A 45573-nucleotide genomic window follows, 5' to 3' on the forward strand; every position below is an offset into this window, starting at 1 on the left:
ACCGGCGGGCGTCGAGCCGCTATTTTCTCGGTGAGATTCGCACACCGACCCTGATTATTCAGGCGGCAGACGATCCATTCGTGTTCCCGCACAGTTTGCCCGAGGCTGATGAGCTGTCAGCCTCGACCGCGTTTGAGCTGCAACCACGCGGCGGCCACGTCGGGTTCGTCGATGGCTCGCTGCGTCAGCCCGGTTATTACCTCGAACGCCGCATCCCGCGATGGCTGGCCAGCGTGCCCACATGAGCGATCACGGCGAGTCGATCCATTTCTGGCAAACCGCGCCACTGGCCGGCGTCGAACTGTTGTCGGCACGCTACATCGATCATCGCTTCGCCCCGCATGTACACGACGGTTTTGTGATCGGCATGATCATGGCCGGCGCTCAGCGCTACCGTTATCGCGGCGCCGAGCATCTGGCCGGCAGCGGCACGCTGGTGTTGATCAACCCGGATGAACTGCACACAGGCCACAAAGGCACCGAAGACGGCTGGCTGTATCGGGCGTTCTATCCGGAGACCAGCAAGATTGTTTCGCTGCTCGATGAGCTGGAACTGTCGACGACCAGTCTGCCGGCCTTCGGCGCCACGCTGTATCGCGATCCGGACCTGGTCAGCGGGTTTGCAAAGTTGCACCGTTTACTCGAAAGCCCGGCCACCGCGCTGCAACAGCAAACGGTGTGGCGCGAAATGATGTTGCTGCTGTTGCAGCGCCACGCGGCGGTGCGAGAAGTCGGCAACCCCGGCAAGGAGCACCGCGCAGTGCTTATCGCCAAGGATCTGCTGCACACGCATCTGGCAGCGCCACCGTCGCTGGAAGAGCTGGCGGCGGCGGTCAATCTGTCGCCGTTCCATTTCGCCCGGGTGTTCCGCCGCGCGACCGGCATGCCGCCGCACACCTGGCTGATGCAGCAGCGCATCGCTCAGGCGCGGGCCTTGTTACAGAGTGGCTGCTTGCCGCTGGAAGTCGCGACACAGTTGGGGTTTGCCGATCAGAGCCACTTGAGCCGACAGTTCAAGCAGGCTTATGGCGTCGGACCCGCCGCGTATCGCAGTGCCCGCCTGAAAAGCTAAAAGATCGCAGCCTGCGGCAGCTCCTACAGGGAATGCATTCCAATGTAGGAGCTGCCGAAGGCTGCGATCTTTTGATCTTATTCGCCGGTGGCGATGCCGCGCGCTGGCTCGTTGATCCACTCGCTCCACGACCCGGCATATAACGAACCCAGCGGATAACCCGCCAGGCACAGCGCAAACAGGTTGTGACACGCCGTCACCCCGGAGCCGCAATAAGCCACCAGCTCCGACGGCGAACGCTCACCCAGTTGCGCCGCAAAGCGCTGCTTGAGCTGATCGGCCGGGAGGAATCGCCCGTCGCTGCCAAGGTTGTCGGTGAACGCCGCGCACTGCGCACCGGGAATGTGCCCGGCCACCGGGTCGATCGGTTCCACTTCACCCTTGAAGCGCGGCAAGGCGCGGGCGTCGATCAGCGTCAGCGTCGGCTGGCCCAGGCGCTGTTGCAATTGCTCGGCGCTGAGTAGTAAAGCTTCATCTGGCTGACCATTGAAATCGCCACGGCTGACCGTCGGCGCATCCAGACTCAACGGCAAACCCGTCGCATGCCATGCCTTGAGCCCGCCATCAAGAATGAACACGCCATCGCGCTTGCCCAGCCATGCCAGCAACCACCACGCCCGCGCCGCATAAGCACCGGGGCCGTCGTCATACAAAACCACGTCGCTGTCACTGTTTATGCCCCAGGCTTGCAGGCGCTCGATCAACTCTGCCGGCTCGGGCAGCGGATGACGACCGGTGACGCCCTTGACCACTCTACCGCTGAGGTCGCGCTCAAGGTCCGCAAAGCTCGCCCCGGCAATGTGCCCTTCGGCATAGCTGCGCTGGCCGTAATCCGGATCTTCGAGGGCAAAACGACAATCGAGAATCACCAACCCGGGCTGTTCCTTGCGGGCATCCAGTGTTTGCGGGCTGATCAACTGCGCAATCGGCATAACGGGCTCCTGAGGGATTTCAACAGAACGGTTTATTTCACGTCTTCGAGGGCCTGGGCCAGCGGCACGTAGAACTCGTCGAACAGCGCATTGACCTGATCGCGCGCTTCATCGGTGACAAACCCGGCTTCGAGCACCAGCACCTGATACACGCCGCGTTTAACTGCCTGCTCGCTGAGGTGGTTGGAGTTTTCGCGGGTGGTGCACAGAAAGCGTACCCACGACGTCAGGATGATCCAGGCGTTGAGCGTCAGCGATTCGATCTGCACGCGGTCCATCTTGAGGATTCCGGCGGCGACAAACCCTTCGTAGATCGCCGCGCCCTGAATCACGCAACGCTGCGAGAAGCGCCGATAACGGGCGGCCAGTTCCGCATCGCTGTCGAGCAGATGCTCAAGATCGCGATGCAGGAAACGGTAACGCCACATCGCCGAGAGCAGCTCCTTGAGATAGAAGCGCTTGTCTTCCACCGTCGCGCCACGCCCCTGCGGCGGGCGCAGAAAGCTGTCGACCAAGGCTTCGTACTCACTGAACAACACGGCGATGATCGCCTGCTTGTTGGGGAAGTGGTAGTACAGGTTGCCCGGAGAAATCTCCATGTGCGCGGCAATATGGTTGGTGCTGATGCTGCGCTCGCCCTGTTGATTGAACAGCTCAAGGCTGTTCTGCACGATGCGCTCGCTGGTTTTTATTCGTGGGGCCATGGCTTGAGCTTTAATTCAGAGTGCGGTGAGGGGCATCTTACGACCTATCCGGAAATGGATAAAACAAAGCTGCACACGGAAGTCATTTGACTTTATAGAGCATAGACTCTAAAAAGTTCATCACTACAATAAATCCGGAGCCTACGATGACTGCCGATATTGCCTACCTGCAAACGCTGCAACAGCCTCTCGAAGAGCTCAACCGTTTGTTTGCCGGGCAACGCGTTGCGTACGCCGCCAACCCGATGCCACCTGCGACCCAGCGCCAGCAATGGCTGAAGACGTTGCGCGATCTGCTGAGCAGCGAGCGCCAGGCCTTGATCGACGCCATCAGCACGGATTTCAGCCATCGCAGCGCCGACGAAACCCTGCTAGCCGAACTGATGCCGAGCCTGCACGGCATTCATTACGCCAGTCGCCGACTCAGGGGCTGGATGAAACCATCGCGGCGCCACGTCGGCATGGCGTTCCAGCCTGCTGCGGCGAAGGTCATCTACCAGCCGCTGGGCGTCATTGGCGTGATCGTCCCGTGGAATTACCCGTTGTACCTGGCCATCGGCCCGCTGGTCGGCGCACTCGCGGCGGGTAACCGGGTGATGCTCAAACTCAGCGAATCGACCCCGGCCACCGGGCTGTTGTTCAAGGAACTGCTCGCGCGGGTGTTTCCCGAAGACCTGGTCTGCGTGGTGCTCGGTGAGGCTGATGTCGGCGTCGCGTTCTCGCGCCTGCCCTTTGATCATCTGCTGTTCACCGGTTCCACCAGCGTCGGCAAGCATGTGATGCGCGCGGCTGCCGAGAACCTCACGCCCGTCACTTTGGAGCTGGGCGGCAAGTCGCCGGCCATCGTCTCCCACGACGTGCCACTGAAGGATGCTGCCGAGCGCATCGCCTTCGGCAAAACCCTGAATGCCGGGCAAACCTGCGTCGCCCCCGACTACGTATTGGTGCCGGAAGACCGCGTCGGCGGCTTCGTCGAAGCCTATCGCCAAGCGGTGCAGAGCTTCTATCCAACCCTCGCCGATAACCCGGACTACACGGCGATCATCAACGAACGTCAGTTGGCGCGACTCAATGGCTACGTCAGCGATGCCACCAGCAAGGGCGCGCTGCTGATTCCATTGTTCGAACAGGGCCAGGGCCGGCGCATGCCGCACAGTGTGCTGTTGAATGTCAGCGACGAAATGACCGTGATGCAGGACGAAATCTTCGGCCCGTTGCTGCCGATCGTGCCGTATCGGGACTTGGAGCAGGCATTCGCTTACATCAATCAGCGCCCGCGACCTCTGGCTCTTTACTACTTCGGCTACGACAAACGCGAACAAAACCGCGTGCTGCACGAAACCCACTCGGGCGGCGTGTGCCTGAACGACACGCTGCTGCATGTCGCACAGGACGATATGCCGTTTGGCGGCATCGGCCCATCCGGCATGGGCCATTACCACGGGCATGAAGGTTTCCTGACGTTCAGCAAGGCCAAAGGCGTATTGATCAAACAGCGCTTCAACGCGGCCAAATTGATCTACCCGCCGTACGGCAAATCGATTCAGAAACTGATCCAGAAGCTGTTTATTCGCTAACGTTCGTCACCGCCGGGTAATAACAACAATGCACCCAAGCCTGACCGAAACACCTGCGCTGTCACGCCGTGGCTTGCTGAAATTCAGCCTCGGCGCCACGGCGTTCCTCGCCACCGCCGGCCTTGGCGCCAGCCTCAGTGGTTGTTCCTCCAGCATCGCGGCCAACGGCTTCATCAGCTTGCGCGACGGCGATCTGTTGTTTCTGCGCGCGCTGATTCCGGTGATGCTCGACGGCGCCGTGGCCGCCGAGAAAATGCCCGGTGCTGTCGACGGCACGCTCAAGTCGCTGGACTACAGCCTCGATCACCTGTCGCCGGAAATGCTCAAACTCACCCGGCAACTGTTCGATGTGCTGGGCATGGCCGTGACGCGCGGGCCGCTCACCGGGATCTGGGGCAGCTGGGAAAATGCCAGTGCCGAGGCGATGCGGCATTTCCTTGAGCGCTGGGAGAACAGTTCATTGAGTCTGTTGCGCATGGGGCATAGCTCGTTGCAGCAGATGGTGATGATGGCTTGGTACACCCGCGCCGAATCCTGGGCGCATTGCGGTTATCCCGGCCCGCCTACCGTTTGAGACCGTGTAGCGCCCATCGCGAGCAAGCTCACTCCCACAAGGGATTGCATTCCAAATGTAGGAGTGAGCCTGCTCGCGATGAGGCCCGCCAAAACAACAAAAACAAGAGAACCCGACCGATGCCCGTACCCGACCCGTTCCGCGAAGGCCTCGCCCGAGGCTGGAAAGCCTACAACGGCGCACAACTGAGCGACGACCTGACCCTGGAAGCCGACGTCGCGATCATCGGCAGCGGTGCCGGTGGCGGCACCACCGCGGAAATCCTCAGCGCCGCCGGTTACAAAGTCCTGCTGATCGAAGAAGGCCCGCTGAAAACCAGTTCCGACTTCAAAATGCTCGAAGATCAGGCTTACAGCAGCCTTTATCAGGAAGGCATCGGCCGCATGAGCAAGGACGGCGCGATCACTATCCTGCAGGGTCGCGCGGTCGGCGGCACGACGTTGATCAACTGGACATCGAGCTTTCGCACGCCCGAACCGACCCTCGAACACTGGGCCCGGGAACATAACGTCAAGGGCCACAGCGTCGCCGAGATGGCGCCGTGGTTCGAGAAAATGGAACAGCGCCTCGGCGTCGCGCCGTGGCTGGTGCCGCCCAACGCCAACAACGACGTGATCCGCAAAGGCTGCGAGCAACTCGGCTACAGCTGGCACGTGATCCCGCGCAACGTACGCGGCTGCTGGAATCTGGGCTACTGCGGCATGGGCTGTCCGACCAACGCCAAGCAATCGATGATGGTCACTACCATTCCCGCGACATTGGAAAAGGGCGGTGAACTGCTCTATCTGGCCCGCGCCGACAAACTGCTGATCAACGGCGACAAAGTCACCGGCCTGCACTGCGTGGCGATGGACGAGCGCTGCGTCGAACCGACCGGGCGCACCATCACCGTCAAGGCGCGGCATTACGTGCTGGCTGGCGGCGGCATCAACAGCCCGGCGTTGCTACTGCGCTCGGACGCGCCGGATCCACACAAGAATGTCGGCAAGCGTACATTTCTGCATCCGGTGAACATGTCCGCCGCGCGCTTCGATGAGGTGGTCAATCCGTTCTACGGAGCGCCGCAGTCGATCTACTCCGACCATTTTCAGTGGAAGGACGGCACCACCGGGCCGATGGCGTTCAAACTCGAAGTGCCGCCGCTGCACCCGGCGCTGGCGGCAACGCTGCTCGGCGGTTTCGGCCAGGAGAACGCGCAGCACATGGCTGATCTGCCGCACACCCACGCCATGCTCGCCTTGCTGCGTGACGGTTTTCACCCGGACAGCAGCGGCGGCGCCGTGGAATTACGCGGTGACGGCTCGCCGGTGCTCGACTACCAGGTGTCGCCGTACGCTTGGGAAGGTTTGCGCAAAGCCTTTCACGTCATGGCGGAAATCCAGTTCGCCGGCGGCGCGAAATCGGTGATGCCGATGCACGCCGACGCCCGTTACGTGAACAGCCTGGCCGAAGCGCGCACGCTGATCGATGGCCTGAGCCTTGAGCTGTACCGCACGCGCCTGGGCAGCGCCCACGTCATGGGTGGCTGCGCGATGGGTGAAGACCCGAAAACCGCCGTCACCGACAGCCTCGGCCGTCATCATCAACTGGCTAATCTGTCGATTCACGATGGCTCGCTCTTCCCCACCAGCATTGGCGCCAACCCGCAGCTGTCGGTGTACGGCCTGACCGCGCAACTGGCGACGGCCCTCGCCGAGCGGCTGAAAAATCCATGAAAAAGCGGATAATTGCCCTCGTCTATAGTGCTTTCTTACCCAACAGGCGACTTGGCCGACCGGGACGGCTGCGATACCATCCGACTCCCCAACGGACTCCCGCCAGGACGACGCGATGAACCGAGTGTTGTACCCAGGTACCTTCGACCCTATTACCAAGGGCCATGGCGATCTGGTCGAACGCGCCTCGCGCCTGTTCGATCACGTGATTATTGCGGTCGCTGCCAGCCCGAAGAAAAACCCGCTGTTCCCGCTGGAACAACGGGTTGAACTGGCTCGCGAGGTCACCAGCCACCTGCCGAACGTGGAAGTGGTCGGTTTCTCGACGCTGCTTGCGCATTTCGCCAAAGAGCAGAACGCCAACGTGTTCCTGCGTGGTTTGCGCGCGGTGTCGGACTTCGAATACGAATTCCAGCTGGCCAACATGAATCGCCAGTTGGCGCCGGATGTCGAGAGCCTGTTTCTCACCCCGTCCGAGCGTTATTCGTTCATTTCGTCGACGCTGGTGCGGGAAATTGCCGCGCTGGGCGGCGATATCAGCAAGTTCGTCCACCCCGCCGTGGCCGACGCCCTGACCCTACGCTTCAAAAAGTAGGCGCTGCCGCAGGCTGCGATCTTTGTTTTTTGATCGCAGCTATCAGTGCCCTTGATCGCACCCGCGTGCACTGCGCTCGCCAATGCGGCACAATTGCGCGCATTGATTTATAGCGCCCGGGCCTGCCGCCCCGGCTGGAGTTAGCATGTCCCTGATCATCACCGACGATTGCATCAACTGCGACGTCTGCGAACCCGAGTGCCCGAACGCCGCCATCTCCCAAGGCGAAGAGATCTACGTGATCGACCCGAACCTGTGCACCCAGTGTGTCGGCCACTACGACGAACCGCAGTGCCAACAGGTCTGCCCGGTGGATTGCATTCCGCTGGACGAGGCGCATCCGGAGACTGAAGAACAGTTGATGGAAAAGTATCGGCTGATCACCGGCAAGGCCTGAATCGCTAAAAAGATCGCAGCCTGCGGCAGCTCCTACACAGATCTCATGTAGGAGCTGCCGCAGGCTGCGATCTTTTCACTCGCGCTGCTCAAACCCCTCTCCCGTACACCCCAGGCACCGCACAAACGCCGCCCTCGCCGGATCCACCACCAACGCCTGCCCCGCATCGCCCACCCCGCCACCCAACGCGGTAAACGGCAACGACACGACAAACACCCCCGCACCAATCACTGTCGCCACCACCAATAAAGGTCGGGCAATCAGCAAGTCGCCGATCATCGCGTAGGCCGGGGGATTCTGGATGGTGTAGCGCGGATCACCGCTGCCGCTCTGCGTGGCCTGAACGGCCAGACTGGTACACAGCAGCAGGGTGACAAACAGGACTTGCAAGGATTTCATGGCACGATCCTTCGGGCTGAACAGTGAGACAACTCACTATAGACCGTAGGACTGTTTCAGCCGTTTGCCTCAGCTCTGACAGCGCGGGCAGAACACACTGGCGCGCTGGCCCAGTTTCACCTCACGCAAACCGGTGCCACAGACCTTGCAGTGTTCGTTTCCACGGCCATAAACATACAGCTCCTGCTGGAAATAGCCTGGCTGGCCGTCGCCGCCGATGAAGTCACGCAACGTGGTGCCGCCGCGCTCGATGGCAGCAGCAAGGATGCGTTTGATCTCGATCGCCAACTTCAGATAACGCGCGCGGGAAATGCCGCCGGCCTCGCGACGCGGGTCAATCCCGGCAGCGAACAGCGCTTCGGTCGCGTAAATATTGCCGACGCCCACCACCACCGCGTTGTCCATGATGAACGGCTTGACCGCCATCGACCGCCCGCGCGACAGCTGGAACAGCCGCTCGCCGTCGAACAGATCGGTCAACGGCTCCGGCCCGAGACGAATCAGCAGCTCATGATTGAGCGGATCGTTACTCCAGAGCATCGCACCGAACCGGCGCGGATCGGTGTAGCGCAGCGCCAGCCCCGATTCCAGCTCGATATCGACATGCTCATGCTTCAACGCCGGCAGGCCGACTTCGACCAGACGCAAATTCCCGGACATGCCCAAATGGCTGATCAACGTGCCGACTTCGGCGTTGATCAGCAGATACTTGGCCCGCCGTTCGACCAGCACGATACGCTGCCCCGACAGGCGCACATCGAGGTCTTCCGGGATCGGCCAGCGCAAGCGCCGATCACGCACGATCACCCGGCTGACGCGCTGGCCTTCCAGATGCGGGGCAATGCCGCGGCGGGTGGTTTCGACTTCCGGCAATTCAGGCATGGTGTTCTCGAATCAATGCGCGCCGAGGTCGCGGATCGTTTGTTTGAGGGATTCGAAGTCGTAATCCGACAGCCCTACGTAATCGAGTACCAGCGGCCCGACCGCGTTCCATTCGAAATCTTCGGTCTGATTGCCCAGCACGCGATAAGAGGCGCAAATGTGCTCGGCCATCTTCAGGATCGCCAGCAGGTTTTTCAGCTGGCTGTTGCGCGACGATTCATCGCTGAAAATCGCCAAGGCATTGTGGTGATTGGCGATGGCAGCGCTGACGTGTTCCGGCAGACGCCACGACTTGGCGGTGTAATAACCGACCACGGCATGGTTGGTGTTGAACTCGCTGTTTTCAGTGTCGACCACGCGGCATTCCGGGCTGGCGTTGGCGTAAGCCTTTTCCAGCACCGTCATGTAATTGGGGAAGCGCTGCAACATCAGCGGCACGCCGCAATCGTGGAACAGGCCCAAGGCATAAGCCTCGTCACCGGCCTGGGTGCCAACGCGTTTGGCCAGGGTCAGGCACGTCATCGCCACATCCTGGGCGGTGTCCCAGAAACGGTTGAGGGTGACGATGGTGTCGTCGTTCATCTCGCCCTTGATCGACTGCGCATTAATCAGGTTGATGATCGAACGGCTGCCCAACAGGTTCACCGCACGCTGGATCGAGGTGATCTTGTTGCTCAAGCCGTAATACGGCGAGTTGACGATTTTCAGCAGCGAGCCGGACAGGCCAGGGTCCTGCGCGATCAGCTTGGCGATCACCTCCAGGTCCGGGTCGGGCATGTACTGCTCCATTTGCAGATCCACCATGATCTGCGGTTGCGCGGGCACACTGATGCCTTGCAGCGATTGTTGAATCTGTTCGGTGGTCAGCTCTTGGGACATAAGTACACACTCTGGGACAGGCGGCGATTCTAACCGCTGAAACTGGACGGGGACACACCAATGGGCACATCGGAGGAACTTTCATTCAAGCTCAGGCTTCGGATTTCGTAAGGCCCGACGGACAATTTCTGTCCGGTGCGGCAACAAATCCCCACAGACTCAGGAGCTTATCGATGGCCACCTCCCTCAACGGCAAGCGCGTCGCTTTTTTGGTAACCGATGGTTTCGAACAGGTTGAATTGACAGGTCCCAAGCAGGCGCTGGAGCAGGCTGGCGCGCAGGTCGACATCCTTTCGGCCGAGGCCGGCAAGGTCAAAGGCTGGAATCACGACAAACCGGCGGACGACTTCACCGTCGACCAGACGTTCCAGGCGGCGAGTATCGAGCAGTACGACGCCGTGGTGCTGCCGGGCGGCGTGCAGAACTCCGACACTATTCGTATCGATCAGGATGCCCAGCATCTGGTCAAGACCGGCGCCTCGGCCGGCAAACCGATCGCAGTGATCTGTCATGGCAGCTGGCTGTTGATTTCCGCCGGGCTGGTCAATGGCAAAACCATGACCAGCTATAAAACCGTCAAGGATGATCTGGTGAACGCTGGCGTGCACTGGGTGGACAAAGAAGTGGTCAAGGACGGCAACCTGATCAGCAGCCGGCAGCCGGATGATATTCCGGCGTTCAGCAAAGAGTTGATCGATACACTGTCTGCCTAGCTTTCAAGGCAGTCTTCGCGAGCAAGCCCACTTCCACAGGGGAATGCTTTTCTCCTTTCACACTGATCTATTGTGGCGAGGGGATTTATCCCCGTTCGGCTGCGCAGCAGTCGCAAAACCTGACAGCGCGGTGTATCAGACATACCGTGTCAGATGGCCTTGGGACGGCTGCGCCGTCCAACGGGGATAAATCCCCTCGCCACAGATAAATCCTCTAGCTACAGGTAAATCCCCTAGCCACAGATAAGTCCCCTGGCCACAGGCAAATCCCCCCACATTGGGAACGCACCACATGTCCATTTGCCGGCCAATCAGCCGGCCTGACGCGCTATACTCCCGCTCTTTTTTCCGGAGCGACGTCATGTCCCTGCCTAGCCTGCGCCTCAAAGCCAATGCCGACCGTCGCCTGCGCAACGGCCACTTGTGGGTCTACAGCAACGAAATCGATGTGGCCGCCACCCCATTGCACGGCTTCAAGGCCGGCGATCAGGCGATCCTCGAAGCCGCCGGCGGCAAAACCCTGGGCATCGTAGCGATGAGCCCGAACAACCTGATCTGCGCCCGTCTGGTGTCCCGCGACATCAAGCTGCAACTGGACAAATCGCTGCTGGTACATCGCCTCAACGTGGCCCTGTCGCTGCGCGATCGCCTGTTCGACAAGCCGTTCTATCGTCTGGTCTACGGTGATTCCGACCTGTTGCCAGGCCTGGTGGTTGACCGTTTCGGCGACATCCTCGTCGTGCAGATCGCCTCGGCGACCATGGAAGCGCACAAAGACGACGTGATCGCGGCGCTGACCCAAGTGCTCAAGCCAAGCGGCATCCTGTTCAAGAACGACTCCGCTGCGCGTGATGCCGAAGGCCTCAACCGCTACGTCGAAACCGTGTTCGGCCTGGTGCCGGAGTGGGTGGCGCTGGAAGAGAACGGCGTGAAATTCGAAGCCCCGGTCATCCAGGGTCAGAAAACCGGCTGGTTCTACGACCACCGCATGAACCGCGCGCGCCTGGCGCCGTACGCCAAAGGCAAACGCGTTCTCGACCTTTATAGCTACATCGGTGGTTGGGGCGTGCAGGCTGCCGCTTTCGGCGCCAGTGAAGTGTTCTGCGTCGATGCGTCGGCCTTCGCCCTCGACGGCGTTGAGCGCAACGCTGCGTTGAACGGTTTCGCCGACAAGATGACCTGCATCGAAGGCGACGTCTTCGAAGCGCTGAAAGAGCTGAAAGCCAGCGAAGAGCGTTTCGACGTGATCGTTGCCGATCCGCCGGCGTTCATCAAACGCAAGAAAGACATGAAGAACGGCGAAGGCGCCTACCGTCGTCTGAACGAGCAAGCCATGCGCCTGCTCAACAAGGACGGCATCCTGGTCAGCGCTTCGTGCTCGATGCACCTGCCGGAAGACGATCTGCAGAACATCCTGCTGACCAGCGCCCGTCACCTGGATCGCAACATCCAGATGCTCGAACGCGGCGGTCAGGGCCCGGATCACCCGGTGCACCCGGCGATCCCCGAAACGCGCTACATCAAGAGCATCACCTGCCGCCTGCTGCCTAACAGCTGATAGCCGAGCAAAAGCGGGGAGCCCAAGGGCTCCCCGCTTGTTTTCGGGCGGTGCAAGGCCGTCGATTGCCATTCAGTTTTTTCTTTTCCTACAACTAACTTCCTGGCAGCGTGCAGGAAATTTCTCTGCGTCTTTAAAACAGTGGAAAACAACTTACAAGCACAGGCCTGAAGCAAGGTTTGCTCCGACAAATTTACGGAATCTTCCTACTTAATCTCCGCTTGCCATTAATCAATTACAAACTATGATTAAGTTGTCACCACGAGGTGGCATTCAATCTCGATGAACAAGGAGTTCATACTATGAAAGCAATTACTCTGGAAACTAACAAAATCGCAAACCTGGCTTTTCTGGTTGCCCCTAAAGCCCGCTAAGTAAGTCAGGACGCTGGGGAGTGCCGGCACCCCAGCGTCCTTCAGACCTCTCCAGAGTGAAGCATTGAACATGCACATCAATCCGTACTTATTCATATTGCCGCGCACGCCCGGATTCATAGTCTGGAATTACAAAGACCACCTCCAGCACGAACTGGATCTTGATTACTCTTGTAGACTTGCAAAACTTATCAACAACCCAAACTTGTTCAATCAAGACAATATAATAGACACCCAACTATTAAACGCAGGAATAATAACTGCTTCAAAGATTGACAGCCCAGAATGGGGCTGGGATGAACTGTCGAAGATTTATCACATCGGCACACAAAACATTCCGTGCGAACAACCACCACAGAATATCCAAGAGTGGTCCAGACAATACCTGAGCCACTGCAATGAAGTGCTGGCCAAACCGGCGCCCGCGACAGAGCGCCCGGCACAGGACACGCAGCCGCGCATCGCGCTCCCGGCGTCCCGCGTGTTGACCGATGACAGCCTTGGCCACGCGCTGCGCGAGCGCAAAACCTGCCGTTCCTATACCGGTGAAGCGATCACATTGAATGATGTCGCCACCCTGCTCTATCTATCCTTCGGCTATTTACACGAGCGCGACAACGACCGCGACGACAGCATTGCCAACGGTCTCGACGCGCGTCGCAGCAGCCCCTCGGGTGGTGGACTGAATGCCTGCGAGGGCTTTGTTCTGGCACAGAACGTCAGCGGCCTGCAGCCCGGCGTCTATGCCTATCATCCGGCAGAACATGCCTTGAGCCTTATCAACCCACTGCCGGAGTCGGCACTGGGCCTGCTGCTCGGCGGCCAACACTTCATCAACAACTTGCCGCTGGGGCTGTTCATCACCGCGCGCTTCGACAAGCTCTGGTGGAAATACGAGCATTCCCGAGCCTATCGCATGGCATTCGTCGAAGCGGGCCATCTCTCACAATCCTTCCAGCTGGTGGCCACCGCACTGGGCTTCGGCACCTGGCTGACCGGAGCGTTCTCGGATGATCAGGTCGAAACCTTGCTGAGCATCACTGGCAGCGCGGAACAACCGCTGTTCTTCGTCGGTTGTGGCGCCAGCGACGGTCAGGCCATGTGCCAGGAAATGCAGGATCTGTTGCAGCAGGCCCAAACATGAGCTCACAGATTCAGCAGCAGACCGAAGCCCCCGAGTCGTGGGCACACAAGTTCATTCTCAGCGACTGGAACAATCGCGCTTCGGTACGTTCCAGCCAACACGATTACCAACTGCCGCCGGATCTGGCGCAGCAACTGCAAACCCGCCACTGGTTTCCACCCGCCTTTCTTCCGTACCTCGCACACCCGGTCATCCAGGCTGCGGGCAGCGCAGTCACCCACAGCCTGGCGGCCAGGCATCTGGTGCACTTTCTCGACTACACCACACTGCTCGAACACCGCATCGTCAACCGGGCCGTCGAAACCATCGTCCACGGCGAGTTGCCCGCCTACGTGCCCTCGCGCATGAAAAACGCCGCCCTGCAGCTCTACACCGACGAGGGCTATCACGCGCTGTTTTCCCATCAACTCGCCGAACAGATCGCCCGCCTGCATGGCATCACCGATCGCCCGGCGATGCCGTTGCGCATCACTCGCTTGAACGCAGTGATTGCACGCACCCCGGAAGGCAACCGCCCGCTGGCCTGGTTTCTGCTTGGATTCGTATCGGAAACCATCATTGCCCGGGAGTTGCTCGATGTCTGCCGCGACAGCCTGGTATCCAGTGTGAGCGACATGCTGCGCGATCACCTCGCTGACGAGGCCCGTCACAGCCGCTATTTCGCCGAGGTTTTTCATTACCTCTGGCTGACCCTGAACAGCCGCCAGCGCATGTTCAGCGCAAAAATACTGTTGGAGGTCATCAGGATTTTTTTCGAGGTCGATGAGCAATGGCTGCAACAAAGTCTGCGCAGTGAGGCTATCGCCGACAGCGCTATCAGGGAAATTCTCGATGGCTTGATCAACGCCAATGCCAGCCGTCAGCGCGCCAGAACGGGTGCAACCGCGACGCTGGATGCCCTGAAAAAGGCCGGATTTTTCGCACTCGCCCACAACCAGAAACTCTTTGCCAAGGCAGGACTGATCGATGGATGAAGGAAAATCTGTGGTAACCGCCCGCCAACGGCGCGGAGCAGTCAGCCTGCTGCTGGCGATGGTGCTGCTGGGGGTATTTCCACTGGATGTCCTGCTGCCCTCGTTTCCGGCGCTGGCCGAACACTTCGGCAGCACCCCGGCGGACATCGCGCTGTCGATCAGTCTGTTCGCCGTGGGCATTTCCTTCGCTCAATTGCTGATCGGGCCCCTGTCCGATGTCATCGGGCGCAAGGGTTTGCTGCTACTGGGCATGACGATTTCGATTCTCGGTGCCCTCGGGTGCGTGGCCACCAGCGATTACCGGCTGTTTCTGCTGTTCCGACTCATGCAGGCCTTGGGCTGCGGCTGTTTCGTGTTGTCCCAGGCCCTCGTGCAGGATCTGTTCGAAGGCGAACAGCGTGATCGACTGCGTATCCTGATGGTCACGGCTTCGGGGCTGTTCATCTCGGTATCACCGCTGGCCGGCACGTTCCTGCAAGCCTGGCTTGGCTGGCGTGGCAGCTTTTGGGTGTTTGTCGCGCTGGCCGCCGTGGTGATGATCAAGGCCTGGGCGTTTCTGGACAACAGCCGTCCGGCCCACAGCGGCGCACGCCTGGGTTTCACTCAGTCATATCGACGGGTACTGGGGAATTTCGAGTTTGTCGGTTACTGGCTGATATCGGCCTTCGCCTTTGCCTGCCACTTCTCGTTCATCGTCATTTCACCGCTGATCTTCATGGACCAACTGCAATTGGCGCCCTATGACTTTTCGCTGATCCTGCTGGTTTACGGGGCCGCGTATGTGGTTGGCGGCATCGTCGCCACGCTACTCAGCCGCAGGATAACGCCCGGCCAGCAAATCATCGTCGGCTTGAGCCTGATCCTCTTGGCGGGACTGGCGATGCTCTACCTGTCCTCGAATTTTGTCCTGGCGCCGGCGACCGTGCTGATTCCGATGCTGATCTGCACCGCCGGCACCACCATTACTCGCCCGGCAGCGACGTCGAGGGCCATGGGCCTGTTCCCCGAGGCGGCCGGCACTTCAGCCTCGGCCGGCAGTACCCTCATCTTTATTTGCGGCGGGCTGATCAGCGCCTTGATCAGCTTGAGCACAGCCAACCTGCAATCGACACTGGGCTACAGCTTTATGCTGCTCAGCGGCGTGGCATTGATGCTCAACTGGCGCATCAGCCAGCGCGCCAGAGTCTGCGAGGCCAGCGCCATTGGCGGCGATTAGCCTGCCGGTCGTCATGCCGCACACACCGTCGGCGCTGGAACAACACTTTGCGCCATTCCCTCCAGACGCCAGCGGTGTAGAATCGCCTGATTCATCGCCATTCATCCCCCGGCGGGTTTATGAGCTCAGGCTGAGACCAGCGGCGATCCCGCAACGTCATCGGCAGCTTCCGGACACACGGCCATTTCTGAGTGTTCCAGACGTTAATAGAAGCTCACTCCCATTTAGTACCTGATTAGCCGCCCGGAGTGCTCCATGCCAGATTACCGCTCGAAAACATCCACCCACGGCCGCAACATGGCCGGCGCCCGCGCACTGTGGCGCGCCACCGGGATGAAAGATGACGACTTCAAAAAGCCGATCATCGCCATTGCCAACTCGTTTACCCAGTTCGTACCGGGCCACGTGCACCTGAAAGATCTGGGCCAACTGGTCGCCCGCGAAATCGAACGCGCCGGCGGTGTAGCGAAAGAATTCAACACCATCGCCGTGGATGACGGCATCGCCATGGGTCACGACGGCATGCTCTATTCGCTGCCGAGCCGCGAGATCATCGCCGACTCCGTCGAGTACATGGTCAACGCCCACTGCGCCGACGCCATCGTCTGCATTTCCAACTGCGACAAGATCACCCCGGGCATGTTGATGGCTGCGTTGCGCCTGAACATTCCGGTGATTTTCGTTTCCGGCGGCCCGATGGAAGCCGGCAAGACCAAACTCGCTTCCCACGGCCTCGACCTTGTCGACGCCATGGTGATCGCCGCCGACGAAAGCGCTTCTGACGAGAAAGTCGCCGAGTACGAGCGCAGCGCTTGCCCGACATGCGGTTCGTGCTCCGGCATGTTCACCGCCAACTCGATGAACTGCCTGACCGAAGCACTGGGTCTGGCATTGCCAGGCAATGGTTCGACCCTCGCTACCCACAGCGACCGCGAACAGCTGTTCCTGCAGGCTGGCCGCACCATTGTCGAGCTGTGCAAGCGTTACTACGGCGAGAACGACGAGTCGGTATTGCCGCGCAACATCGCCAACTTCAAGGCGTTCGAGAACGCGATGATGCTCGACATCGCCATGGGCGGTTCGACCAACACCATCCTGCACTTGCTCGCTGCCGCCCAAGAGGCCGAGATCGATTTCGACCTGCGCGACATCGACCGTCTTTCGCGCACCGTTCCACAGCTGTGCAAAGTCGCGCCGAACATCCAGAAGTACCACATGGAAGACGTACACCGCGCCGGCGGCATTTTCAGCATCCTCGGTTCGCTGGCCCGTGGCGGTTTGCTGCACACTGACCTGCCGACCGTACACAGCCGCAGCATGGAAGAAGCCATCGCCAAGTGGGACATCACCCAGACCACCGATGAAGCGGTGCATCACTTCTTCAAGGCTGGCCCGGCCGGTATCCCGACGCAAACAGCGTTCAGCCAGTCGACCCGTTGGGAAACCCTGGATGACGACCGTGAAAACGGCTGCATCCGCAGCTTCGAGCATGCCTATTCGCAAGAAGGTGGTTTGGCTGTGCTGTACGGCAACATCGCGCTCGACGGCTGCGTGGTGAAAACCGCTGGCGTCGACGAGTCGATCCACGTCTTCGAAGGCAACGCGAAGATCTTCGAAAGCCAGGACAGCGCCGTACGCGGCATCCTCGCTGACGAAGTGAAGGCTGGCGACATCGTCATCATTCGCTACGAAGGCCCGAAAGGCGGCCCGGGCATGCAGGAAATGCTCTACCCGACGTCGTACCTGAAATCCAAAGGCCTGGGCAAAGCCTGTGCGCTGCTCACCGACGGTCGTTTCTCCGGCGGTACTTCCGGTCTGTCCATCGGTCACGCTTCGCCTGAGGCTGCTGCCGGCGGCGCGATCGGTCTGGTGCAGGATGGCGACAAAGTGCTGATCGACATTCCGAACCGTTCGATCAACCTGTTGGTCAGCGACGAAGAACTGGCGGCACGCCGCGCCGAGCAGGACAAGAAAGGCTGGAAACCGGTCGAAATTCGTCCACGCAAAGTGACCACTGCCCTCAAGGCCTACGCCCTGCTGGCGACCAGCGCCGACAAAGGTGCGGTGCGTAACAAAGCGATGCTGGACGGGCTGTAAGCATCAAATCGCAGCAATAAAAATGCCCCGCCAAGTGCGGGGCATTTTTTTTTGAAGAATGAAAACCCGATCACTGTAGGAGCTGCCGAAGGCTGCGATCTTTTGATCTTGCCCTTAAAAAAAGATCAAAAGATCGCAGCCTTCGGCAGCTCCTACAGGGGATTATTGGATTTCTTCAGGTTTGACGATCACCCAATTCTTGTCCGCCGTCACCGGCAACCCTTCCTTCGCCTGCGCCGCCGCGTGCTTGGCCATCATGCCGTTCAACTGCGTCATGTACTTGTCCTTGCGGTTGATCCACAAGTGAATCCCGCCCTTGGCCACGTCGACATCGTGGAACAGCATGTAACCGTCGCTGGTCGGCGTATCGCCACCGACCAATATCGGTTTTTTCCACTCATCAATGTAAGTAAGAATCGCCGCGTGCTTGCCGGCCATCCACGTCGCCGGGGTCCACAGGTACGGCGTCAACTCCAGGCCCAGGTTGGCCTTCTCGTCATATTTGCCGGCAGTGATCTGCTTGCGCGCGGTGGTCAGTTCGTTGGTTTCACGGTTTTTCAGTAGCGTGGTCACGCCAATGACGTTCTGCGGTTTGACGTTGTAGCCGTACTTCGGATCAGCCGCGACCATGCGCACCAGTTCTTCAGAGGCGGCGGTCATCACGTAAACCTCGATGCCGTTCTTCATCAGCTTGTTGTACAGCTCAACCTGACCGGTGAAGATTTTCGGCGGCTGCACATCAAGGGTTTTGACCACATCACCTTCGTAATAAGTCGCCGGCACCGGTTTGCCCGAAGCCATCAGCTCATCGACGTAGCCTTTGAGTTCCTTGAGGGTGAAACCGGAGAACACCTGCGCCACCCACGGGTAGCAGACCATGTCGTCGACTTCGCAGAGGCGATAGTAGTAACTGAACAGGCTTTCCTTGTGGTCGGCGGTGTCCTTGAACGGCATCAGTTTCAAGGAGGGGTCGAGTTTGTCGCGGGTGATCAGGCCCTTGTTTTCCATGAACGGCAATAAGGACTCTTCGAGGTCGTAGCGGTAACTGGTGTTGTCCATGTCGAACACCGCGTAGTTACCCTTGTTGGCGTTGGCCGCGATCATCGCGTCCAGCGCTTTGGCCTGATCGGCGGGCCAGTGTTTCAGGTCGGTGGCGAAAGCCTGAGAAGCCAGGCCCATGCCCACAGCCAGTGCGACAGCCAGAAATTTCGGTGCGAACTTCATCGACGCTTTCTCCCTGATGTAAAAGCATCGACGCTAACAAATGTGTATGACAGTCCTCGTCTGTCAGCGACCGCCCACGCCGCCATTTGCGCCAGATGCATTGCCGAGAGCGACACGCGCTTATTCCAAAAACGACGGACACCCTAAGATTTCGGTATTAAATCATTGCAAATCAAGCTGTTAGGCTTACCGGTTCGCAGCAGCCCCGGAAGGCTGTTGGCAAAGTCTTTCTGGAGTTCTCATGAACCTACCGTTGATTCTCAACCTGCTGGTGTTCCTCGCCCTGCTGTTCGGTCTGGCGCAAACCCGCCACACCACGTGGAGCCTGGCGAAAAAAGTCCTGCTCGCACTCGCGCTGGGCGTGGCCTTCGGCGTGGCGTTGCACACCGTTTACGGTGCCGGCAACCCGGTGCTGAAAACCTCGATCGGCTGGTTCGATCTGGTCGGCAACGGCTACGTGCAGTTGCTGCAAATGATCGTTATCCCGCTGGTGTTCGCCTCGATCCTCAGCGCCGTGGCGCGCCTGCACAACGCTTCGTCGTTGGGCAAGATCAGCTTCCTGACCATCGGCACCCTGCTGTTCACCACGGCGATTGCCGCGCTGATTGGTATCGGCCTGACCAACCTGTTCGGCCTTACTGCGGAAGGTCTGGTCGCCGGCACCCAGGAAATGGCTCGTCTGCAAACCATTCAGACTGACTACGCCGGTAAGGTTGCCGACCTGAATGTGCCACAACTGCTGCTGTCGTTCATCCCGCAAAACCCGTTCGCCGACCTGGCCCGGGCCAAGCCGACCTCGATCATCAGCGTGGTGATTTTCGCGGCATTCCTCGGGGTTGCCGCGCTGCAGCTGCTCAAGGATGACGTCGAGAAAGGTCAGAAAGTGATCAACGCCATCGACACCCTGCAAGCCTGGGTGATGCGTCTGGTGCGTCTGGTGATGAAGCTGACCCCGTACGGTGTGCTGGCGCTGATGACCAAAGTGGTCGCTGGGTCCAACCTGCAGGACATCATCAAGCTCGGCAGTTTCGTCGTGGTGTCGTACCTCGGTCTCGGCCTGATGTTCGTCGTGCACGGCTTGTTGGTGTCGGCGGCCGGGATCAACCCGCTGCGTTTCTTCCGCAAGATCTGGCCGGTGCTGACGTTCGCATTTACCAGCCGTTCCAGCGCGGCGAGCATTCCGCTGAGTATTGAGGCGCAGACCCGTCGTTTGGGGATTCCGCAATCGGTGGCCAGTTTTGCGGCATCGTTCGGTGCGACCATCGGCCAGAACGGTTGCGCCGGTCTGTACCCGGCGATGTTGGCGGTGATGGTTGCGCCGACCGTGGGCATCAACCCGCTGGATCCGCTGTGGATCGCGACGCTGGTGGCGATTGTGACGCTGAGCTCGGCCGGTGTGGCCGGTGTCGGTGGCGGCGCGACGTTCGCGGCGCTGATCGTGCTGCCGGCGATGGGCTTGCCGGTATCACTGGTGGCGTTGCTGATTTCGGTTGAGCCGCTGATTGATATGGGGCGCACGGCGTTGAACGTGAGCGGTTCGATCACCGCTGGTGCGATTACCAGTCAGGTGATGCAACAGACTGATAAAGAGTTGCTGGATGCCGATGAGCATGCGGAGCTAGCTCAGGCTTAACTGCAACACATACTTGTGGCGAGGGGATTTATCCCCGTTGGGTTGCGTAGCGACCCCATTATTTTGGGGCTGCTGCGCAACCCAACGGGGATAAATCCCCTCGCCACAATTTAGGCTTTCTCCCAAACCTCAAAGCTGTACGCGGGTTTATCGCCCTCAGCTGGATTCGGCACGTTCGACACCAGTTTCCAGTCGTTCAAATCAAACTCCGGAAACCACGCATCCCCTTCCGGGCTCAAAGCCACGCGCGTCAGATACAGACGATCCGCCTGCGCCAGCCCTTGCGCGTACAACTGCGCGCCACCAATCAGCATCAACTCATCAACGCCCTGCTCTTTCGCCCATTCCTCGGCGCGAACCACTGCGGCTTCCAGCGACGGATACACCTCGGCACCTTCCAACACCAGATCGGCCTGACGGCTGACTACGATGTTCAAGCGCCCCGGCAGCGGTCGGCCGAGCGAATCCCAAGTCTTGCGACCCATGATGATCGGCTTGCCCAAGGTCGTGGCCTTGAAGTATTTGAAGTCCCCCGGCAGGTGCCAGGGCATGCTGTTGTCGACGCCGATCACGCGGTTTTCACCGAGGGCTGCGATCAGGCTGAGGGGAAGTGATTTAGTCATGCCGGCGAGGATACCAGAGCCGCGCTTACCCCGATAAGCGCCACAGCGGTTATGCTCAGCGCTCAATTGAGCGACGGAATGGCGCGTGACTGAACTGACTCCACTGCAAAACCTCTGGCTGACCGAGACCGTGCGCCTGCGCGAAGAACACGCCGGCACCCTCGAAGATCTGGAAGCCAATCGTCTGGCGCGCACCGCTGGCGGCGATCTGCCGAGCCGCATTCAACGCCGGGCGTTATGGCTGGCCGAACGTGACGGGCTGACGGCTGCCCTCAAACACTGGCTGCAAGGCGCGCGTCTGGCGCTGGTGTTGCTGATGATCTTCGCGGTATTGAGCGGCGCCGGTCTGGCCTTCGCCGCACTCGGCCAGACGCCGGTCAATGTGTTCTGGGCCTTGGGCAGCCTGCTCGGGCTGAACCTGATTCTGCTACTGAGCTGGTTGCTGGGCTTGATCTTTGCCGGCGAACACGGCGCCACGCTCGGACGATTGTGGCTGTGGCTCAGCGAAAATATGGCCCGTGACGCCAAAGCCGCGCAACTGGCGCCGGCACTGTTACTAATGCTGCAACGCAAGAAACTCAATCGCTGGGCACTCGGCACATTGGTCAATGGCCTGTGGTTGCTGGCGATGCTCAGCGCATTGATTCTGCTGCTGACACTGATGGCGACCCGACGCTACGGCTTCGTCTGGGAAACCACGATTCTCAGCGCCGACACCTTTATCCATGTCACCCACGCACTCGGTTATCTGCCATCGCTGCTCGGTTTCAATGTGCCGACGGTGGAGATGATCCGCGCCAGCGGCGACGGCGCGCTCGACATCGAAAGCGCTCGTCAGGCCTGGGCGACCTGGCTGGTTGGCGTGTTGGTCGTGTATGGCGTGCTGCCGCGTCTGCTGCTGACGCTGTTGTGTTTCTGGCGCTGGAACAGCGGCAAAGCCGCGCTGCGTCTGGAATTGAACCTGCCCGGCTACGCGCAATTGCGTGAACGCCTGATGCCGACTAGCGAACGCCTCGGCGTCAACGATCCGGAGCCTGCGCAACTGCATCGTGTCGAAAGCGGTGTTGGCGAACTGGTTAGCGAAGGCGCATTGCTGGTCGCTATCGAACTCGACGAACAGCGCCCATGGCCCCCCGCGCTGCCGAAAAATGTCAGCAATGCTGGCATCCTCGACAGTCGCGAATCGCGCCATAAACTTCTCGAACAACTCAGTCGCTTCCCTCCGGCACGTCTGGCGATTGCCTGCGACCCACGACGCTCGCCGGATCGCGGCAGCCTCGCCTTGATCGCCGAATTGGCGCGCAGCGCTAGCGAAACCCGTGTCTGGCTGCTGCAAGCACCGCCCGGTGAAGCACTGGATGCCGAGCGCCTCGGCGACTGGCACGTTGCGCTGCAACAGCTTGATCTGCAGTTCGCCGATTGCGCGCCGTTGAACTGGCTGGAGACGGGTCATGACTGATGCCTGGAAAGCGCCGCTGAAACTCGCGGTGGTCGGCCACACCAACGTCGGTAAAACCTCGCTGCTGCGCACGTTGACCCGCGATGTCGGCTTCGGCGAAGTGTCTCATCGCCCGAGCACCACGCGGCATGTCGAAGGCGCGCGGTTGTCGGTGGACGGCGAACCGTTGCTCGACCTCTACGACACGCCGGGGCTGGAGGACGCCATCGCCCTGCTGGATTTTCTCGAGCGCCTGGAACGCCCCGGCGAACGCCTCGATGGCCCGGCGCGACTGGCGCGGTTTCTCGACGGCAGCGAGGCACGTCAGCGTTTCGAGCAGGAGGCGAAAGTGCTGCGACAACTGCTCGCCTCCGACGCTGGTTTGTATGTGATCGACGCCCGCGAGCCGGTGTTGGCCAAATATCGTGATGAGTTGGAAGTGCTCGCCAGTTGTGGCAAACCGCTGCTGCCGGTGCTGAATTTTGTCAGCAGCGCCAACCATCGCGAGCCGGATTGGCGCGAGGCATTGGCGCGGCTCGGGCTGCATGCGCTGGTGCGTTTCGACAGTGTGGCGCCGCCTGAAGATGGCGAGCGGCGGCTGTATGAAAGCCTCGCGCTGCTGCTGGAAAATGCCCGTCCGCAACTGGAGCGCTTGATTGCCGATCAACAGGCCCAGCGCCTCGCGCGTCAGCAAAGTGCGGCGCGTTTGATTGCTGAATTGTTGATCGACTGTGCGGCTTGTCGGCGCAGTGTGGTCAGTGAAGCTGCGCAGGAACAGCAAGCCATCAGCGAACTGCGCAAGGCTGTGCGCCAGCGCGAGCAGAAGTGTGTTGAAGCGCTGCTCAAGCTGTATGCGTTTCGTCCGCAGGATGCGGCGGCGAGTGATTTGCCGTTGCTGGACGGGCGTTGGGGCGACGATCTGTTCAACCCGGAGACCTTGAAGCAACTCGGTGTGCGCGTGGGCGGTGGTATTGCTGCTGGTGCGGCGGCGGGGGCTGGTGTTGATCTGCTGGTTGGCGGGATCACGCTCGGCGCGGCGGCGTTGGCGGGAGCGATTGCCGGCGGTGCGCTGCAGACGGCGCGCAGTTATGGCAGTCGCTTGCTCGGCAAGATCAAAGGGCAGCGTGAGTTGACGGTGGATGACGGGGTGTTGCGGCTGTTGGCGCTGCGCCAGCGGCAGTTGGTGTTGGCGCTGGATCAGCGCGGGCATGCGGCGATGGACGCGGTTCAGGTGGCGACGCCGCAGGATAAGACCTGGCGTGAGGGCAAGTTGCCGGAGGCGCTGAACAAAGCGCGGGCGCATCCGCAGTGGTCGTCGTTGAATCCGCAGGCGAAGTTGAATCAGGCGGAAAGGCAGGAGCAGGTTGAGTCGTTAGCCAAAGGGCTCTAGTGCCTGACCTGGCCCCATCGCTGGCAAGCCAGCTCCCACAGGGATCTCGGCTGATCACAAAAAATTGTATTCACCGAAAAACCTGTGGGAGCTGGCTTGCCAGCGATGGCAGCAACCCGGTTCCAAGACCTAAGCAGCCAACAATCGCGCCGCTTTCTCCTTCAATAAGGCCAGATCAATCACCGGCACCGCCCTCTCCTTGGCCAGCTCATCCCACTGCCTCATCCGCAGGCTGACGGCACACAACGGATCCCGCTCAAACTCATCCGCCTCCGCCTCGGTCATCACCCCACCCTGATACTCCAGCGTCCGCCGGCTCGCCTCACTCAACCGCTCGAAATACCCCGGCTCACGCAACGTCAGATACCGCTTGGCCTGTACGTGATATTCCACCAGCCGCGCCATACGCTCGCTGAAACCGGCCTCACGCAAATAATCCGCGCCGAGCCTTTCATGGCTGACCACGCCATAGCCGCCCATGTTCTCTGCGCCTTCGCCACACAAATGGCCGATGTCATGGAAGAACGCCGCCAGCACCACTTCATCATCAAAGCCCTCGGCGATCGCCAGTTCGGCGGCCTGGGACATGTGTTCGATCTGCGACACCGGTTCGCCGATGTAATCGCTGGTGCCAAAACGCTCATACAGCGCGAATACCCTGGCGACGGTTTGCTCGTGACCTGTCATCAAATCTCCTCCAGCAACTGCGCAATGTTGCGCTCGGCCAGCGCCGGGCCGACGCTCATGCCGACGCCGGTGTGCATCAGCGCCACACTCAACCCCGCTGCCGGGCGCAGCAACGAAAACGGCCCGGGCCCCCGAGCACCATAGACGCCCTGCCAGCGCTCGACCACTTGCACTTTGCAGCCCAGGGTCTGCTCGGCCAACTCGATCATCCAGTTGTCCACTTGCTCAGCGTTGAACGGTGAAGGGTCGCTGCCGTAATGGTGCGAGTCGCCGATGATCAGTTCGCCGTACGGCGTCGGGCTGATCAGCAGGTGGATGCCGTTGTCGTGCAGATGCGGTTGTTCACGCAGGATCTGCGCCTGCACCGCCGCCGCTTCCGGCAGATCGGCGAAGGCGCCGTAGTGCACGCAACTGAGGCCGGTGAGCAAGGCGTGTTGCAGATTCAGATCGATCTGCGGTTTGGCGCGGAGCATTTGCAGGCGGCAGATTTGCGGGTCGAGGGCGGCGATTGGTTCGGCCAGCAACGTCTGATAATCATGACCGGAGCAGATGATGATCTGCTTGGCGGTAAAACTGCCGGCGGTGCTGTGCAGGTGACCGGGTTCGACATCGCGCACCAGTGTGGAGAAGTGAAACTCGACGCCGAGGTCGCGGCGCAGGTAATCGATCAGCGCCGGGATCGCTTCGCGCGAGTACAGCTGTTGATCGTCGATGCCATGAAGCGCGGCGCGGTGATGACTGAACTGGCCGTTGTAGAGATCGCGCAGGGCGGCGCCGCGCAGCAGTTGAATGTTGTAACCGTGCTCCACGGCGCGACCGTTGCAGAAGGCTTCGAGCAGATGTTCTTCGGCTTCAGTGCGGGCGAACAAATACGAACCGTTGCGCTTGATTTGCAGGCCGGCGAGTTGCGCCCAATCGCCCCAGATGTCGCGGCTGGCTTTGGCTAGATCAAGCATTTGGCCCGGTGGCTGGCCGGTGACCAGGGCCTGGCCGAAATTGCGCACCGAGGCGCCGAGGGGTGTGGCGGTGCGTTCGAAAACGGCGACCTTGAGGCCGCGTTTGGCGGCGGCGTAGGCGTGGGACAGGCCAAGGATACCGGCGCCTACGATGAGCAGGTCTTTGTGTTGTGTCATTTAGAGGTGCTCTGAATGAGAGGCCGTCATCGCTGGCAAGCCAGCTCCCACAGGTATCGAGGTGTTCACAAAATTCGTGTTCACCGCAAAACCCTGTGGGAGCTGGCTTGCCAGCGATGAGGCCCGGTCAGACTACGAAGATTTACTTGGCAGCCACTTTCTCGGACTTGCCGTCATAACGCTTGCGCCACTCGGTAAGGATCTCGTCGCGATTCTTCGAGGCCCAGGCAAAGTCGTTCTTGATCAGACGTTGCTCATAATCCGCCGGCAATTCGGTCTGCGGCTTGGCAATCCCCGGCTGCGCAAGAACCGCAAAGTTCTCTTTGTACAAATCCATCGCCTGAGCACTCGCCGAGAAGTCAGCGAGTTTCTTCGCCGCGTCTTCATGCGGCGTACCTTTGATCACGGCAGTCGCTTCGATCTCCCAGCCCAGACCTTCTTTCGGCAGGATGATGTCCAGCGGCGCGCCCTGACGCTTCAGCTGTACCGCCGGGTATTCAAAGGAAATCCCGATCGGGAACTCGCCCGCCGCCGCTAACTTGCAAGGCTTGGAACCGGAGTGAACGTACTGGCCGATGTTCTGGTGCAGACCGTCCATGTACGCCCAACCCTGCTTCTCGCCAAAGGTTTGCAGCCACGCGCTGACGTCGAGGAAACCAGTGCCGGACGACGCCGGGTTCGGCATAACAATCTTGCCCTTGTACTCAGGCTTGGTCAGGTCCTGCCAGCTCACTGGCTTGGTCAAACCCTGTTTCTCGGCTTCGACGGTGTTGAAGCAAATCGTTGCGGCCCAGACGTCCATGCCGACCCACGCTGGCGGGTTGGCGGCGTCGCGGTAGTTCGCGCCGATCTTGCCGAGATCCTTCGGCGCGTAGCTTTGCAGCATGCCTTGCTGATCGAGGATCGCCAGGCTGGAAGCCGCCAGACCCCACACCGCGTCAGCCTGCGGACGGGCCTTTTCGGCGAGCAGTTTGGCGGTGATGATCCCGGTGGAATCACGCACCCATTTGATCTCGACGTCCGGGTTGGCGTTTTCGAACGCTTCTTTGTAGGACTTCAGTTGCTCGGCTTCGAGGGCGGTGTACACCGTCAACTCGGTTTTTGCCGCGAAGGCATTCAGGCTGAAAGTAGCGAGCACAGCAGCGGCCAGGGCCATAGGCTTGAACATGATCGTTTTCCTGTAATGAGTTGAACGGGGTTGGAATCAGTGACCGGGCGCGGTTTGCCGCCAGGCTTGAGAACGGCGCAGCAAGCCGCGCGACGCCCACGCCAGCAGCAAGGACACGCCCGCCGAAGTGAACAGAATCAGGGTCGACATCGCTGCCGCGCCGCCAACGTTGCCGGCGTCATCCATGTTCAGCACTGCGACCGCCGCGAGGATGGTGTCGGGGCTGTAGAGGAAGATCGCCGCCGACACGGTGGTCATCGCCGAGACGAACAGGTAGCGCACGATGTCGAGCAGCGCCGGCAGGCAGATCGGCACAGTGACGCGCAGGTAATGCCGGTACAGCGGCGCCTTCAGCGACAGCGCGGCGGCTTCGAACTCGGCGTCGAGTTGGCGCAGCGCGGTGGTCGCGGTCAATTGTGCGGTGGTCAGGTAGTGCGCAATGGTGCAGACGATCAGCAGCGTCATCGTCCCGTACAGCACATGCAGCGGGTTACCCGTGAGGTTGAAGAAGAAGACGTAGCCGAGACCGAGCACCAGCCCCGGCACCGCCATCGGCACAAAACTGAGCATGCGCAACGCCAGGTTGAGGCCGCGCTGGTCGCGGGTTTTCTCCATCAGGTAAGCGCCGGTAAAAATCAGCACGCTGCCGATCAATGCCGTGCCCAGCGCCATTTCCAAACTGTTGCTGTAAGCCAGCCAGCCACCGCCAGCGGTTTCGTTGAACTGGTAATGGTTGAGCGACAGCGACAAGTTGTACGGCCAGAACTTCACCAAGGAGGAGAACACCGCCATGCCGAACACCAGAGTCAACGCCGCGCTGATCAGCAGAACAATCGCCATATAGCAGCCATCACGCAGCTTCGACGGCGCCGGTTTGAACACCTGAGCGCGACCGCTCATGGAATCACCATGACGCCGACGCAACCAGGCATCGACACCGAAGCTGAACAGCGCCGGCAGCAACAGCACCATGCCAATCAACGCGCCGCGACCGAATTGTTGTTGGCCGACCACGGCTTTGTAGGCTTCCAGCGCCAGCACCTGATAGTCGCCACCGACCACCACCGGCACACCGAAATCGGTGATGGTCAGGGTGAACACCAGACAGAACGCGGCGAACACAGCCTGACGCGTCGCCGGCCAAGTGATGCTGCGAAACGCTTTGGCCGGACTGGCGCCCATGCTCGACGCGGCATCGAACAGCCGCGCATCGGCCAGCGACAATGCCGAGAGCAGAATCATCAGTGCATGGGGGAAGGTGTAAATCACCTCGCCCAGCACAATCCCCCAGAACCCGTAGATGTTGTCCGAGAGCAGCCCGCGCAACATGCCCTGGTTGCCGAACAGATAAACCAGTGCAATGCCCGGCAACATCGACGGCGCCATCAGCGGCAATAACGAAATCCCGCGCCAGATGCCCTTCGCCGGAATCATCGTGCGTTGCAGCGCGTAGGCAAACAGGTAAGCCAGCGGTACGACGATGGCCGCAACGCTGAGGGAAACTTTCAGACTGTTGCCGAGCAGCCAGTGGAAATTCTCGCTGCTCACCATCTCCTTCGCCGCGATCCAGCCACCGCCCTGCCCGGCCTCATTACTAAAGCCACGCCAGAAGATCGCCAGCAACGGCAGCAACACCGCGACGCCGAGCAACAGCAGCAAGAGGACTTTGCCGCCGACGACAAAAATGCGGTCGCCGATCTCGGCTTTCGAGGACTGTCGCACCTGCTTGTGCGGTAGCGGCAGCGCGAGGTTGCTGTTCATCAGGCAAACACCTGCAGGCTGCGCGGCGGCAAGGCGACCATGATGTGCTGGGCGCCGAGGCGTGGCATGGCTTCCGGGGCGAGTTCGGCGAGCAGCGCGTGGCCCGGCAATTGGTCGAGTTCGAAGCTCATGCGGCAGCGATTGCCGAGGAAGGTGATCTCGCGGACTTTGGCCGGGAACAGGTTTTCTTCGTGTACAGGTGGATTGACGTTGATCGCTTCCGGGCGGCAGAACAAGCGGCCCGAAGCACGCTGAACGCTGCCGTCGCTGAGGCGCAGGTTCATCCCGCCGACCTGTGCGTGGCTGTCGCTGCTGCGCTGAAACGGCAACCAGTTGCCCTGCCCGACAAATTCGGCCACGAACGGCGTGGCCGGGCGGTTGTAGATTTCCTGCGGGGTGGCGTACTGCTCGACGCGGCCGTTGTTCATCACGGCGATACGGTCGGCCATGAGCATGGCTTCGTCCTGATTGTGCGTGACCATCAGCGTGGTGATGCCGAGGCTGCGTTGCAGCTGGCGCAGTTCGGTGCACAGATGCTCGCGGACGCGGGCGTCGAGGGCGGACATCGGCTCATCAAGCAACAACAGCGACGGTGCTGGTGCCAAGGCCCGAGCCAGAGCCACGCGCTGCTGTTGGCCGCCGGACAATTGACCGGGGTATTTTTTTTCGCTGCCGGTGAGGCCGACCAGTTCCAGCATCTGCCCGACGCGACGGCGCACTTCGTCACGACCGCTGCCGGCGAGGCCGTAGGCAATGTTCGCTTCGACGGTCAGATTGGGGAACAACGCGTAGGACTGGAACAGAATGCCGTAATCACGGGCTTGCGGGGCAAGGTGCGAAACGTCGCGATCGCCGAGGTACAGCTCGCCGCTGTCCTGCTTCTCCAGACCGGCGATGCAGCGCAGCAACGTGGTCTTGCCACAGCCCGAGGGGCCGAGCAGGCAAACCAGTTCACCGGCGGCGACGTCGAGGGAGACATTATCCAGTGCAGTGAACGCGCCGAAGCGTTTCTGCACGCCGCGCACTTTCATGGGTGCGCCGGGGTTGGTCAGGGCAGTTGCGATGGCAGGATTCATGGACAGACCTCATCAAGCAGATGGGGCCAATCCTAGAGTTGTAATGCGTCCGTCATGTGGCAACGAGGCAAAAACCGCCGATAGTGGTATTCAGGGATTTTGGTTCGCCAGAGATCGTTCCCACGCTCTGCGTGGGAATGCCTCATCGGACGCTCCGCGTTCGGCTCTTGGGACGCAGAGCGTCCCGGGCTGCATTCCCACGCGGAGCGTGGGAACGATCATTACGCGGGGGACATTTCCTGGGCCAGGCCTAGGAACGCCGCTGGCAACCGCGCGCCCTTGCGCTCCTTCAGGCAATACAGATACTCAGGAATCTGCGGCGCATTCTCGATCGTCAGCACGCGCAACTGCGGATCATGCGGCACTTCCTGGCGCGCAATGATGCTGATGCCGATATTGCGCAACACCGCCTCACGAATCGACTCCCGGCTGCCAATCTCCAGCAACGGCCCGAAACTCACCCCGGCACTCGCCAGCAACTCTTCGGTCAACCGCCGCGTGGTCGAGCCCGACTCACGCATCAACAACGTATGCCCGGCCAGCGCACTCAACGTCACATGCTCCTGCACAGCCAGCGGATGATTGCGATGCACCGCCAGCACCAGCGGATCAGTCCCGAGCACCCGGCGAATCAACCGCGCGTCATCAAGCAATTGCGACGACGCGGCGATGTCCACCCGGTAATCCTCCAGCGCTTCCAGCACCTGCTGCGAGTTGCCGATTTCCACCGACACTTCCACTTGCGGCAAACGCTCGCGGAAGGTCTTTACCAGATCGAGGATGTAATACGGCGCAGTAGCGGCGATGCGCAACGTGCCTTGCACCTGACCGCTGTTACGCAGGAAAAACTCAATATCGGCTTCCTGCTGCAAAAGCGTCTTGACCATCGGCAGCAACCGCGCGCCTTCGTCACTGACGCTCAACCGTCGACCACCGCGATAAAACAGCTCCACCGAATACTGACTTTCCAGATTGCGGATCTGCGTGGTCACGGTCGGTTGGCTGAGGCCGAGTTTTTTCGCCGCCAGCGTGATGCTGCCCAGGCGGGCGACCATGTAAAACGCTTTCAGCTCGGCACTCAGCACAACCTTTCCTCACTCTATTTGCGCAGCAGGCGCAAACCGTTGAACACCACCAACAGGCTCACGCCCATGTCGGCGAACACCGCCATCCACATGGTGGCGAGCCCGGCGAAGGTTACCGCAAGAAAGATCGCTTTGATCACCAGCGCCAGCGCGATGTTCTGTTTCAGGATGCTGGCGGTGTTGCGCGACAGGCTGATGAACGCCGGGATCTTGCGCAGATCGTCGTCCATCAGGGCGACATCGGCGGTTTCGATCGCCGTGTCGGTACCGGCGGCGGCCATGGCGAAACCGATCTCGGCGCGGGCCAGTGCGGGTGCATCGTTGATGCCGTCGCCGACCATGCCCACACGATGGCCCTGCTTGTACAGATCTTCAATGGCTTGCAGTTTGTCGGTTGGCAGCAAATCACCGCGAGCCTCGTCGATGCCGACCTGCGCGGCAATCGCTTGGGCGGTGTGGACGTTGTCGCCAGTGAGCATCAGGGTTTTCACCCCGAGTTCATGCAACTGACGGATCGCTTCGCGGCTGGTTTCCTTGACGGTATCGGCCACGGCGAACAGCGCCAGCGGGCCGGAACTGTCGAGCAGCAGCACCACGGATTTGCCCTGTTTCTCCAGCGCGAAGAGTTTTTCTTCCAGCGCTGGCGAGCACAGGCCGAGTTCTTCGACCAGACGATGGTTGCCCAAATGATAGGTCTGGCCGTTGATTTCGCCTTTGACGCCACGCCCGCCCAGCGCTTCGAAGTTATCCACAATCAGCGCGGCAAAGTTTTTATCCACAGCGGCGTTGGCGATGGCCAGCGACACCGGATGGTCGGAACGTCCGGCCAAGGCAGCGGCGATTGCCGGTGCCGTGGCATCGGCGGTCGCGTCGAGGGACAGGTAATCGGTCTGCACTGGTTTGCCGTGGGTGATCGTGCCGGTTTTATCCAGCGCCAGATAATCCAGTTTGAAACCGCCCTCCAGGTACACACCGCCCTTGACCAGAATGCCTTTGCGCGCCGCTGCCGCGAGGCCGCTGACGATGGTCACCGGGGTGGAAATCACCAGTGCACACGGGCACGCGACCACCAGCAACACCAGCGCGCGGTAGATCCAGTCGAACCACACAGCGCCCATGAACAGCGGCGGAATGATCGCCACGGCCAAGGCGAAGACGAACACCACGGGCGTGTAGATTTTCGAGAATTGATCGACGAAACGTTGAGTCGGTGCGCGCGCGCCTTGGGCCTGTTCGACGGCGTGGATGATTCGCGCCAGCGTCGAGTTGTTCGCCGCAGCGGTGACCGCGTATTCCAGCGAACCGGCCTGGTTGATGGTGCCAGCGAAGACTTTGTCGCCCACGGTTTTCTCGACCGGCAGGCTTTCCCCGGTGATCGGCGCCTGGTCGATGGTCGAGTTGCCGCTGAGCACTTCGCCGTCCAAAGCAATCCGCTCACCGGGTTTCACTCGCACACGGGCGCCGAGTTCGACGCTTTTCACGTCCTGTTCGACCCACGAACCGTCAGCCTGCAACACCGTGGCTTGCTCTGGCGTCATCTGCATCAGGCCGCTGATCGCATTGCGCGCACGGTCCAGCGAGCGCGCTTCGATCAGCTCGGCGACGGTGAACAGGAACATCACCATCGCCGCTTCCGGCCACTGGCCGATGAGGATGGCACCTGTCACGGCGATGCTCATCAGCGCGTTGATGTTGAGGTTGCGGTTCTTCAGGGCGATCCAGCCCTTTTTATAAGTGGTCAGGCCACCGCTGAGGATCGACACCAGCGCAATGATCGCCACCACCCAGGTGGGCGCGGCGTTGGTGAAATGAATGACTTCAGCGGCGAGCGCGCCGACGCCGGACAACGCCAACGGCCACCAGTGTTTTTTCACCGGCGCCGGGGCTGGCGAGTCGACGCCCGCCTCCAGCGGCTCGGCGTGCATGCCGAGGGATTTGATCGCTTCGGTGATCGGCTCGGTACCCGGCAGATTGTGGGTCACGCCGAGTACGCGGTTGATCAGGTTGAATTCCAGTTGCTGCACGCCGGCGAGTTTGCCGAGCTTGTTCTGGATCAGCGTCTGCTCGGTCGGGCAATCCATCGCCTCGATGCGGAAACTGCTCAGCCGCGCATCGGCGGTGGTCTTTTCGCTCAGTTGCACCAACGCAGGCGCGGCGGCGTTCGACGAGCAGCAAGAATCTTCGTGCGCATGCACCGGGGCCGGCGCTGCGACTTTCGACCCGCAGCAAGAATCGCTGCCATGGGCATGCTTATGCACAGGCTGCAATTTATGACTGTGATCGTGGCCGTCGCCGGGCTTGTGGGTGTGCTGGGAATCGCTCATTGGTCGCGTCCATGAAGGTGCCTGTTGCCAAGTAAAGACCCTGTAGCCACTATAGGGTCAAGCACCCTTTTGGAGATTGCCGTCATGAAGATCGGAGAACTGGCCAAGTTGACCGACTGCGCCGTGGAAACCATCCGCTACTACGAGCGCGAAAACCTCCTGCCGGAACCGGCCCGCAGCGACGGCAACTACCGCGTCTACACCCAGGCGCACGCCGAACGCCTGACTTTCATCCGCAACTGCCGCACCCTCGACATGACCCTCGAAGAAATCCGCAGCCTGCTGGCCATGCGTGACAGCCCGCAGGATCAGTGTGAAAGCGTGAATACGCTGATCGACGAGCACATTCAGCATGTGAAGGCGCGGATTGATGGGTTGTTGGCGTTGCAGACACAGTTGCTCGACCTGCGCCAACGCTGTGGCGAAGGGCCGGGGGCCGATCAATGCGGGATTTTGCAGCGCTTGGAGGTCAGCGGCGGAGTCGTCGCCACCGAAGTCGAACACTCCCACGTAGGCCGCAGCCACGGCCACTAAAGAACACCGCATAACGCTCGTTCCCATGCTCCGCGTGGGAATGCCGCCATGGACGCTCCGCGTCCAAAGTGACGCAGAGCGTCACGGGATTCATTCCCACGCAGAGCGTGGGAACGATCCTACCGACTAGACCGCCATTGGCGCGGTCATTGGTGCGTGGTGTTCGTAGCCTTCCAGCGAGAAATCGCTCGGCTCGACCAGCTCCAGCCATTCCGGCTGGTACACGCCAGTCTTGGCAAACTCCGGTACACGATCGGAGATTTTCAGTTTTGGCATGGCGAACGGCTCGCGCTTGAGCTGTTCGTTGAGCATGTCCAGATGGTTCTCGTAGACGTGCGCATCACCGATGAAATAGGTGAACCAGCGCGGCGTGTAGCCGGTCAGGCGACCGATCAGGCTCAGCAGCGCGGCGCCTTCGGTGAGGTTGAACGGCGTGCCCAGACCCAGATCGTTGGAACGGATGTAGAGGGTCAGGGAGATTTCCTTGGTCTCGACATTCGGGTGGAACTGGTACAGCAGGTGGCATGGCGGCAGGGCCATTTCATCGAGCTGAGCGACGTTCCAGCCGTGGAACAGGATGCGGCGGCTGCCCGGATCCTTGATGATCGTGTCGACGCACTGGCGCACCTGGTCGATGGCTTTGTACAGCACCACGTAGGCCTGGCCGTCTTCTTCGCCTTGAGCGATCTGCTTGTAGCCGTTGCTCAAGGTTTGTTCGATGGCGGCGGTGTTGCTCAGCGGGATCTGCTTGTACGCCGGCCATTTGCGCCATTGCACGCCGTAGATTTCGCCGAGGTCGTCGTCGCCCTGACGGAACGGGTTGGCCAGCCACTGCGCGTTTTCGTTGGCGTTCTGATCCCAGACCTTGCAGCCCAGCGCACGGAATTCAGCGGCGTTGTTGACGCCACGGAGAAATCCGCACATCTCGCCGATGGCCGATTTGAAGGCCATTTTGCGCGTGGTGATCGCCGGAAAACCTTCCTGCAGATCGAAACGCAGCATCGCACCAGGGAAGCTGATGGTGTTGATGCCGGTGCGGTTGGCTTGCTTGGTGCCGTTCTGAATGACGTGCGAGACCAGTTCGAGATATTGCTTCATGAGTTACCTGTGTCCTTTGAGCCCCGGCGTCGCGCGCCGGGGTTCGTAGTTTAAGCCGTCGGCGCGAGCGGTGCTGCCGGTGCGCGACGATAGGCCAGCCAGATCAGGAACAGCCCGCCGATGATCATCGGCACACAGAGCACTTGCCCCATGGTCAGCCAGTTCCAGGCCAAGTAGCCGAGTTGCGCATCCGGCACGCGAACAAATTCGACGATGAACCGGAAGATGCCGTAGAACAGCGCGAACATGCCGGAAACAGCCATGGTCGGACGCGGCTTGCGCGAGAAAATCCACAGGATCAGGAACAGCGCCACGCCTTCAAGCGCGAACTGATACAGCTGCGACGGGTGACGCGGCAGTTGCGCCGGATCGCTGAATGGCGGGAAGACCATCGCCCACGGCACGTCGGTGGCTTTGCCCCACAATTCGGCGTTGATGAAGTTACCGATGCGCCCGGCGCCCAGACCGATCGGCACCATTGGCGCGACGAAGTCCATCAACTGGAAGAACGACTTGCCGTTGCGCTTGCCGAACCACAATGCAGCCAGCATCACGCCGATAAAGCCGCCGTGGAACGACATGCCGCCCTTCCACACCTCGAAAATCAGCGTCGGGTTGGCCAGGTAGGCGCTCAGATCGTAGAACAGCACATAGCCCAGACGTCCGCCGACGATCACGCCCATCGACAGCCAGAAGATCAGATCGGAGAGCTTCTCCTTGCTCCAGGTCGGGTCGAAACGGTTGAGCCGGCGCGACGCCAGCAGCCACGCACCGCCGATGCCGATCAGGTACATCAGGCCGTACCAATGGATATTCAGCGGACCGATGGACAGAAAACGGTTGAACACATGTATGTCCAGCGGACCGATGGATAACGCCACCGGGTCGATCTGCGGGTAAGGCAGCATTGCGACTCCTCGTTAGAGTTGAAACCAAAATTCCCGGGCGACGCTGCCACCTCAGGATTAAGCCAGGATTGCGACGCGGCTAAAGCAGGAAGCTCACACCCACGCTGAACAGCAAAGCGGCGAACAGCCTTTTCAGCAAGCGCGGCGACAATCTATGCGCCAGTCGCGCGCCGAGACGGGCGAAAACCATGCTGGTCAGGGCGATGCCCAACAACGCCGGCAAATAAACAAAACCGAGACTATGCGGCGGCAACAACGGATCGTGCCAGCCCAGAATCATGAAACTTAATGCACTGACCAAGGCAATCGGCAGACCGCAGGCCGATGACGTCGCCACCGCTTGCTGCATCGGCACACTGCGCCAGGTCAGGAACGGCACGGTCAGCGACCCGCCGCCAACGCCAAAAATCGCCGAGGCCCAACCAATCACACTGCCGGCCACGGTCAGACCCACTTTGCCCGGCACGGTTCGGCTGGCCTTGGGTTTGACGTCCAGCGCCAACTGCACCGAGATCACCAAAGCGAACACGCCGATGATCTTTTGCAGGTGCGGCCCGGAAATCGCCTCGGCGGTCAGCGCGCCAAACCCGGCGCCCATGAGAATCCCCACGGTCATCCACATGAAGATCGGCCAGCGCACCGCGCCGCGACGATGGTGTTCACGCACGGCATTGACCGAGGTGAAGATGATCGTCGCCAGCGACGTACCGACCGCCAGGTGGGTCAGGATAGACTGATCGAAGCCCTGCAAGGTGAAACTGAACACCAGCACCGGAACGATGATGATCCCACCACCGACACCGAACAGCCCGGCCAACACGCCAGCACAGGCGCCGAGCGCCAGATAGAGCAGAAATTCCATGTCCTTCTCCCAGACGCATCCCAAAACCGGAGCGGCATGGTAACGGATGCGCGGCCTTCTGCTCCACTGGCGATGGATGCACGGGCGTCGGATGCGTAGAGTGGGCAAAAAACACACAAGGACCACCTTATGTGCCTGATCGTTTTTGCCTGGCGCCCGGGCCATGCCCAGCCGCTGATCGTCGCGGCCAACCGTGACGAGTTCTACGCCCGGCCGAGTCTGCCGCTGGCGCAATGGCCCGAAGCGCCGCACGTGCATGCGGGGCGTGATCTTGAGGCTGGCGGGACGTGGCTAGGCATCGGCGCCAACGGCCGCTTTGCCGCGCTGACCAATATTCGCGACCCGCAGCAGCCGCCGGCGCGCAAATCGCGCGGCGAACTGGTGGCGCGGTTTCTGACCGGCGATCTGTCGATTGATGATTATTTGAGCGATGTGGTCGGGCGCGCCTCGGAATATGCCGGGTTTAACCTGCTGCTCGGCAATAGTCATGAGCTGTGGCATTTCAATGCACGGCTGTCAGAGCCGATCATGCTGGAGCCCGGTGTTTACGGGCTCTCCAATGCCGGGTTGGATACGCCGTGGCCGAAGTTGCTCAAGGCCAGGGCGGCGTTGGGTGCAGTGCTGGATGAACCGACACCTGCGCGGTTGCTGGGGTTGTTGAGCGATGCGCAGACTGCGCCGTCTGCCGAATTGCCGGATACCGGGGTCGGCATGGCGACGGAGACGTTGTTATCGAGTGTGTTTATTGCCAGCCAGAGTTACGGCACGCGGGCGAGTACGGCGCTGATCGTGCAGGCGGATGGGACGCGGCGGATGGTCGAGCGGAGTTTCGGGCCGTATGGCGGGCATTTGGGCGAGGTGGATATGAGAATCTAAAGATCGCAGCCTGCGGCAGCTCCTACAGGAATACACATTCCATGTAGGAGCTGCCGCAGGCTGCGATCTTTTAAAGAGCCTTGATGACGGCCGGTGGATTGATCTTCGACAACCCAAGGTTCTTCAGCGCCAGTTGCAGCGAGCTGTGGATCACTTGCGGGTTATCGATGGTCATCAGTTCAGCCAGCAACTCCTTGGCCTTGCTCAGATTGACCTGACGCAACATCCACTTGACCTTCGGCAAGTTGGTGGCGTTCATCGACAAACTGTCGAACCCCATCGCCATCAACAGCACCGCCGCCGCCGGATCACCGGCCATCTCGCCGCAGATACTTACCGGTTTGCCTTCGGCATGGGCGTCGCGCACCACGGTTTGCAAGGCTTGCAGCACGGCCGGGTGCAGGTAGTCGTAAAGGTCGGCCACACGCGGGTTGTTGCGGTCGACCGCCAGCAAATACTGGGTCAAGTCGTTGGAACCGACAGAAAGGAAGTCGACCATCCGCGCCAGTTCCTTGGTCTGGTACACCGCTGCAGGGATCTCGATCATCACGCCAATCGGCGGCATCGGCACGTCGGTGCCTTCGTCGCGCACTTCGCCCCAGGCCCGGTGAATCAGGTGCAGGGCCTCTTCGAGTTCGTGGGTGCCGGAGATCATCGGCAGCAGAATCCGCAGGTTGTTCAGGCCTTCGCTGGCCTTGAGCATCGCGCGGGTCTGCACCAGGAAGATTTCCGGGTGGTCGAGGGTGACGCGAATGCCGCGCCAGCCGAGGAACGGGTTGTCTTCCTTGATCGGGAAGTACGACAGCGACTTGTCACCGCCGATGTCGAGGCTGCGCATGGTCACCGGTTGCGGGTGAAATGCAGCGAGCTGCTCACGGTAGATCGCCAGTTGTTCCTTCTCGCTCGGGAAGCGCTGGTTGATCATGAACGGCACTTCGGTGCGGTACAGGCCGACACCTTCGGCGCCGCGCTTCTGCGCCCGCGCCACATCGGCGAGCAAACCGGTGTTGACCCACAGCGGCATGCGGTGGCCATCGAGGGTCACGCACGGCAGGTCGCGCAGGGTGTCGAGGCCCAGCGCCAGTTGTTTCTCTTCTTCGACGACTTCGGCGAACTGCTTGCGCAGCACTTCGCTCGGGTTGGTGTAAACCTCGCCGCGCGTGCCGTCGACGATCATTTCGATGCCGTCGACCTTGGCGTAGGGCAGGTCGACCAGACCCATCACCGTCGGAATGCCCATGGCGCGGGCAAGGATCGCGACGTGCGAGTTACCCGAACCGAGTACCGAGACCAGACCGACCAGCGTGCCTTCCGGCACCTCGCCGAGCATCGCCGGCGTCAGTTCTTCACTGACCAGAATGGTTTTTTCCGGGTAGACCAGGTTCTGCTGACGCTCTTCCTGCAAATAGGCGAGCAGACGGCGACCGAGGTCTTTGACGTCCGAGGCACGCTCCCGCAGGTAGGCGTCGTCCATCAGTTCGAAACGGTTGACGTGCTCCGTGACCACCTGACGAAGCGCGCCTTGGGCCCACTGGCCGGTCTTGATCACGGTGGTGATTTCGCTGCCCAGCGAGGCATCGTCAAGCATCATCAGGTAGACGTCGAACAGCGCGCGCTCTTCCGGGCGCAACTGCGTCGCGAGTTTGGCGGACAACGCGCGCATGTCGGCGCGCACGCCTTCGATGGCGGTCTTGAACAGCGCCAGCTCAGCGTCGATGTCGGTGATGTTTTTATCCGGCACCACGTCGAGATCGGCGGGCGGCAACATGACCACCGCCGTACCGACCGCCGCACCCGGCGAACCCGGCACGCCGACAAACTTGGCTTCCTGAATGCCCTTGCCCTGACGGCCCAGGCCGCGGATCGAACCGGTGGCCTCGGCGTGGGCGATAACGCCGGCGAGCTGCGCGCTCATGGTCACGAGGAAGGCTTCTTCACCTTCGTCGAACTGGCGGCGTTCTTTTTGCTGGATGACCAACACGCCGACGACGCGGCGGTGGTGAATGATCGGAGCACCGAGGAACGAGGCGTAACGCTCTTCACCGGTTTCGGCGAAGTAGCGATAGCGCGGGTGAACAGACGCGTTTTCGAGGTTCAGGGGTTCTTCACGCGTGCCGACCAGACCGACCAGACCTTCGTTGGGTGCCATGCTGACCTTGCCGATCGAGCGCTTGTTCAAGCCCTCGGTGGCCATCAGGACGAAGCGGTTGGTCTCGGGATCAAGCAGGTAGACCGAGCAGACCTGGCTGCCCATGGCCTCTTTGACGCGCAACACAATAATCCCCAACGCCGCCTTGAGATCCTTGGCGGAGTTAACTTCCTGGACGATCTTGCGCAGCGTATTGAGCATGGCTCGGGGTCGAACTCCGTCGTCAGTCGCGCGCTAAAAGGCGCGGGGCAAGCTCTTTGAGGGCGCGGCGATACACCTCGCGCTTGAATGTCACCACCTGGCCCAACGGATACCAATAGCTGACCCAGCGCCAGCCATCGAACTCCGGTTTACCGGTCAAATCCATCCGCACCCGCTGCTCGTTGGAGATCAGGCGCAGGAGAAACCATTTCTGTTTCTGGCCGATGCACAGCGGTTGGCTGTGGGTACGCACCAGACGTTGCGGCAAACGATAGCGCAACCAGCCCCGGGTACAGGCCAGTATTTCAACATCTTCACGTTCCAGGCCAACTTCTTCGTTCAGCTCGCGGTACAAGGCGTCTTCCGGCGTCTCTTCAGGGTTGATTCCCCCTTGCGGAAACTGCCAGGCATCTTGATTGATACGGCGAGCCCATAGCACCTGGCCGGCGTCATTCGTCAGAATGATCCCGACATTGGGGCGGAAACCATCGGGGTCGATCACGGGCACAACCTCGCAAACGCATGTCGCCGCATTGTTCCACAAAGGTTGATAAGGCGGCAACGAAGCTTCCTACCTTATGTGCACTCTTGTGAAAAGACCGTATTCTTGTCGCCTTTTTACAGACTTATCAGCGGGTAACTGCAATGCGCCTGGCACTCTTCGATTTGGACAACACCCTTCTGGGCGGCGACAGCGATCACGCCTGGGGCGACTATCTGTGTGAACGCGGTTTCCTCGACCCGATTGCGTACAAAGCGCGCAACGACGAGTTCTATCAGGATTACCTGGCCGGCAAACTGGATAACGCCGCATACCTGAACTTCTGCCTGGAGATCCTCGGCCGCACCGACATGGCCGTGCTCGAGCAATGGCACAGCGATTACATGCGCGACTGCATCGAACCGATCGTCCTGCCGCAAGCGCTGGAACTGCTGAAAAAGCACCGTGATGCCGGCGACAAACTGGTGATCATCACCGCGACCAACCGCTTCGTGACGGCGCCGATTGCTGTGCGTCTGGGCGTTGAAACCCTGATCGCCACTGAATGTGAAATGGTCGATGGCCGTTACAGCGGGCGCAGCACGGATATTCCGTGCTTCCGCGAAGGCAAGGTGACGCGCCTGAATCGTTGGCTGGAAGAGACCGGGTATTCGCTGGACGACAGCTATTTCTATAGCGATTCGATGAATGACTTGCCGTTGCTGGAGCAGGTGGCGAATCCGGTCGCTGTCGATCCGGATCCGAATCTGCGTGCCGAGGCCGAGAAACGCGGCTGGCCAGTGATTACTCTGCGCGACTGATGACGCCATCGCTGGCAAGCCAGCTCCCACAGGGACTATCAGTGGACACAAATTTTGTGGACAGCTCAAAAACCTGTGGGAGCTGGCTTGCCAGCGATTGGCTCGACTCGGTATGTAGCCTTAAACAGGCTTGGCACCCATCAACCCCGCAATGGCGAGAAACCCAACGCCGCTGACAATCGCCAGGGCCAGATTGAATTTCCAGTTACCTACCCCGCTAGTCCACAGCCGATTAAGCCGCACCAACAGCCACACGGCACTCAACGTGGCCACGGCATAGATCACGCTGGAACCCAGAATCCAGAACTGCCCCAGTGGCCAGCCGATCAGGTGTACCAACCACCAGCCGGTGAAAGGCATGCTCAGCATACCGATCAGCATCAAACACCAGATAAACAGCCAAGGGCGCTGCATCGTGCTCGCGGGCCCTTCGCTGCGATTACGCCAGGTCAGAGCGGCAAGCCCCAACCCGCTGACGAGGATCACCACGGTCGCCGCGACGTGAAGGACTTTCAGGGTGGTCAGGGTTTCCATGAATTTCTCTTCCTTGGGCCATGCCCATCAGCGTAGCCGCTCAGCCAAGAAACAGCTGATAGGCCGGGTTCTCGCTTTCATCCCAGTACGGGTAGCCGATTTCCTCAAGCGCTGCCGGCACCAGATGGCGCTCGTCGTGCGGCACTTGCAGGCCGGCGACCACACGGCCATCGGCGGCGCCGTGGTTGCGGTAGTGGAACATCGAGATGTTCCAGCGCCCACCGAGCTTGTTAAGGAAGTTGAACAGTGCGCCCGGACGTTCCGGGAATTCGAAGCGGAACACCACTTCATCGACCACCTGCGCCGCGCGGCCGCCGACCATGTGCCGGATGTGCAACTTGGCCAGTTCATTGTCGGTCAGGTCGAGCACCGGGAAGCCCTGCTCAGTGAGGCTCGCCAGCAACGCACTGCGCGGGTCGTTTTCCGGGTGGGTCTGCACGCCAACGAAGATGTGCGCTTCGCTGCCGGTGTTGTAGCGGTAGTTGAATTCGGTGATCTGGCGCTTGCCGATGGCCTCGCAAAACGCCTTGAAGCTGCCGGCCTTCTCGGGAATGGTCACGGCAATGATCGCTTCGCGGCCTTCACCCAGTTCAGCGCGCTCGGCGACATGGCGCAGGCGATCGAAGTTGACGTTGGCGCCGGAGTCGATGGCGACGAAGGTCTGGCCGCTGACGCCGCGTTGCTCAACGTACTTCTTGATCCCGGCCACGCCCAACGCACCGGCAGGTTCGGTGATCGAGCGGGTATCGTCGTAGATATCCTTGATGGCTGCGCAGATCTCGTCAGTGCTGACGGTGATCACTTCATCGACATAGTCTTTGCAGATCTCGAAGGTGTGCTGGCCGATCTGCGCCACCGCCACGCCATCGGCAAAGATGCCCACGGTTGGCAGAACGACGCGCTCGCCCGCAGCCATCGCCGCTTGCAGGCAGTTGGAGTCGTCCGGCTCGACGCCGATGACCTTGATGTCCGGGCGCAGGTATTTGACGTACGCGGCGATACCGGCGATCAGACCGCCACCACCGACCGGAACGAAAATCGCGTCCAGCGGCTGCGGGTGCTGGCGCAGAATTTCCATCGCCACGGTGCCCTGCCCGGCGATGGTGTGCGGATCGTCGTACGGGTGGATGTAGACGTAGCCTTTTTCATCGACCAGTTTCAGCGAGTAGGCCAGCGCTTCCGGGAACGAGTCGCCGTGCAGTACCACCTTGCCGCCACGCGAACGCACGCCTTCGACCTTGATCTCGGGGGTAGTCTTGGGCATGACGATGGTGGCTTTCACGCCCAACACTTTCGCCGCCAGGGCCAGACCCTGCGCATGGTTGCCCGCCGACGCGGTGACCACGCCGCGGGCGCGCTCTTCGTCGGTCAGCTGAGTCAGCTTGTTGTAGGCGCCGCGAATCTTGAACGAGAACACCGGCTGCAAGTCTTCGCGCTTGAGCCAAATGTCATTGCCCAGCCGCTCGGAGAGCTGGCGAGCGTTCTGCAGCGGGGTTTCTACGGCAACGTCATAAACGCGCGAGGTGAGGATCTTTTTGACGTACTGTTCGAGCATCGGAAAGCATCACTGAGCGGGTTGGGCAGGGCCAAGGAGTCTAACCCGGCTTTTGCCCGGGCGACCACACGAATCCAGAGGTTTTAGCCGCGCCTTAAAAGATCGCAGCCTTCGGCAGCTCCTACAGAATGCATGCGATTCCTGTAGGAGCTGCCGCAGGCTGCGATCTTTTGATCTGCCAATAGGACAATGACCTTCCCAGACATGGGGCCTATAATGCCGGCCTTTCCGTTCTCACCTTGCCCGCTTCCGGAGCCCGCATGACCCAGGATCAACTCAAACAGGCAGTGGCTCAGGCCGCCGTCGACTTCATCCTTCCGAAACTCGACGACAAGAGCATCGTCGGGGTCGGCACCGGCTCCACCGCCAACTGCTTCATCGACGCACTGGCCCAGCACAAGGGCGCGTTCGATGGCGCGGTCGCCAGTTCCGAAGCCACCGCTGCGCGCCTGAAAGGCCACGGGATTCCGGTGTATGAGCTGAACACCGTCAGCGACCTGGAGTTCTACGTCGACGGCGCCGATGAAAGCGACGCGCACCTGAACCTGATCAAGGGCGGCGGCGCTGCCCTGACCCGCGAGAAGATCGTTGCGGCCGTGGCCAAGACCTTCATCTGCATCGCCGACGCCAGCAAACTGGTGCCGGTGCTGGGCGAATTCCCGCTGCCGGTCGAAGTGATCCCGATGGCCCGCAGCCACGTCGCGCGTCAGCTGGTAAAACTGGGCGGCGACCCGGTGTACCGCGAAGGCGTACTGACCGATAACGGCAACATCATTCTTGATGTGTTCAACCTGCAGATCACCAACCCGGTGGAGCTGGAAGCGCAGATCAATGCGATCGTCGGCGTGGTCACCAACGGCCTGTTCGCGGCGCGTCCGGCGGACCTGCTGCTGCTGGGCACACCTGAAGGCGTGAAAACCCTCAAGGCTGAGTAAGCCAAACTGCCCGAAAATGTATGGGCAGACGAATAAACCTGTGGGAGCTAACCTTGTGGTGAGGGGATTTATCCCCGATGGGCTGCGTAGCAGTCCTGCTTTTTGGGGCCGCTTCGCGACCCATCGGGGATAAATCCCCTCACCACAAAAGCCAGCTCCCACAGTGTTTTGTGGTGTTTGTCAGGGTTGAGTGGTTTTTTTGAAGACGTAGAACAGGTTCGGCTCGCTCACCAGGTACAGCGTGCCGTCGTCGTCCATCGCAATGCCTTCCGCCTGTGGCACGGTTTTCTTCAAACCCTGCCGCCCGCCACTGATCGACATGGTGCTCAACGGGCGCCCATCGACATCCAGTTCCAGAATCAACCGCGACTCGTCCGACAGCGCCAACAAATGGCCGCTGCGCTCATCGTATTGCAGGCTCGACAGGTCACGCACAAACATCCCGGCATCGCGCTTGGGGTTGTTGATCACGTGCACCGCGTAAGATTTTTCCGGGTTGAAGTGCGGAAAGCCATGCACTTCGTAGATCAGCATCGGATCGCGCTCTTTCGCCACAAACAAGCGCTTGCCCACGGAATCATAGGCCAACCCCTCGAAACCCTTGTTGCCGCTCATGTGCACGCCGAGGGTCATCTGCTCGGCATCGGCCGCATCGAGGAAGGTCGTATCTTTTTCCAGGTGGATCTTGATCAGCCGCTGCTGGCGTTCGTCGGTGATCACATAGGTGTCGGCGCTGATGAACTCGACCGCTTCCGGGTCGCCGAAACCGATCAGCGCGATGCGCCGCAGGATCTTGCCTTCCAGCGACAACTCGACCAACTCGGCATTCTTGTTGGTGACGGTGAACAGGCTTTTGCGCACCGGATCGAAGGTCAGTGCTGAAACATCGTCGTCCAGCCCTTCGATGACTCGCGCTTCGATCTCGACTCGATATTGGTCCAAGGCAATCGACTCACTGCTCTGCGTCTGCCACAGCGTATGCAGGTTGAACCAGGCGCGCTCGAACAGACGCATATATTGGCCAATCGCAATCAACGCGATCAGGGCAATCACCGACAGGAGGATGACCAGAGGTTTGGGACGGGCAAGTCGACGCATTCGGGCGGGCTCGGAATCAAAACAGGCGGATGAAATATCATGCCCGTCTGAACTGAAGCTTAATGGCCACTTGCCCCAAACCACAACCCAACCTCGTGTAGGAGCTGCCGAAGGCTGCGATCTTTTGATTTTGTTTTCAGGATCAAAATCAAAAGATCGCAGCCTGCGGCAGGTCCT

At 60.6% G+C, this 45573-nt stretch carries 42 protein-coding genes; 20 read left to right on the forward strand and 22 right to left on the reverse strand.

The window, feature by feature from the left end; translation table 11 throughout:
- Positions 1-245: alpha/beta fold hydrolase (locus PMI37_RS29515; RefSeq protein ID WP_008088388.1), on the forward strand; the 245-nt coding region annotated here is incomplete at its 5' end.
- A complete protein-coding gene (locus PMI37_RS29520; protein WP_008088390.1) occupies positions 242-1072 on the forward strand; it encodes an AraC family transcriptional regulator in 831 nt (276 codons plus the stop codon). The genes PMI37_RS29515 and PMI37_RS29520, both read left to right, overlap by 4 nt.
- Positions 1073-1149: 77 nt before the next feature.
- Here the strand turns inward: PMI37_RS29520 and PMI37_RS29525 are convergent, their stop codons facing one another.
- Together PMI37_RS29525 and PMI37_RS29530 are read right to left on the reverse strand one after the other, a co-directional pair.
- Positions 1150-2004 (reverse strand): sulfurtransferase, encoded by an 855-nt coding sequence (locus tag PMI37_RS29525; RefSeq protein ID WP_008088391.1) that lies wholly within the window; start codon positions 2002-2004, stop codon positions 1150-1152.
- A gap of 32 nt (positions 2005-2036) precedes the next feature.
- Positions 2037-2708, reverse strand: coding sequence for a TetR/AcrR family transcriptional regulator (locus PMI37_RS29530; protein WP_008088393.1), 672 nt, complete (start codon positions 2706-2708; stop codon positions 2037-2039).
- A 146-nt stretch (positions 2709-2854) separates the two neighbouring features.
- Here PMI37_RS29530 and PMI37_RS29535 point away from each other — a divergent pair, with 146 nt between their 5' ends.
- The 5 genes from PMI37_RS29535 to PMI37_RS29555 all read left to right on the forward strand — a co-directional run bounded on the left by PMI37_RS29535 (position 2855) and on the right by PMI37_RS29555 (position 7566).
- A complete protein-coding gene (locus PMI37_RS29535; RefSeq protein ID WP_008088396.1) occupies positions 2855-4285 on the forward strand; it encodes a coniferyl aldehyde dehydrogenase in 1431 nt (476 codons plus the stop codon).
- Positions 4286-4313: 28 nt separating this feature from the next.
- Complete coding sequence (locus tag PMI37_RS29540) at positions 4314-4859, forward strand: hypothetical protein (RefSeq protein ID WP_008088398.1); 546 nt, start codon at positions 4314-4316, stop codon at positions 4857-4859.
- Positions 4860-4978: 119 nt separating this feature from the next.
- Complete coding sequence (locus PMI37_RS29545) at positions 4979-6574, forward strand: GMC family oxidoreductase (RefSeq protein ID WP_008088400.1); 1596 nt, start codon at positions 4979-4981, stop codon at positions 6572-6574.
- Positions 6575-6689: 115 nt separating this feature from the next.
- Positions 6690-7169, forward strand: a complete 480-nt coding sequence (gene coaD, locus PMI37_RS29550; protein WP_008088403.1) for a pantetheine-phosphate adenylyltransferase — start codon at positions 6690-6692, stop codon at positions 7167-7169.
- Positions 7170-7314: 145 nt separating this feature from the next.
- Positions 7315-7566, forward strand: coding sequence for a YfhL family 4Fe-4S dicluster ferredoxin (locus tag PMI37_RS29555; RefSeq protein WP_003213796.1), 252 nt, complete (start codon positions 7315-7317; stop codon positions 7564-7566).
- 75 nt (positions 7567-7641) lie between these two features.
- Here PMI37_RS29555 and PMI37_RS29560 read toward each other — a convergent pair whose 3' ends face one another.
- The 3 genes from PMI37_RS29560 to PMI37_RS29570 form a co-directional block, all read right to left on the reverse strand.
- On the reverse strand, positions 7642-7965 hold the full coding sequence (locus tag PMI37_RS29560) for a hypothetical protein (protein WP_008088407.1): 324 nt from the start codon (positions 7963-7965) through the stop codon (positions 7642-7644).
- A gap of 69 nt (positions 7966-8034) precedes the next feature.
- Positions 8035-8847 (reverse strand): bifunctional DNA-formamidopyrimidine glycosylase/DNA-(apurinic or apyrimidinic site) lyase, encoded by an 813-nt coding sequence (gene mutM / locus PMI37_RS29565; protein WP_008088409.1) that lies wholly within the window; start codon positions 8845-8847, stop codon positions 8035-8037.
- A gap of 12 nt (positions 8848-8859) precedes the next feature.
- Positions 8860-9672 carry an HDOD domain-containing protein gene (locus PMI37_RS29570; RefSeq protein ID WP_177323348.1) on the reverse strand — a complete coding sequence of 271 codons (813 nt, stop codon included), beginning with the start codon at positions 9670-9672 and terminating at the stop codon, positions 8860-8862.
- Positions 9673-9899: 227 nt separating this feature from the next.
- Here PMI37_RS29570 and PMI37_RS29575 point away from each other — a divergent pair, with 227 nt between their 5' ends.
- The 6 genes from PMI37_RS29575 to ilvD all read left to right on the forward strand — a co-directional run bounded on the left by PMI37_RS29575 (position 9900) and on the right by ilvD (position 17802).
- Positions 9900-10439, forward strand: a complete 540-nt coding sequence (locus PMI37_RS29575; protein ID WP_008088413.1) for a type 1 glutamine amidotransferase domain-containing protein — start codon at positions 9900-9902, stop codon at positions 10437-10439.
- A gap of 361 nt (positions 10440-10800) precedes the next feature.
- A complete protein-coding gene (locus PMI37_RS29580) occupies positions 10801-11997 on the forward strand; it encodes a class I SAM-dependent rRNA methyltransferase (protein WP_008088415.1) in 1197 nt (398 codons plus the stop codon).
- Positions 11998-12441: 444 nt separating this feature from the next.
- Positions 12442-13515, forward strand: a complete 1074-nt coding sequence (locus tag PMI37_RS29590) for a SagB family peptide dehydrogenase (RefSeq protein WP_008088418.1) — start codon at positions 12442-12444, stop codon at positions 13513-13515.
- Complete coding sequence (locus tag PMI37_RS29595) at positions 13512-14489, forward strand: diiron oxygenase (RefSeq protein ID WP_008088420.1); 978 nt, start codon at positions 13512-13514, stop codon at positions 14487-14489. Before PMI37_RS29590 ends, PMI37_RS29595 begins: the two co-directional genes overlap by 4 nt.
- The gene (locus tag PMI37_RS29600; protein ID WP_008088422.1) at positions 14482-15705 is read left to right on the forward strand and encodes an MFS transporter; all 1224 of its coding nucleotides are present in this window, start codon (positions 14482-14484) and stop codon (positions 15703-15705) included. The genes PMI37_RS29595 and PMI37_RS29600 overlap by 8 nt, the downstream gene beginning before the upstream one ends.
- A 255-nt stretch (positions 15706-15960) precedes the next feature.
- Positions 15961-17802 carry a dihydroxy-acid dehydratase gene (ilvD, locus tag PMI37_RS29605; protein ID WP_008088424.1) on the forward strand — a complete coding sequence of 614 codons (1842 nt, stop codon included), beginning with the start codon at positions 15961-15963 and terminating at the stop codon, positions 17800-17802.
- Positions 17803-17964: 162 nt separating this feature from the next.
- Here the strand turns inward: ilvD and PMI37_RS29610 are convergent, their stop codons facing one another.
- Entirely contained in the window at positions 17965-19026 is a 1062-nt protein-coding gene (locus PMI37_RS29610; RefSeq protein ID WP_008088426.1) for a hypothetical protein, read from the reverse strand.
- 241 nt (positions 19027-19267) lie between these two features.
- Here PMI37_RS29610 and PMI37_RS29615 point away from each other — a divergent pair, with 241 nt between their 5' ends.
- Positions 19268-20659, forward strand: coding sequence for an L-cystine transporter (locus tag PMI37_RS29615; RefSeq protein WP_008088428.1), 1392 nt, complete (start codon positions 19268-19270; stop codon positions 20657-20659).
- A gap of 110 nt (positions 20660-20769) precedes the next feature.
- Here PMI37_RS29615 and PMI37_RS29620 read toward each other — a convergent pair whose 3' ends face one another.
- Positions 20770-21282, reverse strand: a complete 513-nt coding sequence (locus PMI37_RS29620) for a dihydrofolate reductase (protein ID WP_008088429.1) — start codon at positions 21280-21282, stop codon at positions 20770-20772.
- A gap of 85 nt (positions 21283-21367) precedes the next feature.
- Between PMI37_RS29620 and PMI37_RS29625 the strand changes: the two genes are divergently transcribed.
- Positions 21368-22741 carry a DUF2868 domain-containing protein gene (locus PMI37_RS29625; protein ID WP_008088430.1) on the forward strand — a complete coding sequence of 458 codons (1374 nt, stop codon included), beginning with the start codon at positions 21368-21370 and terminating at the stop codon, positions 22739-22741.
- Positions 22734-24110: a GTPase/DUF3482 domain-containing protein gene (locus tag PMI37_RS29630; RefSeq protein ID WP_008088431.1), complete on the forward strand. Its 1377-nt coding sequence runs from the start codon at positions 22734-22736 to the stop codon at positions 24108-24110. Before PMI37_RS29625 ends, PMI37_RS29630 begins: the two co-directional genes overlap by 8 nt.
- 129 nt (positions 24111-24239) lie before the next feature.
- On the opposite strand, the gene PMI37_RS29635 is transcribed toward PMI37_RS29630, so the two are convergent.
- From PMI37_RS29635 to PMI37_RS29665, 7 genes are all read right to left on the reverse strand, one after another.
- The gene (locus PMI37_RS29635; protein WP_008088432.1) at positions 24240-24797 is read right to left on the reverse strand and encodes a phosphonate degradation HD-domain oxygenase; all 558 of its coding nucleotides are present in this window, start codon (positions 24795-24797) and stop codon (positions 24240-24242) included.
- Positions 24797-25930 carry a TIGR03364 family FAD-dependent oxidoreductase gene (locus PMI37_RS29640; RefSeq protein WP_008088433.1) on the reverse strand — a complete coding sequence of 378 codons (1134 nt, stop codon included), beginning with the start codon at positions 25928-25930 and terminating at the stop codon, positions 24797-24799. The genes PMI37_RS29635 and PMI37_RS29640 overlap by 1 nt, the downstream gene beginning before the upstream one ends.
- A 142-nt stretch (positions 25931-26072) precedes the next feature.
- The gene (locus PMI37_RS29645; protein WP_008088434.1) at positions 26073-27098 is read right to left on the reverse strand and encodes a putative 2-aminoethylphosphonate ABC transporter substrate-binding protein; all 1026 of its coding nucleotides are present in this window, start codon (positions 27096-27098) and stop codon (positions 26073-26075) included.
- Between the two features lie 36 nt (positions 27099-27134).
- Positions 27135-28859, reverse strand: a complete 1725-nt coding sequence (locus PMI37_RS29650; RefSeq protein ID WP_008088435.1) for a putative 2-aminoethylphosphonate ABC transporter permease subunit — start codon at positions 28857-28859, stop codon at positions 27135-27137.
- Positions 28859-29935: a putative 2-aminoethylphosphonate ABC transporter ATP-binding protein gene (locus PMI37_RS29655; RefSeq protein WP_008088436.1), complete on the reverse strand. Its 1077-nt coding sequence runs from the start codon at positions 29933-29935 to the stop codon at positions 28859-28861. Before PMI37_RS29655 ends, PMI37_RS29650 begins: the two co-directional genes overlap by 1 nt.
- A gap of 221 nt (positions 29936-30156) precedes the next feature.
- The gene (locus tag PMI37_RS29660; RefSeq protein ID WP_008088437.1) at positions 30157-31020 is read right to left on the reverse strand and encodes a LysR family transcriptional regulator; all 864 of its coding nucleotides are present in this window, start codon (positions 31018-31020) and stop codon (positions 30157-30159) included.
- Between the two features lie 14 nt (positions 31021-31034).
- Positions 31035-33344 carry a heavy metal translocating P-type ATPase gene (locus tag PMI37_RS29665; protein WP_008088438.1) on the reverse strand — a complete coding sequence of 770 codons (2310 nt, stop codon included), beginning with the start codon at positions 33342-33344 and terminating at the stop codon, positions 31035-31037.
- Between the two features lie 84 nt (positions 33345-33428).
- On the opposite strand from PMI37_RS29665, the gene cadR reads away from it, so the two are divergent.
- Positions 33429-33878, forward strand: a complete 450-nt coding sequence (gene cadR, locus PMI37_RS29670; RefSeq protein WP_008088440.1) for a Cd(II)/Pb(II)-responsive transcriptional regulator — start codon at positions 33429-33431, stop codon at positions 33876-33878.
- Positions 33879-34004: 126 nt separating this feature from the next.
- On the opposite strand, the gene PMI37_RS29675 is transcribed toward cadR, so the two are convergent.
- The 3 genes from PMI37_RS29675 to PMI37_RS29685 form a co-directional block, all read right to left on the reverse strand.
- Positions 34005-34976, reverse strand: coding sequence for a thymidylate synthase (locus tag PMI37_RS29675; protein WP_008088441.1), 972 nt, complete (start codon positions 34974-34976; stop codon positions 34005-34007).
- Between the two features lie 50 nt (positions 34977-35026).
- Positions 35027-35884 carry a prolipoprotein diacylglyceryl transferase gene (gene lgt, locus PMI37_RS29680; RefSeq protein WP_008088444.1) on the reverse strand — a complete coding sequence of 286 codons (858 nt, stop codon included), beginning with the start codon at positions 35882-35884 and terminating at the stop codon, positions 35027-35029.
- 79 nt (positions 35885-35963) lie between these two features.
- Positions 35964-36746, reverse strand: coding sequence for a sulfite exporter TauE/SafE family protein (locus PMI37_RS29685; RefSeq protein WP_008088445.1), 783 nt, complete (start codon positions 36744-36746; stop codon positions 35964-35966).
- A gap of 129 nt (positions 36747-36875) precedes the next feature.
- Between PMI37_RS29685 and PMI37_RS29690 the strand changes: the two genes are divergently transcribed.
- Positions 36876-37622 carry an NRDE family protein gene (locus PMI37_RS29690; RefSeq protein ID WP_008088446.1) on the forward strand — a complete coding sequence of 249 codons (747 nt, stop codon included), beginning with the start codon at positions 36876-36878 and terminating at the stop codon, positions 37620-37622.
- 70 nt (positions 37623-37692) lie between these two features.
- On the opposite strand, the gene ptsP is transcribed toward PMI37_RS29690, so the two are convergent.
- Entirely contained in the window at positions 37693-39972 is a 2280-nt protein-coding gene (gene ptsP, locus PMI37_RS29695) for a phosphoenolpyruvate--protein phosphotransferase (protein ID WP_008088447.1), read from the reverse strand.
- 22 nt (positions 39973-39994) lie between these two features.
- A complete protein-coding gene (locus PMI37_RS29700) occupies positions 39995-40474 on the reverse strand; it encodes an RNA pyrophosphohydrolase (protein WP_003229203.1) in 480 nt (159 codons plus the stop codon).
- 143 nt (positions 40475-40617) lie between these two features.
- Here PMI37_RS29700 and PMI37_RS29705 point away from each other — a divergent pair, with 143 nt between their 5' ends.
- Positions 40618-41274, forward strand: coding sequence for an HAD family hydrolase (locus PMI37_RS29705; protein WP_008088449.1), 657 nt, complete (start codon positions 40618-40620; stop codon positions 41272-41274).
- A 120-nt stretch (positions 41275-41394) separates the two neighbouring features.
- On the opposite strand, the gene PMI37_RS29710 is transcribed toward PMI37_RS29705, so the two are convergent.
- On the reverse strand, positions 41395-41808 hold the full coding sequence (locus PMI37_RS29710; RefSeq protein WP_008088451.1) for a DUF2269 family protein: 414 nt from the start codon (positions 41806-41808) through the stop codon (positions 41395-41397).
- A gap of 40 nt (positions 41809-41848) precedes the next feature.
- Entirely contained in the window at positions 41849-43363 is a 1515-nt protein-coding gene (gene ilvA, locus PMI37_RS29715; RefSeq protein ID WP_008088452.1) for a threonine ammonia-lyase, biosynthetic, read from the reverse strand.
- Between the two features lie 260 nt (positions 43364-43623).
- Between ilvA and rpiA the strand changes: the two genes are divergently transcribed.
- Positions 43624-44298 carry a ribose-5-phosphate isomerase RpiA gene (gene rpiA, locus PMI37_RS29720; RefSeq protein ID WP_008088454.1) on the forward strand — a complete coding sequence of 225 codons (675 nt, stop codon included), beginning with the start codon at positions 43624-43626 and terminating at the stop codon, positions 44296-44298.
- 180 nt (positions 44299-44478) lie between these two features.
- On the opposite strand, the gene PMI37_RS29725 is transcribed toward rpiA, so the two are convergent.
- Positions 44479-45396 carry an SdiA-regulated domain-containing protein gene (locus PMI37_RS29725; RefSeq protein WP_008088457.1) on the reverse strand — a complete coding sequence of 306 codons (918 nt, stop codon included), beginning with the start codon at positions 45394-45396 and terminating at the stop codon, positions 44479-44481.
- Positions 45397-45573: the final 177 nt, after the last annotated feature.

Source organism: Pseudomonas sp. GM80, assembly GCF_000282515.1.
Lineage (GTDB): Bacteria > Pseudomonadota > Gammaproteobacteria > Pseudomonadales > Pseudomonadaceae > Aquipseudomonas.

What these genes read in the sequence shown, in the direction of transcription:
- PMI37_RS29555 (WP_003213796.1), top strand. Translation starts at nt 7,315, where the DNA reads ATGTCCCTGATCATCACCGACGATTGCATCAACTGCGACGTCTGCGAA.
- PMI37_RS29705 (WP_008088449.1), top strand. Translation starts at nt 40,618, where the DNA reads ATGCGCCTGGCACTCTTCGATTTGGACAACACCCTTCTGGGCGGCGAC.
- coaD (WP_008088403.1), top strand. Translation starts at nt 6,690, where the DNA reads ATGAACCGAGTGTTGTACCCAGGTACCTTCGACCCTATTACCAAGGGC.
- PMI37_RS29650 (WP_008088435.1), bottom strand. Translation starts at nt 28,859, where the DNA reads ATGAACAGCAACCTCGCGCTGCCGCTACCGCACAAGCAGGTGCGACAG.
- ilvA (WP_008088452.1), bottom strand. Translation starts at nt 43,363, where the DNA reads ATGCTCGAACAGTACGTCAAAAAGATCCTCACCTCGCGCGTTTATGAC.
- PMI37_RS29640 (WP_008088433.1), bottom strand. Translation starts at nt 25,930, where the DNA reads ATGACACAACACAAAGACCTGCTCATCGTAGGCGCCGGTATCCTTGGC.
- PMI37_RS29600 (WP_008088422.1), top strand. Translation starts at nt 14,482, where the DNA reads ATGGATGAAGGAAAATCTGTGGTAACCGCCCGCCAACGGCGCGGAGCA.
- PMI37_RS29590 (WP_008088418.1), top strand. Translation starts at nt 12,442, where the DNA reads ATGCACATCAATCCGTACTTATTCATATTGCCGCGCACGCCCGGATTC.
- PMI37_RS29630 (WP_008088431.1), top strand. Translation starts at nt 22,734, where the DNA reads ATGACTGATGCCTGGAAAGCGCCGCTGAAACTCGCGGTGGTCGGCCAC.
- PMI37_RS29610 (WP_008088426.1), bottom strand. Translation starts at nt 19,026, where the DNA reads ATGAAGTTCGCACCGAAATTTCTGGCTGTCGCACTGGCTGTGGGCATG.
- PMI37_RS29545 (WP_008088400.1), top strand. Translation starts at nt 4,979, where the DNA reads ATGCCCGTACCCGACCCGTTCCGCGAAGGCCTCGCCCGAGGCTGGAAA.
- PMI37_RS29580 (WP_008088415.1), top strand. Translation starts at nt 10,801, where the DNA reads ATGTCCCTGCCTAGCCTGCGCCTCAAAGCCAATGCCGACCGTCGCCTG.
- PMI37_RS29525 (WP_008088391.1), bottom strand. Translation starts at nt 2,004, where the DNA reads ATGCCGATTGCGCAGTTGATCAGCCCGCAAACACTGGATGCCCGCAAG.
- PMI37_RS29595 (WP_008088420.1), top strand. Translation starts at nt 13,512, where the DNA reads ATGAGCTCACAGATTCAGCAGCAGACCGAAGCCCCCGAGTCGTGGGCA.
- PMI37_RS29620 (WP_008088429.1), bottom strand. Translation starts at nt 21,282, where the DNA reads ATGACTAAATCACTTCCCCTCAGCCTGATCGCAGCCCTCGGTGAAAAC.
- PMI37_RS29655 (WP_008088436.1), bottom strand. Translation starts at nt 29,935, where the DNA reads ATGAATCCTGCCATCGCAACTGCCCTGACCAACCCCGGCGCACCCATG.
- PMI37_RS29560 (WP_008088407.1), bottom strand. Translation starts at nt 7,965, where the DNA reads ATGAAATCCTTGCAAGTCCTGTTTGTCACCCTGCTGCTGTGTACCAGT.
- PMI37_RS29575 (WP_008088413.1), top strand. Translation starts at nt 9,900, where the DNA reads ATGGCCACCTCCCTCAACGGCAAGCGCGTCGCTTTTTTGGTAACCGAT.
- ilvD (WP_008088424.1), top strand. Translation starts at nt 15,961, where the DNA reads ATGCCAGATTACCGCTCGAAAACATCCACCCACGGCCGCAACATGGCC.
- PMI37_RS29690 (WP_008088446.1), top strand. Translation starts at nt 36,876, where the DNA reads ATGTGCCTGATCGTTTTTGCCTGGCGCCCGGGCCATGCCCAGCCGCTG.
- PMI37_RS29635 (WP_008088432.1), bottom strand. Translation starts at nt 24,797, where the DNA reads ATGACAGGTCACGAGCAAACCGTCGCCAGGGTATTCGCGCTGTATGAG.
- PMI37_RS29725 (WP_008088457.1), bottom strand. Translation starts at nt 45,396, where the DNA reads ATGCGTCGACTTGCCCGTCCCAAACCTCTGGTCATCCTCCTGTCGGTG.
- mutM (WP_008088409.1), bottom strand. Translation starts at nt 8,847, where the DNA reads ATGCCTGAATTGCCGGAAGTCGAAACCACCCGCCGCGGCATTGCCCCG.
- PMI37_RS29540 (WP_008088398.1), top strand. Translation starts at nt 4,314, where the DNA reads ATGCACCCAAGCCTGACCGAAACACCTGCGCTGTCACGCCGTGGCTTG.
- PMI37_RS29665 (WP_008088438.1), bottom strand. Translation starts at nt 33,344, where the DNA reads ATGAGCGATTCCCAGCACACCCACAAGCCCGGCGACGGCCACGATCAC.
- PMI37_RS29710 (WP_008088451.1), bottom strand. Translation starts at nt 41,808, where the DNA reads ATGGAAACCCTGACCACCCTGAAAGTCCTTCACGTCGCGGCGACCGTG.
- PMI37_RS29520 (WP_008088390.1), top strand. Translation starts at nt 242, where the DNA reads ATGAGCGATCACGGCGAGTCGATCCATTTCTGGCAAACCGCGCCACTG.
- PMI37_RS29535 (WP_008088396.1), top strand. Translation starts at nt 2,855, where the DNA reads ATGACTGCCGATATTGCCTACCTGCAAACGCTGCAACAGCCTCTCGAA.
- PMI37_RS29645 (WP_008088434.1), bottom strand. Translation starts at nt 27,098, where the DNA reads ATGTTCAAGCCTATGGCCCTGGCCGCTGCTGTGCTCGCTACTTTCAGC.
- PMI37_RS29685 (WP_008088445.1), bottom strand. Translation starts at nt 36,746, where the DNA reads ATGGAATTTCTGCTCTATCTGGCGCTCGGCGCCTGTGCTGGCGTGTTG.
- PMI37_RS29615 (WP_008088428.1), top strand. Translation starts at nt 19,268, where the DNA reads ATGAACCTACCGTTGATTCTCAACCTGCTGGTGTTCCTCGCCCTGCTG.
- ptsP (WP_008088447.1), bottom strand. Translation starts at nt 39,972, where the DNA reads ATGCTCAATACGCTGCGCAAGATCGTCCAGGAAGTTAACTCCGCCAAG.
- rpiA (WP_008088454.1), top strand. Translation starts at nt 43,624, where the DNA reads ATGACCCAGGATCAACTCAAACAGGCAGTGGCTCAGGCCGCCGTCGAC.
- lgt (WP_008088444.1), bottom strand. Translation starts at nt 35,884, where the DNA reads ATGCTGCCTTACCCGCAGATCGACCCGGTGGCGTTATCCATCGGTCCG.
- PMI37_RS29530 (WP_008088393.1), bottom strand. Translation starts at nt 2,708, where the DNA reads ATGGCCCCACGAATAAAAACCAGCGAGCGCATCGTGCAGAACAGCCTT.
- cadR (WP_008088440.1), top strand. Translation starts at nt 33,429, where the DNA reads ATGAAGATCGGAGAACTGGCCAAGTTGACCGACTGCGCCGTGGAAACC.
- PMI37_RS29675 (WP_008088441.1), bottom strand. Translation starts at nt 34,976, where the DNA reads ATGAAGCAATATCTCGAACTGGTCTCGCACGTCATTCAGAACGGCACC.